54 protein-coding genes and 1 tRNA gene (2 of these 55 only partly in view) are annotated in these 55646 nt (G+C 70.1%); 28 read left to right on the top strand and 27 right to left on the bottom strand.

Features of this window, described 5'->3' with window-relative positions; genetic code table 11:
* A protein-coding gene (locus ABZ794_RS21360; RefSeq protein WP_210785555.1) for a hypothetical protein crosses the window boundary here: on the top strand, positions 1–329 show its 3' portion. Its footprint begins 58 nt before the window's first position; 329 of the gene's 387 nt are visible here — the last part of the coding sequence; its start codon lies off the left edge, out of view; its stop codon occupies positions 327–329.
* Positions 330–369: 40 nt separating this feature from the next.
* Here ABZ794_RS21360 and ABZ794_RS21355 read toward each other — a convergent pair whose 3' ends face one another.
* Together ABZ794_RS21355 and ABZ794_RS21350 are read right to left on the bottom strand one after the other, a co-directional pair.
* Positions 370–1377, bottom strand: coding sequence for a glycosyl hydrolase 53 family protein (locus ABZ794_RS21355; RefSeq protein WP_238690358.1), 1008 nt, complete (start codon positions 1375–1377; stop codon positions 370–372).
* A gap of 144 nt (positions 1378–1521) precedes the next feature.
* Positions 1522–2712: a cellulose binding domain-containing protein gene (locus ABZ794_RS21350; RefSeq protein WP_210785554.1), complete on the bottom strand. Its 1191-nt coding sequence runs from the start codon at positions 2710–2712 to the stop codon at positions 1522–1524.
* A 194-nt stretch (positions 2713–2906) separates the two neighbouring features.
* Between ABZ794_RS21350 and ABZ794_RS21345 the strand changes: the two genes are divergently transcribed.
* Together ABZ794_RS21345 and ABZ794_RS21340 are read left to right on the top strand one after the other, a co-directional pair.
* Positions 2907–4667 carry a DUF1996 domain-containing protein gene (locus ABZ794_RS21345; protein WP_210785553.1) on the top strand — a complete coding sequence of 587 codons (1761 nt, stop codon included), beginning with the start codon at positions 2907–2909 and terminating at the stop codon, positions 4665–4667.
* Between the two features lie 202 nt (positions 4668–4869).
* Positions 4870–5697 carry an SAM-dependent methyltransferase gene (locus ABZ794_RS21340; protein ID WP_210785552.1) on the top strand — a complete coding sequence of 276 codons (828 nt, stop codon included), beginning with the start codon at positions 4870–4872 and terminating at the stop codon, positions 5695–5697.
* 166 nt (positions 5698–5863) lie between these two features.
* On the opposite strand, the gene ABZ794_RS21335 is transcribed toward ABZ794_RS21340, so the two are convergent.
* Together ABZ794_RS21335 and ABZ794_RS21330 are read right to left on the bottom strand one after the other, a co-directional pair.
* Positions 5864–6553, bottom strand: coding sequence for a hypothetical protein (locus ABZ794_RS21335; protein WP_210785551.1), 690 nt, complete (start codon positions 6551–6553; stop codon positions 5864–5866).
* A 236-nt stretch (positions 6554–6789) separates the two neighbouring features.
* Positions 6790–7197 carry a nitroreductase family deazaflavin-dependent oxidoreductase gene (locus tag ABZ794_RS21330; RefSeq protein ID WP_210785550.1) on the bottom strand — a complete coding sequence of 136 codons (408 nt, stop codon included), beginning with the start codon at positions 7195–7197 and terminating at the stop codon, positions 6790–6792.
* 116 nt (positions 7198–7313) lie between these two features.
* Here ABZ794_RS21330 and ABZ794_RS21325 point away from each other — a divergent pair, with 116 nt between their 5' ends.
* Complete coding sequence (locus tag ABZ794_RS21325; RefSeq protein WP_210785549.1) at positions 7314–7898, top strand: hypothetical protein; 585 nt, start codon at positions 7314–7316, stop codon at positions 7896–7898.
* 512 nt (positions 7899–8410) lie between these two features.
* On the opposite strand, the gene ABZ794_RS21320 is transcribed toward ABZ794_RS21325, so the two are convergent.
* From ABZ794_RS21320 to ABZ794_RS21310, 3 genes are all read right to left on the bottom strand, one after another.
* A complete protein-coding gene (locus ABZ794_RS21320) occupies positions 8411–8719 on the bottom strand; it encodes a hypothetical protein (protein ID WP_210785548.1) in 309 nt (102 codons plus the stop codon).
* On the bottom strand, positions 8716–8895 hold the full coding sequence (locus ABZ794_RS21315) for a hypothetical protein (protein WP_357517113.1): 180 nt from the start codon (positions 8893–8895) through the stop codon (positions 8716–8718). The genes ABZ794_RS21320 and ABZ794_RS21315 overlap by 4 nt, the downstream gene beginning before the upstream one ends.
* Before the next feature lie 334 nt (positions 8896–9229).
* The gene (locus ABZ794_RS21310) at positions 9230–10441 is read right to left on the bottom strand and encodes a helix-turn-helix transcriptional regulator (protein WP_357517111.1); all 1212 of its coding nucleotides are present in this window, start codon (positions 10439–10441) and stop codon (positions 9230–9232) included.
* A gap of 158 nt (positions 10442–10599) precedes the next feature.
* Here ABZ794_RS21310 and ABZ794_RS21305 point away from each other — a divergent pair, with 158 nt between their 5' ends.
* From ABZ794_RS21305 to ABZ794_RS21295, 3 genes are all read left to right on the top strand, one after another.
* Positions 10600–11094, top strand: a complete 495-nt coding sequence (locus ABZ794_RS21305) for an SMI1/KNR4 family protein (protein WP_357517109.1) — start codon at positions 10600–10602, stop codon at positions 11092–11094.
* 370 nt (positions 11095–11464) lie between these two features.
* Positions 11465–13474, top strand: a complete 2010-nt coding sequence (locus ABZ794_RS21300; RefSeq protein ID WP_357517107.1) for a hypothetical protein — start codon at positions 11465–11467, stop codon at positions 13472–13474.
* A gap of 31 nt (positions 13475–13505) precedes the next feature.
* Positions 13506–13901 carry a hypothetical protein gene (locus ABZ794_RS21295; RefSeq protein WP_210785544.1) on the top strand — a complete coding sequence of 132 codons (396 nt, stop codon included), beginning with the start codon at positions 13506–13508 and terminating at the stop codon, positions 13899–13901.
* A 113-nt stretch (positions 13902–14014) separates the two neighbouring features.
* Here ABZ794_RS21295 and ABZ794_RS21290 read toward each other — a convergent pair whose 3' ends face one another.
* From ABZ794_RS21290 to ABZ794_RS21275, 4 genes are all read right to left on the bottom strand, one after another.
* The gene (locus tag ABZ794_RS21290) at positions 14015–14431 is read right to left on the bottom strand and encodes a hypothetical protein (RefSeq protein WP_357517105.1); all 417 of its coding nucleotides are present in this window, start codon (positions 14429–14431) and stop codon (positions 14015–14017) included.
* A 386-nt stretch (positions 14432–14817) separates the two neighbouring features.
* The gene (locus ABZ794_RS21285; protein ID WP_357517103.1) at positions 14818–15702 is read right to left on the bottom strand and encodes a hypothetical protein; all 885 of its coding nucleotides are present in this window, start codon (positions 15700–15702) and stop codon (positions 14818–14820) included.
* A gap of 759 nt (positions 15703–16461) precedes the next feature.
* Positions 16462–16533 (bottom strand) — tRNA-Val (locus ABZ794_RS21280).
* A 50-nt stretch (positions 16534–16583) separates the two neighbouring features.
* Positions 16584–17255: a PGPGW domain-containing protein gene (locus ABZ794_RS21275; protein ID WP_210785541.1), complete on the bottom strand. Its 672-nt coding sequence runs from the start codon at positions 17253–17255 to the stop codon at positions 16584–16586.
* Positions 17256–17528: 273 nt separating this feature from the next.
* Here ABZ794_RS21275 and ABZ794_RS21270 point away from each other — a divergent pair, with 273 nt between their 5' ends.
* Positions 17529–17960: an SsgA family sporulation/cell division regulator gene (locus ABZ794_RS21270; protein ID WP_007457244.1), complete on the top strand. Its 432-nt coding sequence runs from the start codon at positions 17529–17531 to the stop codon at positions 17958–17960.
* A 113-nt stretch (positions 17961–18073) separates the two neighbouring features.
* On the opposite strand, the gene ABZ794_RS21265 is transcribed toward ABZ794_RS21270, so the two are convergent.
* Positions 18074–18850 carry a glucose 1-dehydrogenase gene (locus tag ABZ794_RS21265; protein ID WP_210785540.1) on the bottom strand — a complete coding sequence of 259 codons (777 nt, stop codon included), beginning with the start codon at positions 18848–18850 and terminating at the stop codon, positions 18074–18076.
* Between the two features lie 202 nt (positions 18851–19052).
* Here ABZ794_RS21265 and ABZ794_RS21260 point away from each other — a divergent pair, with 202 nt between their 5' ends.
* The 3 genes from ABZ794_RS21260 (at position 19053) to ABZ794_RS21250 (ending at position 21161) form a co-directional block, all read left to right on the top strand.
* Positions 19053–20045 carry an AraC family transcriptional regulator gene (locus ABZ794_RS21260; RefSeq protein WP_357517100.1) on the top strand — a complete coding sequence of 331 codons (993 nt, stop codon included), beginning with the start codon at positions 19053–19055 and terminating at the stop codon, positions 20043–20045.
* 7 nt (positions 20046–20052) lie between these two features.
* Positions 20053–20508, top strand: coding sequence for an Rrf2 family transcriptional regulator (locus tag ABZ794_RS21255; protein ID WP_210785538.1), 456 nt, complete (start codon positions 20053–20055; stop codon positions 20506–20508).
* A 473-nt stretch (positions 20509–20981) separates the two neighbouring features.
* Complete coding sequence (locus tag ABZ794_RS21250; RefSeq protein ID WP_030333600.1) at positions 20982–21161, top strand: DUF4236 domain-containing protein; 180 nt, start codon at positions 20982–20984, stop codon at positions 21159–21161.
* A 199-nt stretch (positions 21162–21360) separates the two neighbouring features.
* Here ABZ794_RS21250 and ABZ794_RS21245 read toward each other — a convergent pair whose 3' ends face one another.
* The gene (locus ABZ794_RS21245; RefSeq protein WP_357517097.1) at positions 21361–22245 is read right to left on the bottom strand and encodes a hypothetical protein; all 885 of its coding nucleotides are present in this window, start codon (positions 22243–22245) and stop codon (positions 21361–21363) included.
* Between the two features lie 24 nt (positions 22246–22269).
* Positions 22270–22791 carry a VOC family protein gene (locus ABZ794_RS21240; protein ID WP_210787616.1) on the bottom strand — a complete coding sequence of 174 codons (522 nt, stop codon included), beginning with the start codon at positions 22789–22791 and terminating at the stop codon, positions 22270–22272.
* Positions 22792–22840: 49 nt separating this feature from the next.
* Here ABZ794_RS21240 and ABZ794_RS21235 point away from each other — a divergent pair, with 49 nt between their 5' ends.
* A complete protein-coding gene (locus ABZ794_RS21235) occupies positions 22841–23302 on the top strand; it encodes a MarR family transcriptional regulator (RefSeq protein ID WP_030333595.1) in 462 nt (153 codons plus the stop codon).
* A gap of 57 nt (positions 23303–23359) precedes the next feature.
* A complete protein-coding gene (locus tag ABZ794_RS21230) occupies positions 23360–25024 on the top strand; it encodes a tetratricopeptide repeat protein (protein WP_357517095.1) in 1665 nt (554 codons plus the stop codon).
* A 316-nt stretch (positions 25025–25340) separates the two neighbouring features.
* Here the strand turns inward: ABZ794_RS21230 and ABZ794_RS21225 are convergent, their stop codons facing one another.
* Together ABZ794_RS21225 and ABZ794_RS21220 are read right to left on the bottom strand one after the other, a co-directional pair.
* Positions 25341–26714, bottom strand: coding sequence for an ATP-binding protein (locus ABZ794_RS21225; RefSeq protein WP_357517153.1), 1374 nt, complete (start codon positions 26712–26714; stop codon positions 25341–25343).
* A 74-nt stretch (positions 26715–26788) separates the two neighbouring features.
* The gene (locus ABZ794_RS21220; RefSeq protein ID WP_112585109.1) at positions 26789–27445 is read right to left on the bottom strand and encodes a response regulator transcription factor; all 657 of its coding nucleotides are present in this window, start codon (positions 27443–27445) and stop codon (positions 26789–26791) included.
* 95 nt (positions 27446–27540) lie between these two features.
* Between ABZ794_RS21220 and ABZ794_RS21215 the strand changes: the two genes are divergently transcribed.
* Positions 27541–28668, top strand: a complete 1128-nt coding sequence (locus ABZ794_RS21215) for a sigma-E factor regulatory protein RseB domain-containing protein (protein WP_357517092.1) — start codon at positions 27541–27543, stop codon at positions 28666–28668.
* 68 nt (positions 28669–28736) lie between these two features.
* Here ABZ794_RS21215 and ABZ794_RS21210 read toward each other — a convergent pair whose 3' ends face one another.
* Positions 28737–29363: an SGNH/GDSL hydrolase family protein gene (locus ABZ794_RS21210; RefSeq protein WP_210787038.1), complete on the bottom strand. Its 627-nt coding sequence runs from the start codon at positions 29361–29363 to the stop codon at positions 28737–28739.
* 221 nt (positions 29364–29584) lie between these two features.
* Between ABZ794_RS21210 and ABZ794_RS21205 the strand changes: the two genes are divergently transcribed.
* A complete protein-coding gene (locus ABZ794_RS21205; protein WP_357517151.1) occupies positions 29585–31804 on the top strand; it encodes an ATP-binding domain-containing protein in 2220 nt (739 codons plus the stop codon).
* 56 nt (positions 31805–31860) lie between these two features.
* Here ABZ794_RS21205 and ABZ794_RS21200 read toward each other — a convergent pair whose 3' ends face one another.
* On the bottom strand, positions 31861–32280 hold the full coding sequence (locus ABZ794_RS21200) for a hypothetical protein (protein ID WP_210787040.1): 420 nt from the start codon (positions 32278–32280) through the stop codon (positions 31861–31863).
* A gap of 191 nt (positions 32281–32471) precedes the next feature.
* Between ABZ794_RS21200 and ABZ794_RS21195 the strand changes: the two genes are divergently transcribed.
* A complete protein-coding gene (locus ABZ794_RS21195) occupies positions 32472–34514 on the top strand; it encodes a glycerophosphodiester phosphodiesterase family protein (protein ID WP_357517089.1) in 2043 nt (680 codons plus the stop codon).
* Between the two features lie 178 nt (positions 34515–34692).
* The gene (locus ABZ794_RS21190) at positions 34693–35070 is read left to right on the top strand and encodes a hypothetical protein (RefSeq protein WP_210787042.1); all 378 of its coding nucleotides are present in this window, start codon (positions 34693–34695) and stop codon (positions 35068–35070) included.
* A gap of 66 nt (positions 35071–35136) precedes the next feature.
* Here the strand turns inward: ABZ794_RS21190 and ABZ794_RS21185 are convergent, their stop codons facing one another.
* Complete coding sequence (locus ABZ794_RS21185; RefSeq protein ID WP_357517087.1) at positions 35137–36084, bottom strand: sporulation protein; 948 nt, start codon at positions 36082–36084, stop codon at positions 35137–35139.
* Between the two features lie 146 nt (positions 36085–36230).
* Complete coding sequence (locus ABZ794_RS21180; protein WP_357517085.1) at positions 36231–37382, bottom strand: glycosyltransferase; 1152 nt, start codon at positions 37380–37382, stop codon at positions 36231–36233.
* Positions 37383–37428: 46 nt separating this feature from the next.
* On the opposite strand from ABZ794_RS21180, the gene ABZ794_RS21175 reads away from it, so the two are divergent.
* Positions 37429–38046, top strand: a complete 618-nt coding sequence (locus ABZ794_RS21175; protein ID WP_357517083.1) for a TetR family transcriptional regulator — start codon at positions 37429–37431, stop codon at positions 38044–38046.
* On the opposite strand, the gene ABZ794_RS21170 is transcribed toward ABZ794_RS21175, so the two are convergent.
* On the bottom strand, positions 38043–38252 hold the full coding sequence (locus ABZ794_RS21170) for a DUF397 domain-containing protein (RefSeq protein WP_210787049.1): 210 nt from the start codon (positions 38250–38252) through the stop codon (positions 38043–38045). The genes ABZ794_RS21175 and ABZ794_RS21170 overlap by 4 nt on opposite strands.
* Positions 38249–39118 (bottom strand): helix-turn-helix transcriptional regulator, encoded by an 870-nt coding sequence (locus ABZ794_RS21165; protein WP_357517081.1) that lies wholly within the window; start codon positions 39116–39118, stop codon positions 38249–38251. Before ABZ794_RS21165 ends, ABZ794_RS21170 begins: the two co-directional genes overlap by 4 nt.
* A 335-nt stretch (positions 39119–39453) precedes the next feature.
* On the opposite strand from ABZ794_RS21165, the gene ABZ794_RS21160 reads away from it, so the two are divergent.
* Both ABZ794_RS21160 and ABZ794_RS21155 read left to right on the top strand, forming a co-directional pair.
* A complete protein-coding gene (locus ABZ794_RS21160) occupies positions 39454–39723 on the top strand; it encodes a DivIVA domain-containing protein (protein ID WP_357517079.1) in 270 nt (89 codons plus the stop codon).
* Between the two features lie 86 nt (positions 39724–39809).
* Entirely contained in the window at positions 39810–40046 is a 237-nt protein-coding gene (locus tag ABZ794_RS21155; protein ID WP_357517077.1) for a hypothetical protein, read from the top strand.
* Positions 40047–40241: 195 nt separating this feature from the next.
* Here the strand turns inward: ABZ794_RS21155 and ABZ794_RS21150 are convergent, their stop codons facing one another.
* Positions 40242–41018: a DeoR/GlpR family DNA-binding transcription regulator gene (locus ABZ794_RS21150; RefSeq protein WP_357517076.1), complete on the bottom strand. Its 777-nt coding sequence runs from the start codon at positions 41016–41018 to the stop codon at positions 40242–40244.
* Between the two features lie 37 nt (positions 41019–41055).
* The gene (locus ABZ794_RS21145; protein WP_357517075.1) at positions 41056–43047 is read right to left on the bottom strand and encodes a beta-galactosidase; all 1992 of its coding nucleotides are present in this window, start codon (positions 43045–43047) and stop codon (positions 41056–41058) included.
* Between the two features lie 284 nt (positions 43048–43331).
* Here ABZ794_RS21145 and ABZ794_RS21140 point away from each other — a divergent pair, with 284 nt between their 5' ends.
* The 6 genes from ABZ794_RS21140 to ABZ794_RS21115 all read left to right on the top strand — a co-directional run bounded on the left by ABZ794_RS21140 (position 43332) and on the right by ABZ794_RS21115 (position 50453).
* On the top strand, positions 43332–44660 hold the full coding sequence (locus tag ABZ794_RS21140; protein WP_210786646.1) for an ABC transporter substrate-binding protein: 1329 nt from the start codon (positions 43332–43334) through the stop codon (positions 44658–44660).
* 21 nt (positions 44661–44681) lie between these two features.
* A complete protein-coding gene (locus tag ABZ794_RS21135; RefSeq protein ID WP_357517073.1) occupies positions 44682–45638 on the top strand; it encodes a sugar ABC transporter permease in 957 nt (318 codons plus the stop codon).
* Positions 45635–46549: a carbohydrate ABC transporter permease gene (locus ABZ794_RS21130; protein ID WP_357517071.1), complete on the top strand. Its 915-nt coding sequence runs from the start codon at positions 45635–45637 to the stop codon at positions 46547–46549. Before ABZ794_RS21135 ends, ABZ794_RS21130 begins: the two co-directional genes overlap by 4 nt.
* The gene (locus tag ABZ794_RS21125) at positions 46546–48681 is read left to right on the top strand and encodes an alpha-galactosidase (RefSeq protein WP_210786653.1); all 2136 of its coding nucleotides are present in this window, start codon (positions 46546–46548) and stop codon (positions 48679–48681) included. The genes ABZ794_RS21130 and ABZ794_RS21125 overlap by 4 nt, the downstream gene beginning before the upstream one ends.
* A gap of 104 nt (positions 48682–48785) precedes the next feature.
* Complete coding sequence (locus ABZ794_RS21120; protein WP_210786655.1) at positions 48786–49187, top strand: YciI family protein; 402 nt, start codon at positions 48786–48788, stop codon at positions 49185–49187.
* Between the two features lie 3 nt (positions 49188–49190).
* Entirely contained in the window at positions 49191–50453 is a 1263-nt protein-coding gene (locus ABZ794_RS21115; protein WP_255751213.1) for a sigma-70 family RNA polymerase sigma factor, read from the top strand.
* 591 nt (positions 50454–51044) lie between these two features.
* Here ABZ794_RS21115 and ABZ794_RS21110 read toward each other — a convergent pair.
* Positions 51045–52406 carry a cellulase family glycosylhydrolase gene (locus ABZ794_RS21110; protein ID WP_357517069.1) on the bottom strand — a complete coding sequence of 454 codons (1362 nt, stop codon included), beginning with the start codon at positions 52404–52406 and terminating at the stop codon, positions 51045–51047.
* Positions 52407–52778: 372 nt separating this feature from the next.
* Between ABZ794_RS21110 and ABZ794_RS21105 the strand changes: the two genes are divergently transcribed.
* Positions 52779–53741: a TIGR03557 family F420-dependent LLM class oxidoreductase gene (locus tag ABZ794_RS21105; RefSeq protein ID WP_210786659.1), complete on the top strand. Its 963-nt coding sequence runs from the start codon at positions 52779–52781 to the stop codon at positions 53739–53741.
* Positions 53738–54613, top strand: a complete 876-nt coding sequence (locus ABZ794_RS21100) for an alpha/beta fold hydrolase (protein ID WP_307850684.1) — start codon at positions 53738–53740, stop codon at positions 54611–54613. Before ABZ794_RS21105 ends, ABZ794_RS21100 begins: the two co-directional genes overlap by 4 nt.
* Positions 54614–54750: 137 nt before the next feature.
* Here ABZ794_RS21100 and ABZ794_RS21095 read toward each other — a convergent pair whose 3' ends face one another.
* Positions 54751–55560: an endonuclease/exonuclease/phosphatase family protein gene (locus ABZ794_RS21095; RefSeq protein ID WP_210786660.1), complete on the bottom strand. Its 810-nt coding sequence runs from the start codon at positions 55558–55560 to the stop codon at positions 54751–54753.
* A gap of 11 nt (positions 55561–55571) precedes the next feature.
* On the bottom strand, positions 55572–55646 hold the 3' end of the coding sequence (locus tag ABZ794_RS21090) for a phosphatase PAP2 family protein (protein WP_210786662.1). Its footprint extends 1416 nt past the window's final position; only the last 75 of its 1491 coding nucleotides appear in the window; its start codon lies beyond the right edge, outside the window; its stop codon occupies positions 55572–55574.

Genomic DNA, 55646 nt, shown 5'->3' with positions numbered 1-55646 from the left:
CCGCCGCTTCGGCGGCAAGCTCCCAAGCATCGAACGAAGCCTGGCTGCCCGGGAACTGTCCGCAGGGCACGTTCTGCATCTGGCCCAACTGGGATCACCCGGCAGAGGGCCCGACCGCGACTCCGTCTCTGGTGACCACTACCGAGTGGTCCGGCAACGTCCCGGCCTTCAACTTCTACAACCGCACCTCCCGCAACGCCGAGATCACCTGGTCCTACAACTACCTCGGGACGCAGCTTTCCGGCGCGATCTGCGCTCGCCCGGGCGGCGGGGACCTGTATGTGCCCATGTTCGCGACGAAGGTGAGTTGGCAGCCGCGCACCTGCTGAGCCTTTCCCGCCGCCTGGTCGTGAAGTGTTCGGCAGTGGGTCAGGGCGTCCACCGTACGCCCGGGTTCACCCGCCCTGACCAGTCGAAGACGGCCATGTTGTCCCACTGGTTTCCGGTGCCGTTGATGTTGGCCGGATCCCAGCCGTTGCCGCGGACGGCGTACCAGGTCGGTTCCCAGTAGAAGACGCCGATGGCGCCAGCGTTGCGGGCGGTGTTCTGCACCCAGTCGAACTCCTGGGCCTGCCCGGACCAGGTCGCGCTGATGCCGTCACAGGTCGCGTCGCCGATGGCGTTCGGCTCGCTGTCCGCGTTGTTCCGGGTGAAGGGGTACGCGGTCTCCACGATCACCACCGGCTTGCCGTAGCGCCCGCGCAGATCAACGATGTTGTTGTAGAGGTTCGCCAGGGTGCCGTGCCACATGCAGTAGTACGACTGGGCGGTGATGTCCCACTGCACACCCTGGGCGCGGATGCCGTCGTAGAACCATCGGGCGTTGGCGTTGCTGTCGGCGTTTGCGGTATGGATCATCACGGGGATGCCGCTGCCGCACGCCTTGGTCGCGTTGTAGCCCTGCTTCAGCAGGCCGGCCAGCGGGACGAAGTCGTTGTTGACGACCTTGCCCTCGTTCCACAGCATCCCGACGTTGATCTCGTTGCCGATCTGCACACTGTCCGGTGGGGTGCCCTGCCCCCGCAGGCTGGCGCAGACGTCGTAGGTGAAGGTGTAGACGTCGGTGCGCAGTTGGCTCAGGCTGTGGCCGGCCCAGGCTGCCGGCTTGTACTGCTTGCCAGGGTCGGCCCAGGTGTCGGAGTAGTGGAAGTCGATGAGCACCTTGAGGCCCTTCGCCCTGGCCGCCCTCGCCTGGCCCAACACCGCGTTCTTGTTGTTGTAGCCGCTGATCGGGTTGTTCCAGACGCGCAGCCGGACGTAGTTGACGCCGACGGACCTCAAGATGTCCAGTGGGTCGCGGGCGACCCCGCCGGCGTCGTGGTACCTGGCGCCGAGATCCAGGCTGCGCTGCAACGAGGAGACGTCGGCACCCCGCATGGTGAGCGTGTTCGCGGCGGAGACGGGCGCGGGCGCACCGGCGAGCGTGGTGGCGACGGTGAGGATGCCGGCCGTAACCGCCCCGAGCAGGGCCCTGGCGCGGCGGTGGTGGGGCACAACCGTATGGGTAATCACGAGGCTCCTTCAGCCCGCCGTGCAGGGGGCGCCGTTCAGCGAGAAGCCGGTCGGCGGCGCGTCGCTGACACTCCACCGCCCCTGGACGCCGAAGGTCGCCGAGCCGTTCGGCGCGAGGACGCGGTTCCAGTCGACGTCACGAGCGGTCACTGTGGTCCCGGTCTGGCCGATCGTGGCGTTCCACCCCGAGGTCACCTGCTGGTCTCCCGGGAAGTTGAAGGTGACGGCCCAGCCGTCGATCGGTGCCGCCCCGGCGTTGTGGACCGTCGCCGTGGCCACGAAACCGCCCTGCCACTCGGACTGGTTCCGGTAGGTCACCCGGCAGGTCGAGGGCGGCGGGGGCGTCGGAGTCGTCGTCGTGGGCAGAGTGACGGTGTTCGACGCGATCGACACGTTGCCCACCGCGTCCCGGGCCCGCACGTAGTACAGGTTCCGCAGCGGCGTCGACGCAGGCAGCGGCGTCGTGTACGTCGTACCCGGCACGGTGGCGACGAATTGCGAGGTGAACCAGCCGTCGAACCGGTAGACGTTGTACCCGAGCACGCCGACGTCGTCCGTCGACGGCGACCAGGACAACGTGCCGGTCGAGGCGGTCACCTCGCCGACGGTCAGGTTCTGCGGCGCGGTCGGCGGGGTGGTGTCCGGGCCGGTGTCCGTCACCGGTGTGACCACTGTCAGCGCGTCCGACCAGTTCGAGCGTTGCCCGAGGCTGTCCCGGGCGATCAATCGGAACGTGTACTGCTGGCCCGCCCCAAGCTGGCCGGTGATCGTGGTGCTGGTGACGGCCCCGACGCTGGCGCTGAAGACGATGTCGCCGAACTCCTGGTAGTACGTGATGTCGTACCCGGTGATGGCGCAGCAGCCGGGCGCGGCGGCCGTCCAGGTGAGGGTGACCGACGCGCTCCGGACCTCGCTGGCGGTCAGGTTCGTGGGCGCACTCGGCAGGGCGGGCGAGGTGCTCGGCGTACCGGACGGCGTCGGCGACGTTGGCGGCGCGGTTCCGGCCGGCGCTGCGACGGACCCCGCGGCCCCACCGGGTGCCGGGGCGACCCGCGGGTACGCGGCGGGCGTCACGGTGCCGGCGTCGGCCGCCGGTGCGGCGCTCAGAGCGGTGCCGAGCACCGCCGTCGACAGCACGACGGCGGCCAGCAGGCCCGGCCGCAGACGGCGGAACAGCGAGGACGAGCGAACGCCAGTCATACCTCGACGATGCAGCAAGAGATCGATGATCGCCAACGTGTCTCACGCCTCGGCCGGTGATCGGCGCGGCTCATGCCCGACTTCTTACCGAACCATGACGTGCCCGGTGACCGCTGACCGTTGACCGCCCGTTGGCCCGTACCGAGGGGAGACAGCACATCACCGGAGCCCTTTCCGGCTTTGAGGAGATTCCGATGAACCGCAGAAAGAACGGGACCGCACTGGTCCAGACCCGGCCGGCCCGAATCGCCATGGCCGCGCTCGTGCTGGCGGCCACCGGCGCGCTCACCGCCACCTTCGTCTCCAGTGGCGGCAAGGGCACCGCGGATGCCGCCACCAGCCTGGACCAGTTCGTGTCGATCGAGAACGTGCCGCCGAACGTGCGGAACCCGAGGCCGGCCGCCGGTGCGTCGACCGGCCGGTTCACCGTCGACTGCGGCACGAACGGCAACGGCAAGTTCAGCCCGGACAACCCGGTGGCCCAGCCCGGCATCCGCAACGGCGCCGAACACGTCCACGACTTCGTCGGCAACCTGGCCATCACCGCGAACTCCTCCGACGCCGATCTGGACGCCTCCGGCACCACCTGCCGCAACGGCGACAAGTCGTCCTACTTCTGGCCGGTGGTGCGAATCGACAAGACCGTTCGCAGCGGCAAGGGCGTCCAGCAGGCCCTCGCCCAGACCCAGCCGATGGTCGTCTGCCCCTCGGTCGGCAAACGGCTGCGGGCCGTCCCCACCGGGGCCCGCAGCACCGTCGACCGACTGCTGGCCGAGCTGGATCGCCAGCAGGCCGCCGCGAACCAGCGGATGACCGGCAGCCGGGGCCGCATCGACGCCGCCTTCAACCGGGAGGTCATCGACTCGCTGCGGGCCCGACGTGCCGCGATGATCAGGCAGATCAGCACCACGATCACTACCGCCGGCGGTAACCAGCCTGGCCTGGTCTCGCTTGTCGACTGTGATGTCAGCTACGACGACATGCACGCCCGGATGCCCGGCAGCGCCCACCGTTCGAGTGTGAAGGCGGCCCAGGCCGCGAATCCGCGGATCCAGTGCCCCGCCGTGCGGGACAGGGTGCCCGGCGTACCCGATCGGGCGCTCGCCGAGGTGAACCGCAACCTCGACGAACTCGACCGGCAGATCTCCGAAGCCAACGAACGCCTCGTCACCAGCCGTGGCCAGGGCGGCCCGGCCTTCGTCGACAACGCCATCCTCGGACCGCTACGCGCCAAGCGGGTCGCCGTGCTCGACCGGATCGCCACCGCGATCGGGCGGCAGGCCCCCCGCCCGCAGGGTCTCGAAGCGCTCGCCGGCTGCACACTGGACCAGGCCCCCAGCACCCCGGCGGCACCAAGCAGCGCACCCACCAGCGCCGCCGCACTGCCCGACCCGCAGGGGCCCAACTTTGAGCTGCCCGGCAACACCGGCGGCATCGTCCGCCCGGCGCAGGTGCTGATCGAATACCGCGGCAACCCCGTCAGCAAAGTGGTGCCGATGCCGAAGTTCCTGCGGGCCCTCACCGGTGACGCCAAGCCCACCAGCCGTGGCCCGGCCAACGCCCGTGCCACCTGGACCTGCTCGGGCTTCACCGACCGGCTCTCCGACAAGTACCCGATCTGCCCCGCCGGCAGCCAGGTGCAGCGCGTCCACGACTTCCCCGGCTGCTGGGACGGCAGGAACGTCGACAGCGACAACCACCGCAACCACGTCGCGTTCGCCGACAAGGCCACCGGCGGCTGCCCACAGGGCTTCCGGGCGATCCCGCAACTGCGGATCACAGTGGCCTACGACATCCCCCGCGACGTGCAGGTCAAAGGCCAGTACGCCCTCGACTCCTTCCCCGAGGAGAACCACAACCCCTTCTCCGACCACAACGACTTCGTCAACGTCAACTCCGCCCAGACGATGCAACGCATCGCCACCTGCATCAACAAGGGCAAGAACTGCTCCTGACGCCGGGGCCGCGTCGCTCGGGCGGGACGGGTCGCGGCCGGCTACCGGCCGCGACCCGGTGTGTCGCCATTACCGAGGGGACGATTCACTGGGAGCGATACCAGTGGGGCAAAATTCGATCCTCCCGATCGTTACACTCGCCGGAACACCGGCACCGCCGCAGACCTCGACCTGCGCCAATCCCCATCGAATGGAGACGCCTGTGACCCGCGACAAGGCGGCACCCCCCGGTATCGACCCCAACATTCCCAGCGTGGCCCGGGTCTATGACTTCTTCCTGGGCGGCAAGGACAACTTCGAGGTCGACCGGAAGGTTGCCGAGCACGCCCTGCGGATCACACCGGACGGGCCGGCAGCCGGCCAGGCGAACCGGGCCTTCCTGCGTCGAGTGATTCGCTTCCTCGTCAGCGAGGCGGGCATCGACCAGTTCCTCGACATCGGTTCGGGGCTGCCCACCCAGGGCAACGTGCACGAGGTCGCCACCGAGCAGAACCCAAAGGCTCAGGTGGTCTATGTGGACAATGACCCGATCGTCCTGACGCACGGGCGGGCCCTGCTCGCCGCGGAGGGCACCGCGACGGTGATCCAGGCGGACATCCGGGAGCCGGAGGCGATCCTCAACCACCCGGACGTACGCCGGTTCCTCGACTTCGACCGGCCGATCGGCTTGCTGCTCTTCGCGATCCTGCACCACCTCGGCGACGACGAGGACCCGAAGGCGGTGGCGGCCGCGTTGATCGACGCGCTGCCCTCCGGCAGCTACGTGGCGATCTCGCACTTCCGCGACCCGGGCGAGCGAGACCCGGAGGGCTCCCGCAAGGCCCGCGAGGTCGAGCGGGTCTTCAACGAGTCGCTGGGCACCGGCCGCTGGCGTACCGACGAGGAGATCCTCTCGTTCGCCGATGGCCTGACGGTGTTGGAGCCGGGGCTGGTGCCGCTGGCCGAGTGGCGCCCAGAGCCGGACGCACCGGCTACGGTGCAGACCGACACCTATCACACCTTTGTCGGGCTCCTCGCCCGCAAACCATAGGCGGCGTCTTGCGTTGAGGTCCGTCGGCGGGCGCGCGCCCGCCGACGGACGCGCCGCGTCGGGATCTGACCGTCCAGCCGCCCTCCTCAGCCTGGCGGCAGGAAGATGGCCCCGGCGCCAAGCGCCAGGGCCAGGCATCCCGATCCATCATCGCGGAGGCTGGACATCAGCTCCCGGAGTCCGGGAAGAGGTACAGGTCGAACCGCATCCCCTGGTTGTCAAGCTCCACCTGCTGGCTGCCGTAAAGGCTGGGCGGGCCAGCGTAGGTGCCGATGAGGTTGTACAGACCTGGGTCGACAACGAACTGGAAGGCACCATCGGGGCCAGTCACGACCTCGATCCCGGCCGGCTCCAGCCGAATTGTCGCCCCCTCCAACGGCAGCCAGGTGGTTGTGTCGAACGCTTGGCCCTGGAGGCTCCAGATGGCAGACACCGTGAAGCTTCCCTGCGTCATGGGGCTCAGCCGGCCGCGGCGGTCGACCGCCACCGCGTACACCGGTCGCTCACCCGTCACGCTGCCTACGTCGATCGTCACACTGGCCGTGCCGTCCGAGGCCGCTTGAACCTCGCCGTCCAGATGCGTGTTGTCGACGCTGTAGCGGAACTTGGTCACCCGAGTGTCGCCGTTCGCGGCGAACGTGATGGCAATCTGGCCACCTTCGGCGGCGCTGTCGCCGCCCGGGAAGCTGATTGCCGGCTGAAGAGGCGCCTTCGTCCCGGAGGGCCCTCGGACGGCCGCCGACGCAGGCGGTGCCACCAGCATCGAACCGGCGGCCAGTGCCAGCGACGCGGCCAATGCGGCAACACCACGGCGAGTGAGACGGGTGCGCGCATCCAACGTTGATCCGACGAACATTGCGGCCCCCGTATCATCAGTACGTCACAGCGCGCTCACCGTAGCCAGCAAGATGATCTACGTCAACATCTTTCAATGCCTCGCGAATGGACTGTCGTGCGGCATGCCGCTGCCAGTCTCGCGGGCTGATGAAACGTCGCTTCGGTGACCGGGCCACCTTCGTGGTGGAGGTGGGCGAGATCGTTCACGCCATGCGGGCGAGCGCGCCGCGGGTGCACCGACGTGACGTCGAGTGCCTACCGCGCGGGTTCCAGTACGACGACTGGGATCTGGCGGGTGGTCTTCCGCTCGTAGTCGGCGAAGCCTGGATACGCGGCCTTCTGCGCGCTCCAGATCCGTTCCCGTTCGTCCCCGGCGGCCACTCTGGCGACCAACTCGACCTTGTCCGTACCGATCTCCGCCTGGGCCTTGGGGTTAGCGAGCAGGTTGTAGTACCAGTCGGGATTGCTGGGCGCACCGCCCTTGGACGCGAACACGGCATAGCCGCCGTCCACCTTCTGGTACATCATCGGGTTCACGCGGGGCTGGCCGCTCTTGGCGCCCACCGTGTGCAACAGCAGCAGCGGAGCGCCAGCGAACTGACCGCCGACCTGCCCACCGTTGTCGCGAAACTCAGCGATGATTTTGTCGTTCCAGTCGCTCATGCCTTCTCCTCGCCTCCGCGCACCGGCTCCGTCGACACGATTCTGACAGTCCCAGGCGCCCACTGCTTGCTTGCGCAGGCCGCAGTCGCCGCGTGCGCCGACGTAGAGTCTCGGCCGTGGGTGAGGGTCGCTTCGAGCGCTATGACCGGTACGAGCGGTCACTTGTGGACGTACTCAACGCTCTCAACCTCACAGCGCCGCTGGCACCTTCCGGCGACGAGCGTAACGACCCGCGGGCCCGGCGGCACTGGCAAAGCAGCGTGGCCCTGATGATCATGCGAAAGGCGGTACCGCCGCAGCCCGAGGAGTTGTTCGAACCGCTGATGCTCGCGGCCGTCTACGAACCTGACCCAAGTCACACTCAACGACACATCAGACCAGCGCTCGCCGTCTTCGGCCGCCGGCGCGTCCAGACCAGGCTGCTCGAACATCTCCGAACGGGAACCGACTACGAGATCATCGGTGCGGCTGACGCCTGGTACTGCACGTACCTGCGCGTCACGGGCAGCGACACCGGGGACGATCCATGCACCGACCTGCGGCACGCCTTCCAGGAGACCGGCCTGCGCATATTCCTGGCCAACGACCACCCGGGAGTTCGCGGCCGCCTCATCACCCTGCTGAACCTTCGTGCCGAAGAAAACCCACCAGAGCTGCGCCAACTGGTCTCCGACGTGCTCCGCACGGTGTTCCCGTCCTAGACCCAGACGGCGAGGACGCCCCGGGGCCTGGCCGCGTGATCGGTCACGCAGAGCGCGCGGCCGGGGCGTCGCTACAGGTAAGAAACCTCGGGGACAGGGTGACCGCGCCTGCCTCAATCAGCCGCCACGCGGCCGCCACGTCGCACAGAGCACTGGCATCCATCCACGGAGAAATCGCCTCCCGCCACAGGGCGCGCAAAACCATGAACCGAGCCAGCTGCGGAATATTCTCGCTGATCTCCGACCTAGCCCACCCCTCCGGGTCTTGGGCTCCAAGCTCCTTGAACCTCTCCGCCAGCGATAAAGCAGAGTCGCGGACATCCGGCGGCAAAGTCGCCAACCACTCACCCCACGTCGACCAGGAAGTCACCGCCTGATCATGCCCTTGGCTCGTCCGTCAACCAACCCCAGCGCTCGATGCCCCCTGAATGCTGTCAACGGAGGGCGTGCTCGAAATCGACCGCCTCGGTGTGAATTCTCGGCGAGCAGGTCGGCTCGGGCTTGATGCGAGGTCAGACGGCCTGCTGGCGCGCTTCTCGGTTCGATTCGGCCGGCACGGTTGCTGTACTTAGCTGCTGTACTGCTGGCACGGCTTGGTCGGCCTCCCTGGTCCATCCGAGGAATCGGCGGTGCAGCACGCCCGCCGGCGTCCAGGGCATGTCCTCGGTTGCCTGAACGAGGTAGGACCCGAGGTAGAGAGCCAGCGACACGGGGGCATCCGCATACTCCGCCCGCAGCTCGCGCTTCCGGGTCGCGCACGGCCAGGGCAGGCCGCAGCCACCGCAGCTCCAGATCGGCATGACCAGGCCGTGGACGGTCACCGCACACCCGCCAGGAAGCGAGCGGTGATCGCCCGTGCCTGCCGGCCGGGCGCCCGTTCGACCTGCCAGCACGGATACGACGTGAGCCGTGCCCACCACGTCCGGCAGCCACTGCACATGCCGTCCCACCCTCGGACGTGGACCGCGATGATCGTTTTCTGCTGCCCGCTGCTCACTGCTCACCTTCCTGCGGCCAGTGGCCGCGACTGATCGGAATCCGGTGCCGGGCACGGCACGGCAGGTCGGCTCCGCAGCGGCAGATATGCCGCCAGTGTCGCCACGACCACACCGGCCGATGCCTGCGGGCGAGAGTCAGAGCGGTGGCCGAGAGGTACTCGTCATACGAGACGCGCCGCACGGACCCTCCCTCGTTCGAGCACGAGGACGGCCTCCTGCCCTCGAAGCTGAGAGACGCGGCGACCAGGCGATACCCGCACCGCCCGCCGCATCCCGTGAGCAAGAAGCTACGGTGGGTCGCGGAGCGGAATGGGTAAGGTTTCTACCCCTGGATCACGAGAGCAGACCGACCTTGATCGCAAGGTCACGGGCGTCGTCACGAGTGGAACGTGGACCGTCGAGCAGGTCCAAGGTGATCTGGCGGGCGTACCCGTTGAAGCGGATCGTTTCCGGGGCCGACTCGTACGCCTGCCGGAGGGTCATCACGGCCGCTTCCTTGTCGTCTTTGCCGTAGTGCGCCCGCGCGACCTCGATGAGATGGCGTGCCCGGCGCGGCCTCGACGGGATCGCTGCGTAGTCATGACGGCGTGCCTGCCGCACTGCCTCCCCGGACTTCTGCAACTCCACCGCCACGGTCACCGCGTGGGCGCCCATGATGATCCGTGAGAACGACGACTGCGGCTGATAAAAGCTCTGCGGCAGGCGCTGCGCCACCTGGTCGGCACGATCCCAGTACCGCCAGGCCCGGCCTTCCTCACCAGCACGGGCGGCAGTGTAGGCAGCCTCGAAGTTCAGTGCACCCCAGAGCGCCAGCAGGTTCATGTTCCCGTCGGCTGTACGCGGCTCCAGCGCCGACAGGAGGTCCAGGGTCACCGCCATCGCGGTGTCCCAGTCACCGGCATCCCGATGCACCTGGCACAGGAACCACCCCGCGCCCGCGACCGCCTCCGGGTCGCCGGACTCCTGCGCCGCCACCATCGCTCGGTCCGCAACCCGCCACAACAACTCCGCAGCGGGTTGATAGGCAAGGAACATCTGCGTCAAACCGAACGTCTCCGCCAACAGGGCCTGAGCCTGCCGACGCTCATCACCCTCGTACGCCAACGCGGCGCGTTGCACGTCGCGCAGCAGCCCCGGCAACAACCCGCCCAGCACCGTACGGTGATCCGACGCCTGATGGCGTGCCCGCCATGCCGCCACAAGCCGTTCCCTCAGGCTCGTCAACGACTCCGGGGAAGCCTCGTCCGAGATTGCGAAGCGGTTTACCGCGTCCCGGACCGAGGCCAGCGCCGGATGCTCCGGCCCGTTGACCACAGCAGACCGAGCGCTCAACTCCCCGACCAAGGCAGATACCTCGACCTTGAGGGCACGCGCGATGCGATCCAGCAGGTGAATGCGCGGCGGCAGGATGCGATCGGTCTCCACTGCCTTGACCCACTCGGCGCTGCGCCCTACCAACCCTCCGAGCACCGCACGGGTCTTCCCGGACCGCTCCCGGTAGACCTTCAACCGCTGCCCGAAAGTCAACTCCGGCAAGGAATCCATCCCGGACCTCCTCGTAGCGCGCGGCGCACCGTCGGCGCCCACGCCGCCGTGCCACCCAACGCTACCGGCCTGCCTGCCGCCTTAGAACCCCTCACATGCCGAACGCAACGGGGCTACCGGCACTTCAACACCGGACCCCAGCCGACTACCGTCGACCCGTGCTCGATCCCGCAACTGTCTTCGACGGCTCCGGCCCGCTGGAGGACCCGCTGACCGACGCGGTTCTGCGGACGGTGGAAGCGCAGCTTGGCTACCAGTTGCCCACCGCGTACGTCGACCTGGCCCGTCGACACAACGGCGGCTCGTTCGCCCGTGATGCCCACCCCGCACCCAGCCGAACCTCCTGGGCCGATGACCACGTTGGCGTTTACACGTTGGCATCGGTCGGTCGAACTGCCGGGTTCAGCCTTTGTGGCGAGATCGGCAGCGCTTTCTGGGTGGCGGAATGGGGCTACCCCGACATCGGCATCTACATCGCCGACTGCCCGTCGGCGGGTCACGACATGATCGCCCTCGACTACCGCTCGCCCGGTGAGCCCGCCGTAGTGCACGTCGACCAGGAGTGGAACTACCAGATCACGGTCCTCGCCCCCGACTTCGAGACCTTCGTGATGGGTCTGATCGACGAGTCCGAATACGACGTCGAGGACTGATCGCCGGTCCGCGTCGCTACAGCGGAGCCGGTCAGAGAGGTCAGACGGCTTGCTGACGCGCTTCTCGGCTCGGCTCAACTGGCACGCCGTCAACAGCGCCGCCGCACAGACCACACTCGACGACCTGCAACGCCGAATCGCAGGACCGGTCACGTAGACCAAAGTCGGCCACGTGGCAGTAGTACGCGTCCTGTTGGCCAGCTCGGGTACCAACCCCACGGGAACCGAGCGTTGAAAGAGCTACGCGACGACGTCCGGTCAACTGACCGCCGGCCACCGGCGCCCGCCTGTGACCGTGCGACAGTCGCAAACGCGTTTCTCCGATTGGCGTCCGCTGCGTAGCATCTCCGGCGATCAAGGGGGATGAACGGTGGGCGATTTCCAGCAGTTCGTGACGGATGTGACTTCGCGTCTGTCCACGATGTCCAGGGGTGAGTTGTACGCCGTCGGCGACGGTCTCGACCGGGACTCACTCTGGCTCGCCTTTCTCGACTCCTTCCCCGCCGGCACCAATCTGCGGTTCCGTGAGCGATCCGAGTACGACTGCTCGACCTGCCGCGGTTTCATCAAGCACTTCGGCAACGTCGTCGAGATCCACGACGGGCGGGTCCGTACCGTCTGGTCCGGGGTGTCGGCATCCGACCCGGTCTTCTCCGTCGTCGCCGCCGCTCTGGACGAGTTCGTTCTTTCGCTGCCGTTGTCCACCCTCTTCCGGTCCACTCAGGCGCAGTACGGGACGAAGACCACCCGAACGCTGCGCGACGGCCAGGTCGAGGTGTGGCACCACCTGCACGGCCGGGTGGAAGAGCGGCATCGCATCGAGGACGTCCGCGCGGCACAGGGCAACTTTGACGCCGCGGTGCAGGTCTTCCAGCGTGGCCTGGCCGAGCTGACCCGGCACGCTCTGGACACCGTCGTCGACCTCGTCGACGACAACGCCCTCTACCGCGGCGCGGAGCATCGCCGGGCGGTGACCGAGTTCCGCTCGCTGCAGAACTGGTGGACCCAGGCGACCGACCAACGTGCCTTCGTCTTCGCCAACGCCATGAACCCGGCGGCCCGGTTCCGCAACACGGTGATCGGCACCCTGGTCCAGGATCTCTCCGCGGGCGTCGACCTGGAGCAGGCGGTCCGGTCGTTCGAGGCGAAGGTGGCGCCGCAGAATTACCAGCGCCCCACGGCGTTGATCAGCCCGGGCATGGTCAAGGCCGCCATGAGGACCATTGCCGAGCTGGGCATCGAGGAGTCGTTGCAGCGACGGTTCGCCCAACTGTCCGACGTGTCGGTCACCAACGTGCTGTGGGTCGACAACGACACCCAGGCGCGGATGAAGGACGGCATCGAAGGGCTGCTCATGCAGGCGGCCACCATCCGGTCGTCAGGTGCGCTCCTTCGCGACGCCAAGCCGGAGGAGATTCCCGTGGTCTCCTTCATGAAGGACATCCTGCCCGGCGCCGCCACCATCGACCTGTGGGTCGCCAACACCTACGAGCCGCACCTCGTCAGCCTCACCACCGGCCAGCACCCGGCTGCTCCGCGGTTGTTCAAGTGGGACAACGACTTCGGCTGGTCGTACGGCGGCAACGTCACCGACTCGATCAGGGAGAAGGTCAAGCGGGCCGGCGGCAACGTCACCGGCAAGCTGCGGGTGAGCCTGTCCTGGTTCAACCACGACGACCTGGACCTGCACGTGTACGAACCCAACGGCGACCACATCTGGTACCAGGAGAAGCGCAACAAGCTGGACGTCGACATGAACGCCAGCGGGCCGCTCTCTCGCGAACCGGTGGAGAACGTCACCTGGACCGACCGTGTCCCCGACGGTGAGTACCGGATCGAGGTGAACCAGTACCGCAAGCGGGACAGCACTCAGGTCGGCTTCGTGATCGAGACCGAGAGCAACGGGAAGATCGAGCATTACAGCCACGAGCGCGCGGTCGGCCACAAGGAGACCGTCGAGGTGGGCCGGATGACGGTTGCCGGCGGGGTGATCACCGCTTTCCGGCCGGGTAAGGACGTGCATCCGGGCAGTGCGGGCAAGGAGTTGTGGGGCATCACCACCGAACAGTTCGTACCGGTGTCCACCATCATGTACTCGCCGAACTACTTCGATGACAACGAGGTCGGCAACCGGCACTACTTCTTCATCCTGAAGGGGTGCGTGAACGACCAGCCGACGCGGGGGATCTACAACGAGTTCCTCCGCAGCGACCTGCAACCGCACCGCAAGGTGTTCGAGGTTCTCGGCGACCGCACCAAGTGCGAGCCGTCTCCGGATCAGCTGTCCGGCCTCGGCTTCAGCTCCACGGTCCGCAGCTCTGTGGTCGCCAAGGTGACCATGACCGGCGGCCGGCGCCGCCTCATCAGCATCCAGTTCTGATTCCTTAACCAGATATTCCAGAGAGGCTGCCGTGACCATTTTCGAGAAGGCCACACGGGAGAAGTTCCGCTATCCGTCGGTCAAGGGACTGCTGACCACGGAACAGCTGTGGGAGCTTCCGCTGACCGCCAGGTCCGGCTTCAGCCTCGATGATGTGGCCAAGGCGGTCAACGCGGAGCTCAAGGCCGTCGACACCGAGTCGTTCGTGGCCACCGAGGCCAATCCGGCCAAGGCAACCTTGGAAATCAAGCTGGAGGTCGTCAAGCACGTCATCGCCGTCCGCCTCGCGGAGGACCAGGCGGCGAAGGCGGCGGCGGCCAAGAAGCTGGAAAAGGAGAAGCTGCTGGCGGTCCTGGGCCGCAAGCAGGACGCGGTCCTGGAAAACCTCACCGAGGCAGACCTACTGGCCCGAATCAACAACCTGTAGCCCGCCGACAATCAGCGTCTGCCAGCAGGCCCGCACATCGCCGCCCAAAACTCGTCGGCGTCGTCGCCGTGCTGCTTACTTGCCAGCCGAGGCCGGCAGAAGCTGGATCCCCACTATGCGACGCCGGGGGTGGAGACACCGCTCCGAACCGCCTCGATGAAGCCATCAGGCGGCAGGTAGCGATGCTCTTCAACATAGTGGCCGATCAGCGCCGGTGCAGCGAAGTTCGTCCCGTCCGCTCCGGTGAGCCAGATCTCGCCGTTCCCGCGCGCAACATCGGGAGCTTCGTAGAGCCGAATGTCGGCCCGAATCACGCGCGGAGGCTCGACCGCCGCCTGGCAGAACTGGCAGTAGTGGTATCCACGCATGAGCCGTACTGGTCTGGCGCCGAGGCTCACCAACCGATCTCGAACGTCTCGCGGGCAGGCTCCTGTAGTGAAGGGCATGCTCGAATCCAGCCAACCAATGGCAATGGCGCCCGGGGAGCCCGGGTAGTAGTCATAGGGCGCCAGGTCCGGGATGTGCGTCACGCGTCGATCATCGCAGTCAGGGACGGGCACTCACCCCAGACGAGGGCATCGTCATGTCGCAGCTCGGCTCACATCCCCAGCCGATCGACGAGGTGATCGCCGGGCGGGTCGGCGGCCAGGACGTGGTGATCGGGGCGTATCAGGGCGGCACTCTGATGCTGTGGACGCCTCGGCCACGTCCGCCGGGGCCGGTTACTCAACGGGGCTGAGTCGGACGGTGGCGAAGGCCATCCCGCGATCGCGCAGCAGCCGACCATTCGGCCCCACCTGGCGACCCACCCGCCCACTTAACTGGAGCCGCCTCCGTGACTGCCGGTGCTTAAGGACCCCTCGGCGCATCCATGGCCTCCGACGTGAGGAGACACAAGCCGTGGTGCCGACTATTTTCAACAGTTGATCCAGCGCGCTGGGCGCAGTCGGGAGCCGTTGATCGAGCCTACGACGAGGCCGTTATCGGCGATCCCCCAGCCGAAGGGGTCTTGGACACCGGGGATGGCGCCGCCCAGGGCGACGAGCCGGTCGCCGTGGTCGACGGCTCGGTCGCCGAGCACTGTGCCCCGACTGTTGACGTCCTGCGTCGATACCAGCGCCGGGTTCACAGCGGATGCCACGTTAGTCCGCAGGTCCCAGCGCACCAGGGTGCTGTCCCCGTCCTCACTGCCGGTGCCGATGCGACCAACTGCCCAGGTCCCCTGGGCCGCGGAGATCCCCGACCACCGGGCCCCGGGGGCGGTGAGCCGGTCCGTCCTCGCGTCGGGATGGCGTACCCAGCCGAAGCTGCCGGCGGTGCCGATGATAGTGCCGTCGTCGAGGATCTCCCTCGCGCTAGCGTTGGACGGGGCGTCGATCACCTCGACGGTGCCCGGCCGGTCGGCGGGCCAGAGCAGCGGCAGGGACGTCTCGGTCTGCTCAACGGCGCCCTGGCCAACGATGTCGCCGCGTGAGTTGATCCCCAGCGCCAAGGTGTTGGAGACCGTCGGCAGGACGGGTAACCACTCCAGGCGCCCGTTGCGGTAGCGCCAGGGGCGGTAGACGTTGTCGACGAAGGCATTGCCGACGGCAACGCCGTACCGATTGATGCTCTCGACTTGCCCCGGCGCTCCTATGGTGACGACGGTGAGGCGGGGTTCGTCCCCCACCCCAGGCCCGGGTCGGCGCGGCGGCCCGGCCCAGAGCAGCAGTAGCGGCTGCGAATCTTCGTCATCGATTCGGTAGCCGATACCGGCGATGAACCGACCAGTCGGGTCGACCGCCAGAGCTCGACCATTCATGTCCGCTGGTAAGTGCAGTGGTCGGAGCGCGCAGACCGGGACGGGCCGGTGCTTCGGCTCGGCCGTGGCAACGCCGGGCAGGCCCAGCGTTGCGGTGAGGGCGCCAGCGGTCAGACTGACCAAGAAGCCATCCCGAACAGTCCGGGTCATCTCTACTCCCAGTGAAGTGCGGTGGTGGTGTGCTTACCGAAGCACGTCGATGTCACCATCGGAAGTGCTGCCTACGGCTGGGCGGCGCCGATTTCCGACACCGCACAGCCCCGATGGTGCGGAAGCCGCCGTTGCATCGGGCTGTCGAGGTGGTGAGTCCGCATCGGGGCGCAGGATGACGCCGCGGCCACCGTCATCGCCGATCTCGCCGCGGAGAACGACGCCCTGCGCCGTCAGGCCACCGAAACAGCGTCGCGGACGATCGCCCCGCTACGGCGACTGCAGGCCAGCGCAACCTTCGCGGGCTGGGGCGGCCTACGCGACCTCGCAATGGGGACTGGCGAGTGGGCGGACCACCGGACCGGCGGCCATCAGTCAGCCCGTGAGCCACGGCGCGGGGACACCCGCTCGTGAGGGTGGGCGCCGGTAGCGGTAGGACTTCTCCAGCCAGCAGGCCCGATCGGGACCGCACCCGGGTCACTCAACCGGGCAGGTCCATGGCGGCCCGAATCGAGAAGCAGCCGTGCTGCTGCCAATGTGAGGGCATATACCGCAAAGCCCGTTACCGATGACTCCGGTAACGGGCTTCTGACCTGCGCAATCTGAGAGTGGGCGATGCTGGTATCGAACCAGCGACCTCTTCGGTGTGAACGAAGCGCTCTCCCACTGAGCTAATCGCCCTCAGCGCCACTGACTCTACCCGATCGTGGAACCGGACCGGAAATCCGGGGTCAGTGGGTCGCGAGGTAGTGCATTGCCGCGGCTACCACGTCGATGCCGAGGCTGTACTTGAGGGACAGCCAGACCACCGTGGCCACGAAGACCAGGCCGACGGAGCCGAGCACGATTCGCACCAGCAGCGACTGTTTCGTTACCCAGCGTGTCCATCCGTGGACGTGGCGGCGGGTGAAGCCGAGCAGCCGGCGCGCCCAGTGGTATTCGACGGCCCAGATGCCCAGGCCGGCGATCACCAGCAGCCATCCCGGCCCGGGGAGCGGGATGAGGGCGATGCCGATGGTCACCACCAGCGCACCGGCGATGGTGATGAAGATCTTGAGTGCGATCCGGCCGGTGGGGTTGGCGCGGATGAGGTCGAGGGTCAGCGAGATCCGCTCACGCCAGCGGGGCCGACGCGGCCGCTCCTGCACGGCGACTCCGCCACCACGGCCGGCGTCGACGCCGGCACGGCCACCAACACCGGTGCCGCCACCACGACCAACGGCGGCGTCGCCACCACGACCGGCGCCATCATCACCGGGACGACCGGCGTCGGACGCCGGCCGACCGGCCCGTTCGGGCTGTTCCATCGGCACTCCGTACCCCCGCTTTTCGGCTGCTCGGACCGCGACTTTCGGCGGGCCGGGCGCCGCCGCCGGCTCCACTGAGGATTGCTTCGTCACCATTTCACCCCCCAGTGTCGCTCGGGCCCGTCACTGCAACGGCCGACTGGACGTTACCGGAGTAAGTCGACGACTGAGCCACCCGATACCGGGCGGGATCACGCACTGGGCAGAACCGGAAATCCTACATGAATGCTCACATTCACGCGGCCTTTCCGTCCCCCTTCCCACCACTGGGTGAAGTCAGCGTATGGCGGAGCGTAGCCAGGAGTAGCACCTGAGTATGGGAAAAGCGGGACACGCGCGTTCCGCAGCGGTGCCGGGGGGAGAACGTCCATGAGTGTCATCCGACCGACGACCGTAGAGGTCGAGACGTCGCTAAGGCTCGTCGCACCTGACGCCACCGCCTTGCCGGTGCGTGCCAGTCTGCGTTACGACCCTGCTGACCCGTATGCGGTCCATGTCCTGTTCCATGCCGAATCGGCAGGGGGCGAGGCGGTGAGTTGGTCGTTCGCTCGCGAACTTCTGGTCACCGGCCTGGACGAGCCGGCCGGCATTGGGGATGTACGGGTCTGGCCCTGGGCCACACCGCGCGGCGACTTCGTCGCGCTGGCCCTCTCGTCACCGGACGGCAACGCCCTCTTCGAGGTGCCGCGCAGCGTCCTGGTGCGTTTCCTTCGACGGACCTACGTCGTCGTCCCGCGCGGCCGTGAGGCCGAGCACCTGGACGTCGACACGGCGGTGAACCGGCTGCTCGCCGGTCGCTGACCGCCCGAACCTGCAACACCGGCCATACCGGGGCCGCGCGGATCTGCCGAGTCCGCGCGGCCCCGGCACACACCCAGGGAGTACGCGGGCAGCGTTCCTGGGTCAGCCGGTGCTCAGCCGTGCGTGGTGATGCCGCCGTCGACGGGAATGACCGCCCCGGTGAGGTACGCGCCGGCGCGCGACGAGAGGTAGATGGCAGTGCCGGCCATGTCCTCGGGGCGCCCGATGCGGCCCAGCGGCACCTGCTGCTCGATGGCGGCCCGGCTCGCCGGGTCGTCGAGCGCGAACGCCATCATCTTGCTCTCGAACGGGCCGGGCGCGATCGCGTTGACGGTGATCTGCTCACCGGCGAGCTGGTGGGCGAGGCTGCGGGTGAGCATGTGCACGGCCGCCTTGGTGGCCGAGTACGCGTACACCTCCATCATCGGCACCCGGATGCCGTCGATCGACCCGATGTTGATCACGCGGGCCGGGTCGTCGGCGCTGGCGGCGGCGCGCAGCGCCGGCAGCAGCGCGGTGGTGAGCCGGAAGACGGCCTTGACGTTCACCGCCCAGAGCTTGTCGAACGCGGCCTCGGGGTAGTCCTCCAGCGGTGCGCCCCACGTCGCGCCGGCGTTGTTGACCAGCACGTCGAGGTGGCCGAAGCGCTCGCGTACGGCGGCGGCCAGCGACTCGGCGCCGGCGTCGTCGCTGAGGTCGGCGGGGATTGCCTCGCAGCGCCCCTCGGCGGACAGGGTGGTGGCGACCGCCTCGCAGACGTCCGCCTTGCGGGAGGAGATGATCACGTGTGCGCCGGCCCGGACGAAGCCCTGGGCGATCATCAGCCCGATCCCCCGCGAGCCGCCGGTGACCAGAACCGTCTTACCTTCGACCGAGAACAGCTGCGTCATGCCCATCCCATCGCGAGTCGGCGGGTGCCGCCGGCCGGTCGGGTGGCCGGCGGATACCGGTGGATCGCCGACCGACGGCGCTACCGCCGGGTAACGTAGCCCGGCCGTCGGGACCGGGACAAGCCCACAGCTTGCCGCGGATTCCCGCTGCGAACGTCGATCGGGATGCGGTGACCTGCGGTTCGGGCTACCGTCGCAGGCGATGGTCTCCACCGATCCCTCCCCCGCGCCATCGATCGGAACGGCGTCTCCCGTCACCGACGAGATAGCCACGTTCGCGCTGGCCGATCTTGCCGGCGCCCCGGGCTGGCGTCGGCCGGTGATCGTCGAGCGCGAGCTGTTGATTCTCACCACGCGTGGGCACGGCGACGCGGAACTCGACTTTCATCTGCTGCCGTGCCGGCCCGGCACACTGCTGCGGGTCCGCCCCGGCCAGGTGCTGCGCTGCGCCGGCCCCCAGTTCGACGCCACAGTGGTCGCCTGGGATGCCGAGACGCTGCGCGGCTTCGACGTCGACCTGACCACGACAGCGACCTGGCGGCAGTTGGCCGGTGAGGACGAGGACGCGGTGATCAGCGAGGTGAGCCAGTTGGCGGTGGACTGCCGGCGGCACCCCGACGGCCCCACCGCCCGCGCGCTGCTCCGGCATCAACTGGCAGTGCTGCTGCTGCGGCTTGCCGTGGCCCACGACGACCGGTCACCGGCCCGCCCCGAGGACGAGACGTTCCACCGGTTCCGCCGCGAGGTGGAACACGGCTACCCGTACACCCGGCGGGTGGAGGACTACGCGGTCGAGCTCGGCTGCTCGGTACGGACCCTGACCCGGGCCTGCCTGGCCGTCACCGGTCGCAGCGCCAAACAGGTCATCGACGAGCGGGTCGCGCTGCAGGCCGGCCGGTTACTGGCCGCGACGGATCAGCCGATCGCCCAGATCGGCCGGCGGCTCGGCTTCTCCGAACCCACGAACTTCGGGCGCTTCTTCACCCGCGAGGTCGGCGTCAGCCCCGGCGCATTCCGGGCCGCCCGGGATCAACCGGTGGCCGGCCGGGTGGTCCGACCTCGACCGCCGGCCGAGTCGACGGGCGTCAACGGCGGCTGGTTCCGCCCCGGCACCCCGGGCGAACCCGCAAACGGCGGGCACGCCACGAGACCCGGGCCGCCCACCGGAGGGCCGGGCGGCACCGGGCGGGCATGATGGCACTGTGCAGATCTCCGCGCGCGGCGACTACGCGGTACGGGCGGCGTTGAGCCTCGCCACCGCGTACCCCTCGCTGCTGTCCACCCAGGCCATCGCCGCGGAGCAGGACATGCCCCGCAAGTTCCTGGAGGCGGTCCTGGCGGATCTGCGCCGGGCCGGCGTTGTCCGCGCCCAGCGCGGCGCCGAGGGCGGCTACACACTGGCCCGTCCACCACGCGAGGTGACCGTCGGCGCGGTGCTGCGCGCCGTCGAGGGCCCACTGGCCGGGGTACGCGGGCTGCGCCCCGAGGAGACCCGGTACGAGGGCTCGGCGGAGAACCTGCCCGGCCTGTGGGTGGCGGTGCGCGCCGCCGTGCGGCGGGTCGTCGACGAGGTGAGCCTCGCCGAGATCGTCAGCGGTCGACTGCCCGCGCACGTCCGCAAGCTCACCGCGCTGCCCGACGCGTGGGAGCCGCGCTGACCTCGGGTCGGCTCACAGCGTCCACACCACCTCCTCGGTGTTGAGCCGGGGCAGCCGCCGCTCCCAGGCGTCCGGGCCGGGCGGCCCAGGTTGAGCATCAGCAGCGCCTCGTGCCGGCTACCGGGGACGAACTCGCGGGTCAACCCGCCGCGTCGAACCCGGCCATCGGGCCGGCGGCCAGCCCGGCGGCGCGTACGCCCACCAGCAGGTGACCGATCTGGAGGGTCGCGCTGAAGCGGGCCTGCCCGGCGCGGGACGGACTGTCGCTCAGCCAGTGGCGGACCTGCGTGTGGTCGCCGGCCGGGAGCGCCCCGACCAGTGTTTACCGTGCCGCAGCACCTATCTGGTGGATAGAGATTGCGGTGCCCGGTGGACGACCGTCCAGGGCGGACAGCGAGAGGGTTTCAAAAGTTGTCGGTTCGGGCATCTTCGATCTCGACACGGCAGGGAACGGTGACGAGGGGAGACCTCCGATGGGCCTCATGTTTCGCAAGCGCAAGAAGTACGGTCCGATCATCCTGAACTTCACCGAGAACGGCTTCTCCTCGTGGAGCATCAAGATCGGTCGCTGGTCCTGGAACTCCAAGGCCCGTGCGCACCGGGTCGACCTGCCGGGTCCGCTGAGCTGGAAGCAGGACAAGTCCCGGTCGTAAGCATCCCGGGAGTCGAGCGGGGTGCCGGTGATTCACCGGCACCCCGCTCGGCGTCTGCCCCCGCCCGCCCGGCCCCGCCCCGCCCGGCCCCGCCTCGGCGATCTTGCAGTTTCTGTCGCTGTTTTGCGTGGAATAACCCTTATGCCGGAGCAGAAAGTGCAAGATCGCGTGGGGCGAGGGTGGGACGGGGGTGGGGCGCTCAGCGCGTCAGGGTGATGATCTCGTCGCCGGCCAGCCGCCCGGACTCGCGATCGCGTCGCACGGCGCCGGCGTCGACAAGGTCGGCGAGCGCCTGGTTGGCATCGGCGGCACGGTAGACGGTCGCGGTGAGGGTGTGCCGGCGCAGCTCGGTCACCGGCCGCGCCCCGCCCGCCCGCAACTCGGCCAGCAGCTCGTGGGCCAACGGTTCGAGGTCGGGTTCGCCGACCACGTCGACAGTCGTACCGGTCGGGTCGAGCGGGTCGCGGTAGCGCACGTCGAGGTCCGCGCCGACCGCCCACAGCGCGTCACGGACCGCCTCCAGGCTCCGGTCGGAGCGGCTGCCGAACGCGATCACCCCGGCGGCCTCGCCACCGGGCAGCACCGGTGCCACCTCGGCGACCAGGGGAAACCCGGCGGAGACGAGCACGTCTCGGGCGCTGTCGGTGGTGTGCAGCAGCAGCTCTCCGGTCCGGCCGTTGGTCGTGGCGGTGAGCAGCTTCGGGGTCACCGCGCCGGGCAGGTCCACGAAGGAGAACAGCGGCGCGCCGGCCGCCCCGGCGGCCTTCACCGCGACCGGCAGCCGGTACGGCTCGCCGGCCAGCAGGTGCACTGTGACCTCGGCGGGCAACTCCGCCTCGATCGGGCCGAGTCGGGCCGGCAGGTCGGCGGCGGCGTCGGCCAGCACCAGCACCGTCACCTGCCGGCCGCGCACCTGGTCGCCGTGCGTGGCGACCAGGCGTAGCGCGGCCTCCGCGCTGCCCGCGTCGGCGCCCGCGAGGGCTATGGTGGCCCGCCGGGAGCGGTGCAGGGCCGCGGGCAGCCAGGTCGTCAACTGGCGGACCAGTAGCTCGCGGAGAAAATCAGTGGTCCGGTCGGTCGGCATCGGTCCGTTCTACCGTACGGGCGGTCAGGCCGGGACGGAGATCCCCACCCCGCCCCGGGTCTGCCCGCCGTAACGCTGCCGCTCGGCGTCCAGGTCGAGCCGACCAATCTGCTTGCGGGCGGCCAGCGCGGTGTCGTCGAGCAGGTCGGCCGGGATCAGCCAGACCACCTCGAACTCCAGGCCGTCCGGGTCCTTGCCGTAGAGGCTCTTGGTCGTGCCGTGGTCGGAGGTGCCGACCAGTGCGCCGGCTGCGGCGAGCCGCTCGGCGGTGGCGGCCAGCTCGTCGAGCGTGTCCACCTCCCAGGCGAGGTGGTAGAGGCCGACGGTGGACCGGCCGGCGGTCGACCGCCCGGCGCCCGCGCCGATCTCGAAGAGGCCGAGGTCGTGGTCGTTGGTGGAGTCGGGGGCCTGGAGGAAGGTGGCGCCCCGGAAGCCGTCCGGGGTCATCGCCACCGGGCGGAAGCCCAGCACGTCGCTGTAGAACGCGACGCTGCGGGCGAGGTCACTGACGTAGAGGACCGCGTGGTTGAGCCGGTGGATACCCATGGCCCGACACTAGCGCGCTTTAGTTGAACATTCAACCATCGGGAGTATGATGGCGGTCATGACCCGCTGGTTGGACCCTGACGAGCAGCGCACCTGGCGCGCGTACCTCACCGCCTCCCGGGTGCTGATGGACACTCTCGACCGTGAGCTGCAACGCGACGCGGGCATGCCGCACGCGTACTACGAGATCCTGGTCCAGCTCTCCGAGGCCCCCGGTCGGCAACTGCGCATGAGCCAGTTGGCGCAGGCCGCGGGGTCGTCGCGCAGCCGGCTCTCGCACGCAGTGGCCCGGCTGGAGGCCGCCGGCTGGGTGCGCCGCGAGGACTGCCCCACCGACCGGCGGGGGCAGATCGCGCTACTCACCGACGAGGGTTTCGCCACCCTCGCGGCCGCCGCACCCGGCCACGTCGAGGGGGTACGCCGACACCTGTTCGACGCGTTGAGCCCCGCCCAGGTCGACCAGCTACGCCGGATCAGCGAGACCCTGGCCGAGCACCTGACCGGATCCTGACCAATCGACACCGGCGCGGGTCTTGTACTTACCGTCGTCGGATGAGCACGATGGGGCGTGTCTTCCGGCTTCGGTGAACTGACTGATCAGGCGCACCACCTCGTGTCCTCCGGCGATCTTGCCGGCGCACAGCAACTGCTGTCCGACGCGCTCACCGACGCCGACCCCCGCCCGGCCAACGCCACCCCCGAGCTGGCCGAGGCGGCCAGCCTCCAGGCGCGGGTGCTGATCGCTCTCGGTGAGCCGCACTCCGCCCGCGGGTGGGCCGCCTTCGCGTACGCGGCCAGCACCCGCCTGCACGGCCGCGCCGACCCACGCACGGTGGCCGCCGCGGCGACCCTGGCCGCGGTGCTGCACCGGGTCGGCAGCCACTCCCGGGCGGCGCGGCTCTACCAGGAAGTCATCATCGAGCTGACCGCACAGGACGGCCCGGAGTCACTGCGGGTGCTCGCCGCGCACGCCGACCTGGCCACCGTCGAGTACGCGCGCGGCCAGTGCACTGTGGCCCGCGACCGCCTCCAGGACGCCTGGGAGCTGCACCGCGAGGTGTACGGCGACGGGCACCCCAGCGGCATCAAGATGCTGGCGCGGCTCGGAGCGATGCAGCGCGACTGCGGGCAGTTCGCCGAGGCACACGACAACCTGGCGCTCGCCCGCGAGCTGTGCCGACAGCACCTGCCCGCCGACGACCCGCTGGCCACCCAGGTGGCGGCCCTGGCCCGGGCAGCGGCCAGTCCCGACCACGCCTGCGCCGACGACCCGCCCACGGCTCGGGACACGCCGGTCGTGCCGGCCGCCCGCGTCCCACCGCACGGCGACGGGCCGGCCGAATCCGGCTACCACCCGCAGGCAGCCGCGACCCACCACGCCGGGGCGGTGCCGAACCCCCGGCTGCCCTCCGACGAGGCGGTCGGGTCAACGGGGAGCAGATGGTCGACCGAAGCGGCGGACGAGCCGTCGCCCCAGCCCACCGACCCTCCGGTGCCCCCGTCGGTGGTCGGGCTGGCCGGCGGCACGCAGGAGCAGCCCGGGGTGTACCGGCTGCACCGACCCGCCGACCCGTACGCGTCGCCCAACCCGAACCCGCCGCCCGAGCAGCACCAACCGTCCGACCCGTACGCCCGGCCAGACCCGGACCACTCATCCGACCCGTACGCCCGGCCCGATCCGTACGCGCAGGTCGAGCCGTACACGCCGTCGCGGCTGCTGCCGGTGCCCGTGCACCGCGCGCCGCCGGAGCAGCGCAACCGGCTGGTGCCGGTGCTGGTGGCCGGCGTCGTCGTGGTGCTCCTCGGCGCGGCAGCGGTGATCGCCGGGGTGGCCCGGGTCGACGGCGACGACGAACCGACCCCGCCGCCGGCCAGCGCCTCTCCCACCGCCGGCGCGCCGGCCAGCACCGCGCCCGCCCCGGGCGGCACGGCACCCACGTCGGCTGCTGCAGCGGCCCCGCCCGGCACCCCACCCAGCGCGGTGACCCTGCGCGACACCCGGGACAGCATCGCGCTGAACTGGACCTATCCGGCCGGCGGCGAGGGCCCGGTGGTCATCGCGGGCGGCCGCACGGGGCAGGCCCACAACATCTTCGCGACGCTGCCCGCCGGCACCACCAGCTTCGTCATCTACGCGCTCAACCGCACCAACGACTTCTGCTTCACCGTCGCCGTCGCCTGGTCCACCGACACCGTGGCCCGTTCCAAGCAGGTCTGCACCCGCCGCCGCTGACCCGCCAGCCGCTGCCCTTGCCCGCTACGCCCCGCCCCACCGCTTTGCCGCTAACCCCGCAGACCTCACTCAGCGTGGGCCTACCCGTTGACGAACCTGCCGTGACAAACCGTCACACCCGGCGCCCCCGCCCACACTCACCCCCAGGCTTTGCTCTGCTTATCTATACGCACCACCTCGGCTGACCAGCTGAAACGTCGTGGCCGTCGCTTCGACACGCACCGGCGAGCATCACGTTGGGTAGCTGTCGCGTCCGCGGGTGCAGAGCAAAGGGGGCATCGGTGGTCGGTGGGGGGAGGTCGCCGTCACGGCCCGTCTAAATTGGGGGGTCCTCGGCTGGCAACGCCGGCAGCAGCAGGCACACCCGTAGCCCTCGCTGCTCCGGCGCGTCGGTCAGGGTGATGCTGCCGCCCGCGCGTCGAACCAACTCCCGGACGATGGCCAGCCCCAGGCCGGCTCCCCCGTCGTCGCGGGCCCGTCCGTCATCCAGCCGGGTGAACCGGTCGAAGACCCGCTCCCGGTCCGCCACCGCGACCCCCGGGCCGTCGTCGGTCACCGTCACCAGGTGGTACGCCCCGACGTCAGGCCCGACTCTAGAGCCCACCGTCGGTGCCCCCGTCGACGCCGCGAGCACGACACTGCCGTGCGCGTGGCGTACCGCGTTGTCGACCAGGTTGGCCAGCACGCGACGCAACTCCTCGACGGTGCCGATCGTCCAGAGCGGGCCCGCCGGCGGCGTCACCCGCACCGGCGGTGACGGGTAGCGGGCGGCGACCTCGGTCAGCAACGCGCCCAGCTCCACCGGGCCGGTCCCCCGGGCCGGCGGAGTCTCGTCCAGGCGGGCCAGCAGCAGGAGATCGTCGACCAGGCGGCTCAGCCGGTCGGTGTCGGCGAGCAGGTTGGCGGTCACCGCCGTCCAGTCCGTCCGGTCGGCGAGGCGCTGGGCCACCTCCAGCTCGGTCCGGATGTTGGTCAACGGGCTGCGCAACTCGTGCGCGGCGTCGGAGACGAAGGCCCGCTGCCGGACGCGGGCGGACTCCAGCCGGCCGAGCATGCCGTTGAGGGTGACCGCCAGACGGTGGATCTCGTCGGCCGACGCCGGCACCGGCAGCCGGCCGGCTCCGGCCCTCCCGGTGATCTCCTCGGCGCCTCGACGTAACGCCTCGACCGGCCGCAGGGTCGCGCCCACCACCCGCCACGCCACCCCGGCCAGCACGGCCACCAGCAACGGGAAGGCCACCAGCAGGATGGTCCGGACCACATGGGTGCTGTGCCGCACGTCGGCCATCGAGCGGGCGACCAGCACGGTGAGCGGGTCGGCCGCGGTGCCGGCGGGTACGGCGACCACCCGGACCGGGCCGACGAGCCCGACCCGCTCGGCCGGCACCTCGAGCCGCTGCCGACCGTCGCGGTTCAGTCGCTCCGGGCGGACCATCGGCACCAGACGGTCGGCGTCGATCGAGGCCGCCCGGATTCGTCCCTGCCCGTCGACGACCTGCACGCGGACCTGCCCGCCCGCCACCGGCAGCGGGTCGGGCAGCGCGTCCTCGGCGGCGAGCAGGGCGACCGCGTCGGCGGTGCGGAACGCCTCGGTGTCGACAGTGCGTTGGAGCACGAAGCCGAGCGCGCCGAGCAGCACCACCCCGCCCAGGGCCAGCCCGATGGTGAGACCGACCACACCGATCGCCATGAGCCGCCCGCGCAGCCCGAGGACCGGCATCCGGCCGGGCTTGCCCCGACGGGTGGCGGCCGGCCCGTCGGCGGTCACGTCGCCAGCCGGTAGCCGGCGCCCCGGACCGTCTCCAGCCGGTCCCGGCCGAGCTTGCGGCGCAGGTAGCCGACGTACACCTCGACGGCGTTCGGCGCGGTCTCCAGGCTCGCGTCCCAGACGTGGTCCAACAACTCAACCTTGGAGATCACCTGGCCCGGCCGGCGCATCAGGTAGTCCAGCAACGCGAACTCCCGCGCGGTCAGCGCCACCTCAGCGTCCGCCCGGGTCACCCGTCGGCGGGCCGGGTCCAACCGCAGGTCACCGACCGCCAGCACGGTCGGGCGCTCCGGCGCGCCCCGACGCAGCAGCGCCCGCAGCCGGGCCAGCAGCACCACGTACGAGAAGGGTTTGGTCAGGTAGTCGTCGGCGCCGCAGTCGAGGCCGTCGGCCTGGTCGTACTCGCCGTCCTTGGCGGAGAGCATCAGCACCGGCAACCAGTGCTGCTCCGCGCGCAGCCGCCGGACCAACTCGTACCCGGAGAGGCCGGGCAGCATCACGTCGAGGATCATGGCGTCGTACCCGCCGTGCCGGGCCGCGTCCAGGCCCGCCGGGCCGGTTGCCGCCACGTCCACCGCGAACCCCTCCGCCTGGAGACCGCGTTGTAGGGCGGCCGCCAACCGGGCCTCGTCCTCCACCACCAGCACCCGCACAGCTCAAGGGTGCCACCCGGGTCAATCGGCGCGGTTCGGTGTCCTCAGCGCGCTCACAGCACAGACGAGGCAAGATGGCCGCAGGAGGTGCCACCATGTCCGTCCTGAGAAGCCGTCCCGTCCTTCGCTGGTTGGTTCCGGCCACCGCGGCCGTCGCCGTCATCGGCGGCGGCGCGGCGATCGGCACGTTCGCCGCCGAGGCCGAGCCGAGCCTGCCGCCCCGAACCGCCGCTCAGCTCCTGGTCGACCTGCAGACATCCCGGCTGGAGGGGTTGTCCGGGACCGTCGTGCAAGGCGCCGACCTCGGCCTGCCGCCACTCGTCGGTCTGGTTCCCGGTAACGAGCTGACCACCCTGCTGACCGGCACCCACACCCTGCGGGTCTGGTATTCCGGGCCGGACCAGCAGCGGGTCGCGCTGATGGACACGCTGGGCGAGCAGGACATCATCCGCAACGGCCGGGACCTGTGGACGTGGCAGAGCCGCAGCAACACCGCCACCCACCGCACACTGGGCGCCGACGCCGGGGCCTGGAAGCCCGCCCCCGAACCGGCAGCGAGCCTGCCGGCCACCCCGCAGGAGGCCGCCGACCTGGCGTTGGGCGCGATCGACCCGAGCACCGAGGTCAGCGTGGGCCGGTCGGCCACCGTCGCCGGCCGGGACGCGTACGAGTTGGTGCTCCAGCCGCGCGACCAGGACTCCCTGGTGCACCAGCTGCGGATCGCCATCGACGCCAAGCAGCACGTGCCGCTGCGCTTCGAGGTGCTCGCGAAGGGCAGCGACCGGCCGGCGTTCGAGGTGGCCTTCACCCAGGTCGACTACCGCCGCCCGGACGCCGACCAGTTCCGCTTCAACCCGCCGCCCGGCGTGACAGTCAACGAGGAGAAGGCCGAGCGCCCGACGGGCAAGCCCGGTCACGTCGAGCCGGCGGGCGACCCGCAGGTCCGCGCGGTGGGCGACGGCTGGACGACAGTGCTGGTCGGCCGCCTCGACGGGGCCGGTGTCGGCCGGAAGCCCGCCACGAAGCCGGCCGCTCCCCCGGCCGGCACCGCACCGGACCTGGACATGTCGAAGCTGCTCGGCGGGCTGCCGGCGGTCAGTGGCGACTGGGGCAGCGGTCGGCTCTTCACCAGCAAGCTGTTCAGCGTGCTGCTCACCGACGACGGCCGGGTGCTCGCCGGAGCGGTGACGCCGGAGCGGCTCTACCAGGCCGCGCGCGGCTGATCTCCGCAGTGTTCGCGCCGGGTCGACCTGACGGTCGGCCCGGCGCTTCGCTGTGGGTAAGACCGAGGTCAGGAGACGCCGAGGGCGCTGAGGTACGCGTCGGCGAGGACCGCGTGGCCGGGCAGGTACGGATGGACCCGGTCGTCGGCCCAACGCGTCGCCGGACTCACCGCCAGCACCCGGTCGAACGCCGCCTGGTTGGGCACGTGCACCGCGTCGAACTCGGTGGCCAGCCCCGCCACGACCGCCGCGTACCGGTCGGTGTCGGCGCGTTGCGGGACGCTCCGGTCGGCCTCGATGAAGAACGGGTCACCGAGGATCAGTCGGCAGCCGGTGGCGTCGACCGCCCGACGGAGCAGGTCGCGCAGGGTGCGCTCGTACTCCTCGATGCCGACGGCCTCATCCGGCCGGTCACCGTAGTGCCGCCAGATGTCGTTGATGCCGATCAGCACCGCGAGCCAGTCGGGGTGCTCGGCGATGGCGTCGTCGTCCCAGCGGGCGGCCAGGTCGCGCACCGTGTCGCCGCCCACACCCCGGTTGACCCACTCCAGCTCCAACTCGGGGTGCCGGGCGTCGACCAGGGCGCGCACGAGACTCACATATCCGCTGCCGTAGGGCGCGGCGACGTCGCGTCGACCACAATCGGTGATGCTGTCCCCGATGAAGACCACCCGTTGCCCGGTCCGCAGGATCATCCGCCGCCACCTCGCGATCACCGGCGCGCCGGACCGCCGGGCTTGGTGAGAACCGGCGGAACGCGCTATCTTCAACAGTTCGAAGGCACAAAAAAGAACGGCTAAAAGCCGTTCCTGCAAAGGATTCTAATCTTTAGGGAGACGGCTTGTCAAGGCACTCCGGCGGTTCCGGCGAATTGCCGCTCGACGACGAGATCGGTCGCGAGCAGGAGTACGTCTCGATGCTCTACAACCGGCTGGACCAACTGCGTGAGCAGGCCGCCCACCGGCTCACCGCCGAGCTGCACAACACCGGCGGCACCCTCCAGGACCGCTCGCAGCGCGACAGCTCGGTAGCGATGTACGCCGATCAGGTCGAACAGTTCTCCGCCGTGGAGAACGGGCTCTGCTTCGGCCGTCTCGACGGCGACGACGACTCCCGCCGCTACATCGGCCGGATCGGCATCTTCGACACCAGTGGTGACTACGACCCGCTGCTGATGGACTGGCGGGCACCCGCCGCCCGCCCGTTCTACCTCGCCACCGCCGCGAACCCGCAGGGCGTACGCCGTCGTCGGCACCTGCGTACCCGGCAGCGCAAGGTGACCGGGCTCAACGACGAGGTGCTCGACATCGACACCGCCTCCCCCGGCGCCCACGAGGAGCTGACCGGTGAGGCGTCGCTGCTCGCCGCGCTCAACGCGGGCCGTACCGGCCGGATGCGCGACATCGTCGAGACCATCCAGGCCGAGCAGGACGAGGTCATCCGCGCGGAACTCCCGGGTGTGATGGTGGTCCAGGGCGGCCCCGGCACCGGCAAGACCGCTGTCGCGCTGCACCGGGCGGCGTACCTGCTCTACACGCACCGCCGGGAACTCTCCAGCCGTGGCGTGCTGCTGGTCGGCCCGAACGCGACCTTCCTGCGCTACATCTCCCAGGTGCTGCCGACGCTGGCCGAGACCGGCGTGCTGCTGCGTACCCAGGGTGATCTCTTTCCCGGAGTGAGCGCCCAACGGACCGAGCCGGCCGGAACCGCGGCGCTCAAGGGCCGGGCGGTGCTGGCGGAGGTGTTGGCGCTGGCCGTCCGGGACCGGCAGTGGGTGCCGGACGAGCCGCTGGAGATCGAGGTCGAGCGGGAGACGCTGACCCTCGACCCGGAGATCGTGCGGGCGGCCCGGGATCGGGTCCGCCGCGCCGAACGACCACACAACCTGGCCCGCGCGTTGTTCGACGTGGAGATCGTGCACGCGCTCGCCGACGAGGTGGCCGAGCGGATCGGCGCCGACCCGCTCGGCGGGGACAACCTCCTCGACGAGGCGGACCGGGCCGAGATCCGCCGCGAGCTGCGCGAGGAGACGGAGATCCAGGCCGCCCTGGACCGCCTGTGGCCGGTGCTGACCCCACAGCGGCTGCTCGCCGACCTGTACGCCGACCCGGACCGGATCGCCGCCGCCGCGCCGATGCTCAGCGAGGACGAGCGGGCGCTGCTGCGCCGCGAGCCCGGTGGCTGGACGCCGGCCGACGTCCCGCTGCTGGACGAGGCCGCCGAACTGCTCGGCGAGGACGAACGCGCCGCCGCCGCCCGGCGGGACCGCATCCGGATGATGGAACGGGAGTACGCCGAGGGCGTGCTGGAGATCGCCCGGGGTTCCCGCTCGATCGACGTCGAGGACGAGGCCGAGGGCGGTGAGATCCTGGGCGTGACCGACCTCATCGACGCGGATCGGCTGCTGGAGCGGCAGGAGGAGGCCGACCGGCTGACCACCGCGCAGCGGGCCGCCGCCGACCGCACCTGGGCGTTCGGCCACGTGATCGTGGACGAGGCGCAGGAGCTCTCGCCGATGGCCTGGCGACTGCTGATGCGCCGCTGCCCGAGCCGGTCGATGACGATCGTCGGGGACGTGGCACAGACCGGCGCGCTGAGCGGCACGCCGTCCTGGGCGGACGCCCTCGCCCCGTACGTCGAGCAGCGGTGGCGGCTCACCGAGCTGACGGTCAGCTACCGCACTCCCGCCGAGATCATGGCGGTCGCCGCCGAGGTGCTGGCCGAGATCGACCCGGCACTGCGGCCGCCGCGCTCGGTGCGGGAGAGCGGCGTACCGCCGTGGGACCGGACGGTGCCCGACGACCGGTTGGCGGCGGAGTTGGTCGCCGAGGCCACCCGGGAGGCGGCCGGGCTGACCGAGGGGCGGCTCGGGGTGCTCGTGCCGGCCGGCCGGGTGGGCGAGCTGGGTGCGGCGGTGACCGCCGCCCTGCCGGAGGCCGCCGTCGGTGAGCATCCGGAGCTGGAGAGCCGGGTGGTGGTGTTGACCGTCGCGCAGGCCAAGGGGTTGGAGTTCGACTCGGTGCTGGTGGTCGACCCGGACCGGATGGTGGCCGAGTCCCCCCGCGGACGAAGCGACCTGTACGTAGCCCTGACCCGCGCCACCCAACGCCTGGGTGTCCTCCGCCCGGCGAGCTGACCACGAAACCCGCCGTCCCCACCGAGTTGTCACTCGGCGGGGGCGGCGGGTGCGGGTTAGTCGTTTGATTTGTCCCTGATGGACTTTGCCGGGCCGGTTGCCGACGTTGACTGGTCGCTGGTGCCGCCGCCCATCGGGGTGCTGAGGCCACCGGTGGTGGCATCACCGGTGGTGGTCGGCGCGACGGTGCCCGGGTGTCGCTCCGGCTGTCGGGCCACCCGGCGTACGCTCGCCGGCCCGGCGGTGCCACCGGTGGTGGTCACCGCGCCCTGCCCGCCGACGGGGCCGCCGTCACGCAGCACCTGCGGGTCGATCCGTTCCTTCGCTGGATCGAACGGGTCGTCGCGCTGGATCTGACTCTCCACATCGGTGCGGGGCACAGTCACCTCGTCGAGGGCGCCCTTGCCGTACACGCCGCCGGCGATCCGATCCTCGGCCTCGCGGGCGGCATCCTGCCGCATGTCGTCCTCACGCACGTCCATCACCTCGCAGAAGCTGTGGAACTGACTGCGTGCCCGGCCACCGGCCGACCAAACCCGGCGTGACCGGAAGGTCGTCCACGGCGGTTCACCAGCACGCCGCCCGCCGGCCGTCTTCCCGCAGCCCGAGATGTCCATGCTGTCCCGCGACCGGTGGGAGATGCCCGCCGGCAGGAGGGGATGACAGCGTGCGCACAGTACGCCGTACCGCCGTCGCGGCCCTGGTGGCCGCGACGGTGACGACCGGGCTCGCGGTGCCCGCCCAGGCGAAGCCACGACCGGACCGGACATTCGACGTGCAGGCCCACCGGGGTGGCCTCGGGCTGCGGGTGGAAAACACTCTCGCCTCCTTCGGCAACGCCCTCCAGCTCGGGGTAACCACCCTCGAACTGGACGTGCAGATCACCGAGGACGGCCAGGCCGTCGTCACCCACGACCGCAAGGTCACCGGCACCAAGTGCGTCGACACCACAGCGGTGACGCCCGGTGACCCGGAGTTCCCGTACGTCGGGAAGTACATCAACACGCTCAGCCTGGCCCAGGTGCGCTCGCTCGACTGCGGCTCAAAGACGCTGCCGGACAAGCCCGGCCAGCTCGCCGTCCCCGGTGCCCGGATGCCGCTGCTGCGTGAGGTCTTCGCCCTGGTCAACCGCTACCGGGCGAAGGACGTGAAGCTCAACGTCGAGACCAAGGTCGAGGCTGGCGCGCCGACCGAGACCGCCCCCCGCGAGCAGTTCGTCCGGGTCGCCGCCGCCGAGATCCGCGCCGCCGGGCTGCTCAAGCAGGTCACCATCCAGAGCTTCGACTGGGGCGCGCTGATGCGCATGCGTCAGGTCGAGCCGAAGCTGCCGCTGGTCGCCCTGACCAACTACGACTTCCTCCAGACCGGCCAGCCGGGTGCGTCACCGTGGCTGGGCGGGCTGGACATCGACGACTTCGGCGGCGACCCGATCAAGGCGATCCGCAGCTTCGGCGTCAGCGCCTTCTCGCCGGTGCACGGGTCCCCGCAGAACGGCACTGTCACCGACCCGGGCTACAAGCCGTACGTCACGAAGGAGATGGTCGCCCAGGCGCACCGCTACGGGATCAAGGTGATCCCGTGGACTGTCGACGACGTGCCGACCATGAGCAAGCTGATCGACGACGGCGTGGACGGCATCATCACCGACTACCCGGACCGGCTGCGTGGCCTGCTGGCGCAGCGCGGTTACCGGTTGCCGAAGGCGTACACCGCGCCGTTCGACATCCAGGCACACCGGGGCGGTCGGGCCACCCGACCGGAGAACACCCTGCCGGCGTTCGCGAACGCGCTGTCCAACCGGGCCATCTCCACCCTTGAGCTGGACACCAACGTGACGGCCGACGGCAAGCTCGTGGTGCTGCACGACCGCACCGTCAACGGGTCGCACTGCGTCGACACCGCCCCGGTGCGCCCGGGAGACCGGAAGTTCCCGTACGTGGGCAAGCCGGTGCACGAGTTGACACTGGCGCAGCTCAAGACCGTGGACTGCGGCACGAAGACGCTGCCCGAGCTGCCCGCCCAGGTGCCCGCGCCCGGTGCCCGGATTCCGACCCTGGACGAGGTGTTCGCCCTGGTGAAGGCGAGTGGCCGCACCGACATCGGAATGAACATCGAAACGAAGATCAGCCCGGTGGTGAACGACACCGAGCCGTACCGCAGCTTCACCCGCAAGCTCGTCGACGCGATCCAGCGGGCCGGCTTCACCAGCCGGGCCACCATCCAGTCGTTCGACTGGCGCACCATCACGTACGCCCGGCAGCTCGACCGGCGGATCGGCACTGTCGGCCTGGTCTGGCAGTACGGCCCGGCCGAGTGCGCGACCCTCGCCGACGAGTGCTCGCTGCAGGCGGTCTACGGCAACCCGTCGGTGAAGAGCCCGTGGACCGGTGGGCTGGACTGGTGGAAGTACCAGGACCTGGGCAAGCTGACCCGGGCCGCGGGCGCTGGCACGGTGTCCGCCAACTGGCAGGTGCACGACCCGAAGCAGGGCACTGTCGCCTCGACCGACTGGTACCTGCGGGAGAACCCGGCGTACTTCCACGGACCGGACGTTCGGACCCTGCAGACGCGCTACGACCTGAAGGTGATCCCGTACACCGTTGATGACGCGGCGGTGATGCAGCGGGTCATCGACCTGGGCGTCGACGGCATCATCACCGACGACCCCGACCTTCTGGTGAGCGTGGCGACCCGCAACGGCCTGCGCTGACCCGTCGACCACCCGATCGCCGGCCGGACTTTTCCGGCCGGCGATCGGTGTTACCTGCTCCGTGGCCTCGGGTAGTCGGGGGTTGTCCCCGCCACGAAAGCGAACCGTGCCGTGGCCGAAACGCGGTAGCGGGGCGAGGGAATGCAGGTACGACTCATCGCATCCTGAGGAGGACCAGATGAGCACGCAGGCTGCTTCCACCCGGCCGATGAACCGGCCCATGAACGACCCGCAGAATCCCGCTCAGATGCGGGACATGCAGACCCAGCAGATGCCGGTCATGCATGACGGGCGCCGCAACGACATGCAGGCACCCGGTACGGAGACCAAGCAGGCGTTCAAGACCACCGAGTTCTGGATCTACCTGATCGCGGTGGCCGCCGTACTGGGCGCGTCGCAGGTCGTCGGTAAGAACTCCGCCGGGGTGGACATCTTCCGGGCCGACAACGCCTGGTTCCTGATCACCCTGCTGACGCTTGGCTACCTCGGTAGCCGTGGCCTCTCGAAGGCCGGCAGCAACTGGCGCAGCGGCGAGGAGCGCAAGGCCCGGCACTGACCGGTTCACAGTGCACGGTGGCCTCCGGGAGATCCTCCCGGAGGCCACCGTCATGTTCGTAACGGGCTACTCGTCGCCACCGAAGTCGCCGAAGTCACCCTCGAACGATTCCTCGATCATCTCGCCGGCGATCATGCCGCCGGCGACACCCAGCGCGGCGCCGGCCACCATGCCGCCCATGCCGTGCCCACGGCTGTGACCGTGGCCGTGGCTCGGGCTGTACTGGGAGCGCAGGCTGCCGTAGCGGGACGTGGTCTCGCGCAGCCAGCCGTCGACGACCTGCGCCCAGTCCACCCGGTCAACGTCGGTGTGCGACACCTGGTAGCGGCCGAACGCGTCGTGCCCGGCGCTGAGGAACCCGCCGCGCTTGTCGCACTCCAGGATGACCTCCACACCACGCTGGCTGGTCACGAAGGTCAGCTCGACCTCACGGATGGTGCTCGCGTACTGCGGAGACGCGAAGAACTCGATCTCCTGGTAGAACGGCAGCGTCTGCTGCACGCCCCGGATGTGACCACGCTCCAGGTCGGCGTGCTTGAACCGGAAGCCGAGCCGCTGGAACGCCTCCAGGATCCGCTCGTGCACCGGCAGCGGGTGCACCGCCACCTGGTCCAGGTCGCTCTTGTCGACCGCTCGGGCGATCGCCAACTCGGTACGCAGACCCATCGTCATACCGTGCAGGCGCTGGCCGTACACGTCGGTGATCGGGGTCTCCCACGGCACCGGCAGCTGGAACGGGATCGAGAGCTGCTGCTTCGGGGCGAGTACGAGCGACCCGCTGACCGCCATGCGGTGGAACTCCATCGTGCCCGCGTACTCGGTGTCGTGCCCCTCGACCTCGACCCGGGTGACCAGGCCGATCACCACCTGCTCGATGGCCGCCTCAGCGTCGCCACCGACGAGGTTGACCTGCCCGTCGAGGGTCAGGCCGGGCCGGGTGTTGGGGTTGGTCAGCACGGTGTCCACGCTGGGACCGCCCACACCGAACGCGCTCAACATCTTCTTGAAGACCATCGGAACTCCTGTGCGACGCCGACCGCTCCAGGCTGGAGTCGGACGTGACTCGGACGGCACCCTATCCATCACCCCTGTGAGGTGGCTGTGAAGCGCCGCGCTGCCGCCACGTTCGTTGGCCACGCGATCAGCCCCAGCAGCGGGCGTTAGCCGATGACTTCGGCGCGCAGCCGCTCGGCGACCTGGTCGGGCGACGGCATGGCGACGATCTCGGCGCTGATCCGGCGTGCCCCCTCGGCGAACGTCGGCTCGTCGAGCACCCGGCGCAGGGCCGCCGCGACGGCCGCCGGGTCGGCCTGGCCGGGCATCAGCGCGAGGCCCGCACCGGACGCCGCGACCCGGTCGGCCTGGAAGAACTGGTCAGCGCCCTGGGGTACGACCACCATGGGGATGCCGCGGGCCAGCGTGCCGAGGGTGGTGCCGGCGCCGCCGTGGGTGATGACCGCGTCGGCGTTTTCCAGCAGCTGCGCCAACGGCACGAACGGGCTGAATTCGACCCGGTCGGAGTCGAGCTGGTAGTCCTCCGGCTTGCCGTCGAGGCCGAGCGTTGCCAGCACATCGACGTCGACGTCGGTGAGGGCCCCCAGAAGCGGACCGACGACGGCGGGGTCGGCGAAGACCGTACCGAAGCTCACCAGGACCCGGGGCCGGCCGCCGGCCGCCGGGGTGCCGCCACCGCTCGGGGCGTCGGGCGCCTGGTGGGGTTCGGGTCGCAGCGCGATCCGCTCCATTCCCGACGGTACGGCGAAGTTCTCGAACTGGAGACCGGGCGGGCAGGTGTCCAGCAGCCAACGACCGGCGGGGGTGCGCTCGGGTGCGGGCAGCCCGCGCTCCTCGTAGCGGGAGCGGACGACGGCGGTGAGCGCGTCGGTGAACTCGGCCGGCACCGACGGCCCGAAGGCGAGGGTGGCCAGGGGTACGCCGAGGCTGGTGGCGACCAGCGGTCCCACGAAGTCGACCATCTCGCTGACGATCAGGTCGGGTCGCCAGCTTCTCGCCTGCGCCAACGCCTCGTCGGCGGTCAGGTCGACCCGCACGCCGGCGAAGAACTCGGCGACCGCCTCGGGGGTGGGCTCGGTCGCCGGGTTGAGGCCGAGCTTGCGCCCCACCTCGGCGAAGAGCACGTCCGGCATGGGACCGGCCGGCAGCAGCTCGATCCCCTCGGGGGCGATGAGCGGAGTCATGCCTGCGGCGGTGATCACGGCGACGTCGTGACCCTGGCGACGAAACGCGCGGGCCAGCGGCAGCAGAGGGAGGAAGTGCCCAAAAGCGGGCACGTTTGAGAAGAGGAGTCGCATGATCATCAGAATACTCTTCTGATGAGTGCCGCCGTATAGTGCCCTGATGACCGCAGCTCACCCCCGCGCCAGCCGGCGTCAGGAGAGCGCCGAACAGACCCGACAATTGATCTTGGAGTCGGCCCAGCACCTGTTCCTCGCCCAGGGGTACGCCACGACAACAATCAACGACATCGCCGCGCGCGCCCGAGTAGCCGTGGCGACCGTCTACACAAGCGTCGGCGGCAAGCCGACCCTGCTGCGAGCATTGATCGAGGCGGGCGTCAACGACCCCGAGACCACCCGCAACGTGGCGGCCGTCGCGGTCGCCACCGACCCCCGGGAGGTCCTGCGCCTGATCGGCGCCGGGACCCGGTACGGTCACCAGAACCACCACCAGCAGGTAGCCCTCATGAAGGCGGCCGCCGGCATGACCCCGAGCGCGGCAACCGTGGCGCGGGACGCGGCGGCGGCCTACCGGCAGGCCCTGCGGGTCGGCGCGGTCCGCCTCGACGAGCTGTCGGCCCTGCGGCCGGGCCTCACCGTCGAACAGGCAACCCAGGTGCTCTGGTTCTACTTCGGGCTGCACTCCTGGCCGCAGCTCGTCGACGAGGGCGGCTGGTCGTACGACGAGGCCGAGCGGTGGCTGGTCGAACGGGCCGCCGAGGCACTGCTCAACTCCTAGCCGAACTCGCCCACCTTGACGCCGAGGACGAACGCGGTCCACCCCTCGGCGGGGTAGACGAGTGTTGCCGCCGCACGATCCTTGCTGTCCCGTACCGCCACTCGACCGGAACCGTCCAGAACCGGCCCCGCCTCAACACAGCTACCACCATTGCTGTTGCTCCGGGTGCTGATGTGCCAGGCCACCGCCGGCAGGGCTTCACTCATGGCAGTTCCTCCTTGATCTTCGAGATCAGCTTGGCCGCCTCGCGCTGATCCAACGCGACATCACGAAGCTGATCGTACGCAAGCGCGTAGCGCTTCGACTTTGGCGATTCCATGAAGCGGCGCCCGCCCAGTGTCTCGGCATACGCGACCTCCGGGTATGGCTTGGGCATCCCGAAGAGCACGAAGGAGCCATCGAGACCGGCATGCAGCCCGACCCTTGATGGCAGCACACGGACGTCGATGTTCGGCTGGCCGATCAGCTCGCCCAGATGGTGGAGTTGACCGCGCATCACGGCAGGGCCGCCAACAGGTCGGCGTAGCACGCTTTCATCGATGATCGCCGCGACACGGACAGTCGGATTTCGCGTGAGAACACGTTGACGGTCGATCCTGAGTTGCAGCCACTTGCCGACCGAGAAATCTGTCGCCTGCTCCCCCTCCGCGTTACGGATCACCGCCTCCGCGTAGGCCGGTGTCTGCATGAGACCTGGCATGAGGAAGGCATCCCAGGAGCAGATTCGCTCTGCCCTGCTTTCGAGCCAAGGGAAATCGATGAACGAGGCGTCAACCAACTCGTCGTAGTCGTCGTCCCACCTGTCCGTTCGCCAGGCATCCTCGGCGAGCTGGATGAAGCGGTTCCGCTCGCGCCCGTCGTGCTCGCCGTAGAGGTCAAGCAGCGACACGACAACGCCACGCCGGAACGGCCACTCGGCGCGCTCCCAGCGGGCGATCGACGAAAAGTCGCGCTCCAGGAACTCGGCGGCCTGCTTGAGAGTGATGCCGCGTTGCTCCCGTAGCTGCCGCATCTGCTGACCGAGCCATTGGGCACGCAATGTCTGCACGAACGATTCACGCCTGGCGGGCATGGTGCCCCTCTCCTCATGGACCCTCAAGACAAATTCCGTTGGTGTCGTTGCACCAACACCGAGGCCACTGGAAACGTGGCCTGCGGGTGAGGGTGATCGCCGGCCCCCGGGGACGCCCGGTGCAAACACGGCAACCGCGGCTGTGCCAACAGCCGAGAAGGTGACGAGAGACGGCCTCGCGAGTGGCAGGCGCATACCGGCTCTCGTCGGGTCTCAACTAGAGCGTCGGGATGTGCGAATCCCGGCTCCGAACCGACTTGACGAATAACTACCACGGCAAAGGGCCCCTTCGCGACCCTGACCCGCCCATCTGTCGACGACACGCGAGGTGATGAATGACCCGAGGCACTCTCTACGACGGCACGCTCCACGGCGGTCGGCTGGCTCGGCTGCACCCGAGCCAGGTCCGGGACCGGCAGTTCACCGTCGTCGGTTTCGGCCGACGAGGCCTGGACCCCGGGGAGGTACGACGGTTCCTGCACCGCGTCGCGCTCGACCTGGCGACGCTGCACCACGATGTGGCTCGGCTCAGCGAGGAGAACGCCCGTGTCAAGCGCGCGCTGCGCGATTGGCAGAGCGCCTGGTCCGAGCGGCGTCAGCCGTGAGCCCGGGATGGGAGCACCAGTACAGCGGTCTTTTCACGCCGTTGCCGCGGTTCGCCGTCGGGGCGCACGCGGAGAGGCCTCGGCATGTGATCCACCTGCCGGTGACGGTCACCGACCTGGCCGGAGCGCTGGATCTGGCCCGTACTCTCGCCCGGTCGCTGGCCTCGACGCCACAGGTCGACGTCGCCGGCATCACAGTGTCGGCCGAGGACGCGCAGCACGTACGACATTGGGTTTTCTGCGACCGGATCATGCCCGATCGCCGCCGCTGCGCGCGGCAGGCCGACCACGTGGGTGCCTGCCTACCCAACAACGGCCCCTAAGCCGAACCGCCACCTTCCGCGATCTTGCACTTTCTGTCCCGACCTAAGGGGCGATCCACGCATTTCGGCAACCGAAACCGCAAGATCGGCGCGGAGAGCGCGGGGGCGCGGGGGGCGCGGGGGCGCGGGGGCGCGGGGGCGCGGGGGGCACGGGGGCGCGGGGGCGCGGGGGCGCGGGGGCGCGGGGGCGCGGCATCAGTCGGTGTCCACGATCACCAGTTCGCCGACCTGTTCGCCGATCGTGGTGCGTGCCTCCGGCGGCAGCCCCCGGTCGGTGATCAGCACGTCGGCGGCCTCCAGCGGGGCGATGGTGGCGATGCCGATCGTCTCCCACTTGGTGTGGTCGGCGAGCACCACGAGCCGGCGGGCCGCGCCGATGAGGCAGCGGTTGACGCCGGCCTCCAGCAGGTTGGGCGTGGTGAACCCGGTCCGTGGGCTGAGGCCGTGCACACCGAGGAACAGCAGGTCGACGTTGAGCGCGCTGATCGCCGCCTCGGCCACCGGCCCGGTCAACGCGTCCGACGGGGTGCGGATGCCACCGGTCAACACGACGGTCTGGTCGGCGCGCGGGTTCTGGTAGAGCGCGTCGGCCACCGGGATCGAGTTGGTCACCACGGTCAGCCCGCGTACGTCGGAGAGCAGCGTGGCCAGCGCGGCGGTGGTGGTGCCGGCGGAGAGCGCGATGGCCATCCCCGGCTCCACCATCGTCGCGGCCCGCTCGGCGATGGCCCGCTTCTCCGCCTGCTGGCGGATCGACTTCGCGGCGAAGCCGGGTTCCTCGGCCGAGCCGGGCCCGGCGAGGGTCGCGCCGCCGTGCACCTTGTCGACCAGGCCGCGCTCGGCCAACACCTCCAGGTCGCGCCTAATCGTCATGTCGGACACGCCGAATCGACTGACCAGCTGACTCACCCGCACCCCGCCGCGTTGGCGGATCAGATCGAGGATGGCGGTCTGCCTCTGCTGGGCGAGCATGTGGGGAACCTCCTTCGCGCCGTGACCGTCGTCAGAATCAGGTCCGATCCTCACGGACCACCGCCACCTCACCGGCCGGCAGTGCCAGCTCACCGGCGCAGTGTCCTCCGGTCAACAGCTCGACGCCGTGCGCCGGCAGGCGTACCTCGGTGTCGGTGTGGTTGATCGCGAACAGCCAGGTCCGGTCGCCGTCGCGGCGGCGGACCACCTCCACTCCCGACGGCGCCGACGCCGCCGGGCGGACCTCGGCCTCGGCGAGCAGCCGGGTCACCAGCCGGTCGGTGGCCGGCTCGTCGAGCCGGGTGCCGACATACCAGGCGGCGCCGTCGCCCACCCGGTGGCGGGTCAGCGCCGGCACGCCCGGCAAGGGCCCATCGGTGTACGAGGCGAGCACCTCGGCGCCGTCGGGGTGCACCCACTCGGTCCACACGTCGGCGGTGCTGCCGTCGTCGAGGCGGACCTGCTCGCCCTCGCGCAGCGGGAAGAACTCCTCGGTCCGGACGCCGAGCAACTCCCGGAACGCGCCCGGGTAGCCGCCCAGCCGGATGTGGTCGTTGGCGTCGACGATGCCGCTGAAGTAGGTGACCGCCGCCGTGCCCCCGGCCTCGACGTACCGGTGCAGTGCGGCGACGTCGGCGTCCCGGACCAGGTAGAGGGTCGGCACCAGGACCAGCCGGTAGCCGCTGAGGTCGGTCGACGGGTGGACGATGTCGGCGGTCACGCCGGCCCGCCAGAGCGAGCCGTACAGGGCGTTCAGCCGGTCGGCGTAGGTGACGTCGACGCTGGGGTGCGAATCCAACTCGACACCCCACCACGCCTCCCAGTCGAACAGGATCGCCACGTCGGCGTCCACCCGACTGCCGCGTACCTCCGCGAGGGCCTTGAGGTCCGCGCCGAGCTGGCAGACCTCGCGGAACACCTTGGTGTCCGGCCCGGCGTGCGGCACCAGCGCGGAGTGGAACTTCTCCGCGCCGGCCCGGGAGGCACGCCACTGGAAGAAGAGCACCCCGTCGGCGCCGCGGGCGACGTGCGCGAGGCTGTTGCGGCGCAGTTGCCCGGGCAGCTTGGCCGCGTTGCGCGGCTGCCACTGGACGGCGCTGGTGGAGTGCTCCATCAGCAGCCACGGGTCGCCGCCGGCGACGCCCCGGGTGTGATCGGCGGCGAGCGCCAGCCCGAGGTGCGCCTGCGGGTCGGCCGCGGTCAGGTAGTGGTCGTTGGAGACCAGGTCCACATCGTTCGCCCAGGACTGGTAGTCCATGTGCTTGACGCCCATGCCGATCATGAAATTGGTGGTGATCGGCTGGTGGACAAGCGCCTTCAGTACCTCGCGCTCGGCGCGCAGTTGGGCGCGCAGCTCGTCGGAGGAGAAGCGCAGGAAGTCCAACTGCTGCGTCGGGTTGGCGAAGGTCAGCGCGGTGCGCGGCGGGTTGATCTCGGCCCAGTCGCCGTAGCGCTGACTCCAGAACGCGGTGCCCCAGGCGTCGTTGAGCCGGTCCAGGTCGCCGTAGCGCTCGCGCAGCCAGCCGCGGAACGCCTCGGCGCTGACGTCGCAGTAGCAGTGCGCGTTGTGGCAGCCCAGCTCGTTGGAGACGTGCCACATGACCACGGCGGGATGCTCGGCGTACCGGCCGGCGACCGCGCGTACCAACTCCAGCGACCGCTGGCGGAATACCGGTGAGCTGGGGCAGTACGCCTGTCGTCCCCCCGGCCAGAGGATCGCGCCGTCGGCCCGGCGGGGCAGCGTCTCCGGGTGCTCGTGGGCCAACCACGGCGGTGGGCTGGCCGTGGCGGTGGCCAGGTCGACCTGGATGCCACCGTCGTGCAGCAGGTCCAGCACCCGATCCAGCCAGCCGAACTCGAACCGCCCCGGGGCGGGCTCCAGCAACGCCCAGGAGAAGATGCCGACGGAGACCAGGTTGACCCCGGCCTGGCGCATCAGGTCGACGTCCTCGGACCAGGTTTCCTCGGGCCACTGCTCGGGGTTGTAGTCGCCGCCGAAATAGATGCTGTCACCCTGCCATCGCCGCATGACAGCTGAGGGTGCACCCGCTGGTCCACCGAAGTCAACAGGTTCCAACATCGAGCTTCTTTCCAACGTTTACCAGGTAACGGCCGTGTCACGACTGGGTTATCAGAGGCGAACTGCCCTCTTGACAGCGCACGACCGCAGGGTAGCTTGAGGCCCCAATGGCCGTTCGTGTTCGCCAATGTGGATTCTCGGTGGATCTCAATGTGTGATCACGGCGCTGGACCTGCCTTCACCACCCCCTGAGGCCCTTGGGCGTAGCTCCTTCTCATCCGCAGGAGGCACAGATGTCCCGTCCCCAATCCCAAGCCGAGTACCTGGCTCGGCTCGTACCGCCCTCAGTCGCCGGCATCAACCGACGATCGTTGCTGGCCGGCGCGGCCGGCACGGGCGCGCTGCTCGGCACCGGCCTGCTCGCCGGCTGCGGCGACGACTCCGGCTCCGGGGGGTCCAGCAAGGACGTGTCGCTCGGCTCGAACCAGTCCGACCCGAAGCCCAAGGACGTCCTGGTCAAGGTCACCGACGGCTTCAAGACCTCGTCCGGCGTGCAGGTCGCGGTCAATACGGTCGACCACAACACGTTCCAGGAGAACATCAACAATTACCTACAGGGCAAGCCGGACGACGTGTTCACCTGGTTCGCCGGCTACCGGATGCGCTTCTTCGCGCAGAAGGGCCTGGCCAGCGACATCAGTGACGTGTGGGGCAAGCTCTCCGGCTACTCCGACGCCTTCAAGAAGGCATCCACCGGCGACGACGGCAAACAGTACTTCGTACCGGCGTCGTACTACCCCTGGGCGATGTTCTACCGCAAGTCGGTGTGGCAGCAGTACGGCTACCAGGTGCCCACCACCCTGGACCAGCTCACCGCGCTCACCGCGCAGATGAAGAGGGACGGCCTCACCCCCATCGCCTTCGCCGACAAGGACGGCTGGCCGGCGATGGGCACCTTCGACATCCTCAACCTGCGCATCAACGGCTACCAGTTCCACATCGACCTGATGGCCGGCAAGGAGGCCTGGACCTCCGACAAGGTCAAGAAGGTCTTCGACACCTGGGCCGGCCTGCTCCCCGCGCACCAGCCGGACAGCCTCGGCCGCACCTGGCAGGAGGCCGCGCAGTCGTTGCAGCAGAAGAAGAGCGGCATGTACCTGCTCGGCCTCTTCGTCGGTCAGCAGTTCAGCAACGAGGAGCAGAGCGACCTCGACTTCTTCACCTTCCCCGAGATCGACCCGGCCATCGGCGCCAAGGCGCTCGACGCGCCGATCGACGGCTACATGATGGCCCGCAAGCCCAAGAACGAGGACAACGCCCGCAAGCTGCTGGAGTACTTCGGTGGCAAGGAAGCCGGCGACATCACTGTCAAGAACGACCCGGCCACCCTGGTCGCCAACGGCAGCGCCGACGTCAGCGGCTACACCGCATTGCAGAAGAAGGCCGCCGAGCTGGTCGGGTCGGCCACCGAGATCGCCCAGTTCCTCGACCGGGACACCCGGCCGGACTTCGCCTCGACGGTGATCATCCCGGCGCTCCAGCAGTTCATCAAGGACCCCAAGGACATCGGCGGGCTCACGTCGTCCATCGAAAACCAGAAAAAGTCGATCTTCACTGACTGACGGCGGAAGGGGGAGGACATCGTGTCCGACCTGCCCCTGATCCAAGCGGATCGCGCCGTGCCGCCGCCGGCCACGACCACCTTCACTGGTGGTCGTCGTCGGCGGCTACGGCTCCTGTCCCGCACCGACCGCGTGGTCATCACGCTGATGGTGCTCGTCCCGCTGCTGCTCGTCACCGGGTTCGTCTGGATGCCGGCGGCGGCCACCGTGCTGCTCTCCGGCACCAACTGGGACGGCATCGGCCCCCTCAACGAGATCGAGTTCGTCGGCGCGCGCAACTACAGCGACGTGGTGAACATCTACCCGCCGTTCGTGCCGGCGGTCCAGCACAACCTGCTCTGGCTGGCGGCGCTGTTCGTGGTCGCCACCCCGTTCGGCATGTTCCTGGCCGTGCTGTTGGACAAGGAGTTGCGGGGCAGCCGCTTCTACCAGACCGCGCTCTACCTGCCGGTGGTGCTCTCGCTGGCGCTCATCGGCTTCGTCTGGCAACTGCTCTACTCCCGGGACCAGGGGCTGATCAACGCCGTCTTCGGCAGCAGCATCGACTGGTACGGCGACTCGAACGTCAACATCTGGGCGGTGATGGTCGCCTCCGGGTGGCGGCACGTCGGGTACATCATGTTGCTCTACCTGGCCGGCCTGAAGGGCGTCGATCCATCGCTGCGCGAGGCCGCGGCGGTCGACGGCGCCTCGGAGAGCCGGACGTTCTTCCGGGTCGTGTTCCCGGTCATGCGGCCCATCAACATCATCGTGCTGGTGGTGACCGTGATCGAGTCGCTGCGCGCGTTCGACCTGGTCTGGGTGGTCAACAAGGGCCGCAACGGGTTGGAGCTGATCTCCGCGCTGGTCACCCAGAACGTGGTGGGTGAGGCGAGCCGGATCGGCTTCGGCTCGGCACTGGCAACGATCATGCTGGTCGTCTCGCTGGTCTTCATCACCATCTACCTGGCGACCGTGATGAGGGAGAACCGGGAATGAGCACCGCGACCGCCACCCGGCGTACCGAGGGCGAGGCCGACGCGCCGCCGCGCCGCCGCAAGCTGACCCCGTTACGGATCCTGCTGCACGGCTTCCTCATCGTCGTCTCGCTGGCCTGGCTCTTCCCGATCGCCTGGGCGGTGCTGACCTCGCTGCGCTCGTACGACTACACCGCCGCGAACGGCTACGTCTCCTTCGGCGGCTGGACCTTCGACAACTACGTCACCGCCTGGCGGACGGCGGAGTTCGGGCAGCACTTCATCAACTCGGTGTACATCACCGTGCCGGCGGTGCTGCTGACCCTCTTCCTCGCCTCCTGCGTGGCGTTCGTCATCGCCCGGTTCAGTTGGAAGCTCAACCTCGTCCTACTCGGGATCTTCACCGCGGCCAACCTGCTGCCCCAGCAGGCGCTGCTCATCCCACTGTTCCGGCTGTTCACCGAGGTGCCACTGCCGGAGTTCATGAGTGACTCGGAACTGCTCTACGACAGCTACTGGGGCCTGATCCTGATCAACGTGGCCTTCCAGTGCGGCTTCTGTGTCTTCGTGCTCAGCAACTACATGAAGGCGCTGCCCCGTGACCTGTACGAGGCGGCGATGGTTGACGGGGCGAGCATCTGGCGACAGTACTGGCAGGTCACCATGCCGCTGTGCCGGCCGGCCCTGGCCGCGCTGGCGACGCTGGAGGTGACCTGGATCTACAACGAGTTCTTCTGGGCCACCGTCCTCATGCGCACCGGCGACAAGTTCCCGGTGACCAGCTCGCTCAACAACCTGCGCGGTGAGTTCTTCACCGACAACAACCTGGTCTCGGCGGGCAGCGTGCTCGTCGCGGTCCCCACCCTGGTGATCTTCTTTATGCTCCAGCGGCACTTCGTTCGGGGCCTGACCTTGGGAGCCTCCAAAGGATGACGATCCTGCACCTGCGCCGCGCGCGGACCAGCCTGGTGCTCGACGCGCGCGGCCCGGGGCTGCCCCGGGTCGTGCACTGGGGCGGCGACGTCGGCGGCCTCGACGACGACGGCCTGCGCCAACTCACCGACGCGACAGTACCGCCGGTGGTGCCGAGCAGCTTCGACGAGCCGACAGTGCTGTCGGTGCTGCCGGAGGCGAGCGCCGGCTGGAGTGGACGGCCGGGCCTGGCCGGGCACCGCGACGGGGCCGACTGGTCCACGGCGTTCCGGCTGGACGGTCTCGACGTCGACCAGCCCGCCGACGGACCGGCGCGGGTGACCGTCCGGGCGTCGGACCCGGCCGCCGGGCTGACGGTGGCCATCGAGATCACGCTCGACCCGTACGGCCTGCTGACCGTTCGGCACCGGCTGCGCAACGACGGCGACGGCGCGTACGAGCTGCGGGAGCTGACGCCGGTGCTGCCGGTGCCGGCGGTCGCCACCGAGCTGCTCGACCTGACCGGCCGGTGGTGTCGGGAACGGTCCCCGCAGCGGCACCCGTGGCAGCACGGCGCCTGGGTCCGCGAGGGCCGGCACGGCCGCACCGGGCACGACGCCACTCTGCTGTTGGTGGCCGGCACCACCGGGTTCGGTTTCGGCCACGGCGAGGTCTGGGCGGTGCACACCGCCTGGAGCGGCGACCACGTCACGTTCGCCGAACGTCGGCCCACCGGCGAGTCCACCCTCGGTGGCGGCGAGCTGCTGGCCCCCGGCGAGGTCCGGCTCGACCCCGGTGAGTCGTACGAGACTCCCCTGCTCTACGCGGTCTGGTCCGACGCCGGGCTGGACGGGCTCAGCGACGTGCTGCACACCCACCTCCGGGCCCGCCCCGGGCACCCGCGCTCCCCCCGCCCGGTGACCCTCAACGTCTGGGAGGCGGTCTACTTCGACCACGACCTGGATCGGCTGCGGGCGCTCGCCGACCGGGCCGCGCAGATCGGCGTGGAGCGGTTCGTGCTCGACGACGGCTGGTTCCGCGGCCGGCGCGACGACACCGCCGGCCTCGGCGACTGGTACGTCGACGACGCCGTCTGGCCGGACGGCCTGCAACCGCTGATCGACCACGTCACCGGCCGGGGCCTCCAGTTCGGCCTCTGGGTCGAGCCGGAGATGGTCAACCCCGACTCGGACCTGTTCCGCGCGCACCCCGACTGGGTGCTCGCCGTGCCGGGGCGGCTACCGCCGGCCTGGCGTCACCAGCAGGTGCTCGACCTGGGCCGCCCCGAGGCGTACGACCATGTGCTGGAACGTCTCGACACGCTGCTCACCGACCACCCCGGCATCCGGTACCTCAAGTGGGACCAGAACCGGGACCTCACCGAGGCCGGGCATCACGGCCGCCCGGGGGTGCACGGGCAGACGCTGGCGGTCTACCGGCTCTTCGACGAGTTGCGCGGTCGGCACCCGGGTGTGGAGATCGAGAGCTGCTCGTCCGGCGGTGCCCGGGTGGATCTGGCCATCCTGGCGCGCACCGACCGGGTCTGGGCCAGCGACTGCAACGACGCCCTGGAGCGACTCAGCGTCCAACGCTGGACGGGGCTGCTGCTGCCACCGGAGCTGATCGGCACCCACGTCGGCCCGGAACGCTCGCACACCACCAACCGCGTACACGACCTGGGTTTCCGGGCGGCGACGGCGCTCTTCGGCCACCACGGCATCGAGTGGGACATCGCCTCGATCAGCGCCGCCGAACAGACCGAGCTGGCCGCCTGGGTGGCGCTGCACAAGCGGCTGCGCCCGCTGCTGCACGCTGGTCGGGTGGTCCGGGTCGATCACCCGGATCCGGCCGTCTGGGCGCACGGCGTGGTCGATCACGACAACACCCGAGCGGTGTACGCGGTGGCCCGGCTGACCACCTCGGTGACGCAGGCGCCCGGCGCGGTGCGGCTGCCCGGCCTCGACCCGGGCCGGCGGTACCGGGTGCGACAGGTGTCGGGCGTACCGGCTCCGGCGAGCATCGACCTGTCCCCGCCCACCTGGCTGGCGGGTGGTCTCACCCTCAGCGGGGCGGCGCTGGCCCGGGTGGGTGTGCAGCTGCCCGCCCTGCACCCGGAGCAGAGCCTGGTGCTGGAGGTCGACGCCGTCGACTGAAAAGATTCTGGAGAATCTTCGGCTGGGGTGTCGAGAACGGCGGGGCCTGCCTCTACCTCACTGTGAGAGCACCGACGACGGTGCGCAGGCGTGAGGAGCCAACCATGAAGTACATGCTGCTGATGCAGTTCAGCGCCGCCGGGACCGACTTCCCGAGCATCGACACCTGGACCCAGGACGAGGTCCGGGCGCACATCGCGTTCATGGGCGAGGTAAACGCCAAGCTCACCGCCGCCGGCGAGTGGGTCGACGGGCAGGGCCTCGGCGGCCCGCAGCAGGCCCGGATCGTCCGCGCCGGCGAGGGTGGGGCGCCGGTGGTCACCGAGGGACCGTTCGCCGAGACGAAGGAGTTCCTGGCGGGCTTCTGGATCGTCGACTGCGAGAGCCCGCAGCGGGCCGTGGAGCTGGCCGCGCACATCTCCACGGCGCCCGGACCCGGCGGCCGGCCGCTGAACATGCCGATCGAGGTGCACCCGGTGATGTCCGCCCCGGCACAGGAGCTGTGAGGGCTGAACACCGATCCCCGCATCGAGGACCTGCTGCGCGAGTTGGCGCCGCAGGTCCTCGGCGTGCTGAGCCGCCGCTTCGGTGACTTCGCCACCGCGGAGGACGCGGTGCAGGAGGCACTGCTGGCCGCCGCCACCCAGTGGCCGACCGAGGGGCTACCGGCGAACCCCCGTGGCTGGCTGATCCAGGTCGGCTACCGGCGGATGATCGAGCTGGTCCGCGGTGAGCAGGCCAGACGCCGCCGGGAGGACCTGGTCGCCCGCCAGGATCCGGACGACCAGCGGTACGCGCCAGCCCCGGACGAGGAGTTGACCGCCGAGCGGGACGACACGCTGGTCCTGCTCTTCCTCTGCTGCCACCCGGCGCTCGCGCCGACGTCGGCGGTGGCGCTGACCCTGCGCGCCGTCGGTGGGTTGAGCACCGCCGAGATCGCCCGCGCGTTCCTGGTGCCCGAGGCGACGATGGCGCAGCGGATCAGCCGGGCCAAGCAGCGCATCAGGGCATCCGGGCTGCCGTTCCGGATGCCCGAGCCGGCGGAGCGGGCGGACCGGTTGGTCGCCGTACGACAGGTGCTCTACCTGGTCTTCACCGAGGGACACACCAGCACCACCGGCCCGGACCTGCGCCGCGTCGACCTCGCGGCGGAGGCGATCCGGCTGACCCGCGCACTGCACACGCTGCTGCCGAACGACAGCGAATCGGCCGGGCTGCTGGCGTTGATGCTGCTCACCGAGGCACGCGGCCCGGCGCGGACCGGGTCCTCCGGCGAGCTGATCTCGCTGGCCGATCAGGACCGCAGCCGCTGGGACGCGACGGCGATCGCCGAGGGCGTCGCACTGGTCACCCGGGCCCTGCCGCGCGGGCCGGTCGGTCCGTACCAGGTACAGGCCGCCATCGCCGCCCTGCACGCCGAGGCGTCGAGCACCGAGCAGACCGACTGGCCGCAGATCCTGGCGCTGTACGAGGTGCTGGAACGCTTGGCCGGCAGCCCGGTGGTGGCCCTCAACCGGGCCGTGGCGACGGCCATGGTGCACGGACCGGCCGCCGGCCTGGCCGCCCTCGACGCGTTGGCCCACGACCCGCAGTTGGCCGGACACCACCGGCTGGCCGCCGCCCGCGCCCATCTGCACGAGATGGCCGGTGACCAGGCCCAGGCGATCGTCGACTACCGCATCGCCGCCGCCCGCACGAGCAGCCGACCCGAACAGCTCTACCTGACCATGCGAGCTGCCCGACTGGCCGCCGAGCCCGCAGATCTCCCGTGAAGACAGGGACCAACTGGTCCCGCGCGGCGCGACCCCGGCAGCTTCACCCCCCTGCGGACCTCTTCCGGGCCACTACCGGGGGCGGCAGCACGGGGAACAGCGGCGCGACCCGCCGCGGCGGCGTGGGTGGGTGGTGTGCTGGGCCGGCTTTGGAGCTGATGCCGTAAACGATTCATCCACTGGTCCGGGCGCCGGGCGCACGGCCAGTCCGATGGCGAAGTCTGGTTCGTCAACGGGGTCTGATTCGTGGCGAAGTCCGCTTCGTCGCCACAACCGATTCGTTTGTGACATCAGCTCCAAAGGCGTTCTGTGATAGCTGCCGAGGTCGTACGGACGCCACTTCACGGGCCGTACGGACACCACGCGACGGGTCGGCTCGACGTCGATCGGACGTGGGCGGGCCGGCCGGGCGGGGGCGTCGCCGGCACTAGCTCGGAGCGGTGTTCCTGGGTGAGTCGGTGGGGCTCGCCAAGCTCACCGGCATCGCACTGATCATCGCCGGGGTGGTCATCGTGAACCTGGCCGGGGAGCACTGACCACTACGGTGTCCGGTGGCCGGGTCCGGCGCGGACCCGACCACCGGTCCGACGGTCAGCTCGCCGTGCAGCTCACCACCGGCAGGCTGTTGGTGCCGGTCCAACTGCCGAGGAAGCCGAAGCTGGCGCTGGCACCGGCGGCCAGCCGTCCGTTGTAGTCGGTGTTGCGGGCGGTCACCGTGGTTCCGCTGCTGGTGAGGGCCACATTCCAGGACTGGGTGACGCGCTGGCCGTTGGCGAAGGTCCACCCGGCGGTCCAGCCGGTGATCGCCCTCGCGCCGGCGGTCACCCGTACCTCACCCTGGAAGCCGCCCTGCCACTGGTTGGTCACCGTGAACGTCGCCGTGCAGCCACCGTTCGGCGGGGGCGTCGTCGGTGGCGGCGTCGTCGGGGGTGGGGTGGTCGGCGGAGGCGTCGTCGGCGGTGGGATGCCGCCGAAGACGCTGGCCTCGCGGGAGGTCTGCCGGATGCCGTTGACTCCGTTGAAGAGGCGCTGGCCCCAGTCGGTCAGGCTCGCCGGATTGAAGTTGGTGGCCAGGTCGAGATACTCGACGCCGCCGCCGTTGCCGCTCCACGACCAGCCCAGCCAGCCGATCCCGTTGGCCTGGCTGTAGGCGAGGATGGCGTCCTCGTCCGGGTTGCCGTCGGAGTGGTTGAAGCCGAACTCACCGACCACGATGGGCAGCCCGGCGGTACGGAACCGGCCCAGGTAGTCGCTGATCTCCGCGGCGGTGTCGAACACCCCGTACATGTGGATGGAGAACACGGTGTTGCGGGCCGGGTCGGCGGCGAAGACCGACGCGGCGTTGTCGCGCATGGTGAACGACCAGTCCTGCCCCCAGTTCGGCGCGTCCACCATGATCGTGTGGGTCAACCCGCCGGCCCGCAGGCGCTTGATGGCATTGGCGCTGTCGGTGGCCCACGAGGCGTAGTTCTGGTTGCCGTACGGCTCGTTGCCGATGTTGACGATGACGTACCTCTCCTGGCCGGCGAGGACGTCGGCGAGGCTGAGCCAGTAGTCGACGGCGCGGTCGAGGGTGATCGCGCCGCTCTGCTCGCCGTACCCGGTGGTGTCGTGCACCTCCAGCACGCAGATCAGCCGGTTGGCCTTGCAGAGCGAGATGACGTTGGCGACGTCGGCGTTGGTGTTGCGGGTCCACCGGTCGCCGCTGGAGAGCACCACCCGCACGGTGTTCGCGCCGAGGGCCTTGACGTCGGCGAAGGAGCTGGTCTGCTGCGGGTACCAGGTGTGCGCGTGGTTGACGCCGCGCATGATGAATTCGGCGCCGTTGGCGTCGTACAACTTGCCGCCAGCGACGGAGAAACCAGCCGCGGCGTGCGCCGGCTGGCCGAACGCCAGCACTGTGACGAGCAACGCGAGAAGTGTCGCGCCGGCGGCGGAGAGTCGAGTCTTCATGGCCTTCCTCAGGGAGGACCCCCGGTGCCCGACAGGGGTGGGACGTGACAGGGGAAGGCGGCTGCAGCCCGGCAGCCGCGCCCGGCTCCGGCGCAGGCATCAGCGTAGGACGATGGATTGGTCCCCGCAACCGGTTCAGTAGACGGGCCCGCAGCCCGGACAGCCGCAACGGCCCACGCGGACGCAGGCCGTCACGGGGCGGTCATCCCCACCACAGGATGTGCGCCACACCGGCTCTTAACCGGTTAAGAGCGACGGTAGGCAGGCGGCCGGGATCCGTCAAGCACTACGGCAGCCGAACCGGACGGGAGGGTTGACCGCCGTGCACCGGGGTATCCCGGGAACGATCCGTCAGCGAGAGGGGATACCAGGATGGTCAGCGTCGGCTACACCCTGATGAGCGAGCAGGCCGGGCCCAAGCAGCTGGTGGACCATGCCGTACGGGCCGAGGCGGCTGGTTTCGACCAACTGGTGATGTCCGACCACTACTACCCCTGGCTGGACTCCCAGGGCCACTCCCCGTACGCCTGGTCGGTGCTCGGCGCGGTCGCCCATGCCACCTCCCGCGCGGAGCTGATGTCGTTCGTGACCTGCCCGATCCGCCGCTACCACCCGGCCGTGGTCGCGCAGAAGGCCAGCACCATCGGGGCGCTCTCGGACGGCCGTTTCACCCTCGGCCTGGGCGCCGGGGAGAACCTGAACGAGCACGTGGTCGGCGGCTGGCCACACGTCCAGCAGCGGCACGAGATGTTCGAGGAGGCGTTGCAGATCATCCGCCCGTTGCTCAACGGGGAGACGCTGACCTTCTCCGGCAACCACTTCGACGTGCCCGACGCGTACGTCTGGGACCGCCCGGAACGGCCGGTGCCGATGGCCATCGCCGCGTCCGGTCGACAGTCCGCGACGCTGGCCGCCGAGTACGGCAACGGCCTCATCTCCACCGAACCCGACCGGCACATCATCGAGATGTACGACGACGCCGGGGGCGCCGGCCAGCCGCGCTACGGCCAGGTGGCCATCTGCTACGGCCCCGACGAGGCGGAGTGCCGCAAGATCGTGCACGACCAGTTCCGCTGGTTCGGAATGGGTTGGAAGGTCAACGCCGACCTGCCCGGCCCGGAGTCCTTCGCCGCCGCCACCCAGTTCGTCCGCGAGGAGGACGTCGCCGAGGGCATCTCCTGCGGTCCGGAGGTGGACGCGCACGTCGAGGCGTTCCGCAAGTTCGTCGACGCCGGCTTCACGCACGTGGCGATCATCCAGGTCGGTGGGGAGACGCAGCCGATGTTCCTGGACTGGGCGCAGGAGCAACTGCTGCCCCGGCTGCGCGAGCTGTGAACCGAGGTGCGGCACCTCGGCCGCCCGGATCGACCCGCAGCAGCGCCGTCGGCCGGTTCGGGCCGGCCGAGCTGCGGCTCGCCATGGCCGCGCCCCGGCCGGCCGGCGGGCTGACCAGCGAGTGGCGGGTCGTCGACGGACTACACACCCACACCCGCCGCAGCGCCGACCCGGGGACCGGGGCGCCACCAGTGGTGCTCGTACACGGCCTGGCGGTCTCGCACCGGTATCTCACCCCGCTGGCCGGCGCGCTCGCCGCCACCCATCAGGTGTACGTGCCGGACCTGCCCGGCTTCGGGCTCACCGAACACCCCCGGGGCGCGTACGACGTCCGCCGGCACGCCGACCACCTGGCCGCCTGGCTGGCCGCGTACCGGTTGCCGCCGGTCTGCCTGCTCGGGCACTCGTTCGGCGCGGAGGTGGCCGCCGCGGTCGCCGCGACCCGCCCCGACGCGGTACGCGCGCTGGTGTTGGCCGGGCCGACCAGCGACCCGGCGGCCCGGTCCCGACGGGACCAGTTCGGTCGTTGGCTGGTGGACAGCCTGCGCGAGGCGCCGCTACAGGCCCCGATCCTGGTACGGGACGTCTGGAACGCCCGGCCCTGGCGGGTCCTCGCCACGCTGTCGCACTCGGTCCGCAACGCCATCGAGGTGGACCTCGTCCGGGTCAGCGCGCCGACCGTCGTCGTGACCGGCGGCCGCGACCCGGTCGTGCCGCGACGGTGGCGGGACCAGGCGACACGGCTGGTGCCGCAGGCGGCCCTGGTGGTCGTTCCCGGTGCCGCGCACAACGTGGTCACGACCGCCCCGACTGCCGTCGCGGACGCGATCCGGCACCTGCTCGCCCCTCATCCCGCACTCACGGACAGGTGAACGTCATGCGCTTCGGCAACACGGAGATCCGCCCGCTCGGCGGGGGCCTCGGCTGCCTCCTGATGATCCTCTTCTCGATCGTGGCCTCGGTGGTGCTGACCGTCCTGCTGAATCTGGTGCTCTGAGCCCCGCGCGTCTCAGCCGGGAGACAGCTCCAGCGTGGCGAGCAGCGGATAGTGGTCGGAGGCGGTGGCCGCCGCGCCGTCGCGGATCACCCGACAGTCGTGCGTGCGTCGCGCCACCGCCGGGCTGCCGAGCAGATAATCCAACCGCATCCCGGCGAACTCGGCCCCGCCGAGCCGGGTGGGCACGGTGTGACCGGCGACCTCCGGTGCGTCGACATTGCCCGACGGCCACAGGTCGACAAGGCCGGCGGCGAGCAGCCGGCCGATCGCGCGGGTGTCCACGGCGCCACCGGAGCGACGCAGGTGCCGCCGCCGGTACAGGGTGGGCATGCCGGCCAGGCGGGCGGTGTGGTCGACGGTCGGGTCGAGCGAGTTGAGGTCACCGGTGACCAGCGTCAGCGGCCCCTGGTCACGGCGCATCGCGGCGACCAACCAGTCGACCTCCATCCGCCGCCGACCCCCGGAGTACGGGTAGAGGTGGGTGCCCAGCACTGTGAACGGGCCGGCGGACGTGTCCACCACGACGCGGGCGGCGGCGTGGTGGAACGGACGACGCACCGATCCCGCGTCGACGACCCGGTACGGCGGCCGGACCAGCACCGCCACCGGCTGCCCGAAGCAGGACCGGGCCAGGTGGGGAATCATTCCCACCCGGCCCGCCACGCTGGCCATCAGCCCGTCCCGGTCGAAGCCGCGCAACTCCTGCAGGGCCAACACGTCCGGCGCCTGCTCGTCGACGACCTGGACCACCTGATCCAACCGGTCGAGTCCGCCGCGATCCCGCCCGCCGGTGCGGATGTTCCAGGTCATCACCCGCAGCACGACGGCGGCGCCTAGTCGGCTCGGCCGGCCCGCGCCAGCTCGTCGTCGAGGGTGTCCACGTCCTCCGACTCGATGGCCGGCCGGTT

The sequence above is a fragment of the Micromonospora sp. NPDC047187 genome (assembly GCF_040643355.1).
GTDB lineage: Bacteria > Actinomycetota > Actinomycetes > Mycobacteriales > Micromonosporaceae > Micromonospora > Micromonospora salmantinae.
Note: the sequence above shows the minus strand (reverse complement) of the source record. Positions and strands in the feature narration are given on the sequence as shown.

Excerpts from the sequence above, each read along its gene's own strand:
- ABZ794_RS21355 (WP_238690358.1), bottom strand. The coding sequence starts at position 1,377 with ATGCGGGGTGCCGACGTCTCCTCGTTGCAGCGCAGCCTGGATCTCGGC.
- ABZ794_RS21350 (WP_210785554.1), bottom strand. The coding sequence starts at position 2,712 with ATGACTGGCGTTCGCTCGTCCTCGCTGTTCCGCCGTCTGCGGCCGGGC.
- ABZ794_RS21345 (WP_210785553.1), top strand. The coding sequence starts at position 2,907 with ATGAACCGCAGAAAGAACGGGACCGCACTGGTCCAGACCCGGCCGGCC.
- ABZ794_RS21335 (WP_210785551.1), bottom strand. The coding sequence starts at position 6,553 with ATGTTCGTCGGATCAACGTTGGATGCGCGCACCCGTCTCACTCGCCGT.
- ABZ794_RS21330 (WP_210785550.1), bottom strand. The coding sequence starts at position 7,197 with ATGAGCGACTGGAACGACAAAATCATCGCTGAGTTTCGCGACAACGGT.
- ABZ794_RS21310 (WP_357517111.1), bottom strand. The coding sequence starts at position 10,441 with ATGGATTCCTTGCCGGAGTTGACTTTCGGGCAGCGGTTGAAGGTCTAC.
- ABZ794_RS21285 (WP_357517103.1), bottom strand. The coding sequence starts at position 15,702 with ATGAATGGTCGAGCTCTGGCGGTCGACCCGACTGGTCGGTTCATCGCC.
- ABZ794_RS21275 (WP_210785541.1), bottom strand. The coding sequence starts at position 17,255 with ATGGTGACGAAGCAATCCTCAGTGGAGCCGGCGGCGGCGCCCGGCCCG.
- ABZ794_RS21270 (WP_007457244.1), top strand. The coding sequence starts at position 17,529 with ATGAGTGTCATCCGACCGACGACCGTAGAGGTCGAGACGTCGCTAAGG.
- ABZ794_RS21265 (WP_210785540.1), bottom strand. The coding sequence starts at position 18,850 with ATGACGCAGCTGTTCTCGGTCGAAGGTAAGACGGTTCTGGTCACCGGC.
- ABZ794_RS21260 (WP_357517100.1), top strand. The coding sequence starts at position 19,053 with ATGGTCTCCACCGATCCCTCCCCCGCGCCATCGATCGGAACGGCGTCT.
- ABZ794_RS21250 (WP_030333600.1), top strand. The coding sequence starts at position 20,982 with ATGGGCCTCATGTTTCGCAAGCGCAAGAAGTACGGTCCGATCATCCTG.
- ABZ794_RS21245 (WP_357517097.1), bottom strand. The coding sequence starts at position 22,245 with ATGCCGACCGACCGGACCACTGATTTTCTCCGCGAGCTACTGGTCCGC.
- ABZ794_RS21240 (WP_210787616.1), bottom strand. The coding sequence starts at position 22,791 with ATGGGTATCCACCGGCTCAACCACGCGGTCCTCTACGTCAGTGACCTC.
- ABZ794_RS21235 (WP_030333595.1), top strand. The coding sequence starts at position 22,841 with ATGGCGGTCATGACCCGCTGGTTGGACCCTGACGAGCAGCGCACCTGG.
- ABZ794_RS21225 (WP_357517153.1), bottom strand. The coding sequence starts at position 26,714 with ATGGCGATCGGTGTGGTCGGTCTCACCATCGGGCTGGCCCTGGGCGGG.
- ABZ794_RS21215 (WP_357517092.1), top strand. The coding sequence starts at position 27,541 with ATGTCCGTCCTGAGAAGCCGTCCCGTCCTTCGCTGGTTGGTTCCGGCC.
- ABZ794_RS21210 (WP_210787038.1), bottom strand. The coding sequence starts at position 29,363 with ATGATCCTGCGGACCGGGCAACGGGTGGTCTTCATCGGGGACAGCATC.
- ABZ794_RS21205 (WP_357517151.1), top strand. The coding sequence starts at position 29,585 with ATGCTCTACAACCGGCTGGACCAACTGCGTGAGCAGGCCGCCCACCGG.
- ABZ794_RS21190 (WP_210787042.1), top strand. The coding sequence starts at position 34,693 with ATGAGCACGCAGGCTGCTTCCACCCGGCCGATGAACCGGCCCATGAAC.
- ABZ794_RS21185 (WP_357517087.1), bottom strand. The coding sequence starts at position 36,084 with ATGGTCTTCAAGAAGATGTTGAGCGCGTTCGGTGTGGGCGGTCCCAGC.
- ABZ794_RS21180 (WP_357517085.1), bottom strand. The coding sequence starts at position 37,382 with ATGCGACTCCTCTTCTCAAACGTGCCCGCTTTTGGGCACTTCCTCCCT.
- ABZ794_RS21175 (WP_357517083.1), top strand. The coding sequence starts at position 37,429 with ATGACCGCAGCTCACCCCCGCGCCAGCCGGCGTCAGGAGAGCGCCGAA.
- ABZ794_RS21170 (WP_210787049.1), bottom strand. The coding sequence starts at position 38,252 with ATGAGTGAAGCCCTGCCGGCGGTGGCCTGGCACATCAGCACCCGGAGC.
- ABZ794_RS21165 (WP_357517081.1), bottom strand. The coding sequence starts at position 39,118 with ATGCCCGCCAGGCGTGAATCGTTCGTGCAGACATTGCGTGCCCAATGG.
- ABZ794_RS21160 (WP_357517079.1), top strand. The coding sequence starts at position 39,454 with ATGACCCGAGGCACTCTCTACGACGGCACGCTCCACGGCGGTCGGCTG.
- ABZ794_RS21150 (WP_357517076.1), bottom strand. The coding sequence starts at position 41,018 with ATGCTCGCCCAGCAGAGGCAGACCGCCATCCTCGATCTGATCCGCCAA.
- ABZ794_RS21145 (WP_357517075.1), bottom strand. The coding sequence starts at position 43,047 with ATGCGGCGATGGCAGGGTGACAGCATCTATTTCGGCGGCGACTACAAC.
- ABZ794_RS21140 (WP_210786646.1), top strand. The coding sequence starts at position 43,332 with ATGTCCCGTCCCCAATCCCAAGCCGAGTACCTGGCTCGGCTCGTACCG.
- ABZ794_RS21130 (WP_357517071.1), top strand. The coding sequence starts at position 45,635 with ATGAGCACCGCGACCGCCACCCGGCGTACCGAGGGCGAGGCCGACGCG.
- ABZ794_RS21125 (WP_210786653.1), top strand. The coding sequence starts at position 46,546 with ATGACGATCCTGCACCTGCGCCGCGCGCGGACCAGCCTGGTGCTCGAC.
- ABZ794_RS21120 (WP_210786655.1), top strand. The coding sequence starts at position 48,786 with ATGAAGTACATGCTGCTGATGCAGTTCAGCGCCGCCGGGACCGACTTC.
- ABZ794_RS21110 (WP_357517069.1), bottom strand. The coding sequence starts at position 52,406 with ATGAAGACTCGACTCTCCGCCGCCGGCGCGACACTTCTCGCGTTGCTC.
- ABZ794_RS21105 (WP_210786659.1), top strand. The coding sequence starts at position 52,779 with ATGGTCAGCGTCGGCTACACCCTGATGAGCGAGCAGGCCGGGCCCAAG.